The 43,732-nt window shown below is 62.1% G+C and carries 35 protein-coding genes; 18 read left to right on the top strand and 17 right to left on the bottom strand.

The window, feature by feature from the left end:
- Positions 1-39: 39 nt before the first annotated feature.
- A complete protein-coding gene (locus M0D67_RS37900) occupies positions 40-771 on the top strand; it encodes an SDR family oxidoreductase (protein WP_266242479.1) in 732 nt (243 codons plus the stop codon).
- 160 nt (positions 772-931) lie between these two features.
- On the opposite strand, the gene M0D67_RS37905 is transcribed toward M0D67_RS37900, so the two are convergent.
- The 4 genes from M0D67_RS37905 to M0D67_RS37920 all read right to left on the bottom strand — a co-directional run bounded on the left by M0D67_RS37905 (position 932) and on the right by M0D67_RS37920 (position 6,670).
- Positions 932-1,843: an NAD(P)-dependent oxidoreductase gene (locus M0D67_RS37905; protein ID WP_266242415.1), complete on the bottom strand. Its 912-nt coding sequence runs from the start codon at positions 1,841-1,843 to the stop codon at positions 932-934.
- Between the two features lie 166 nt (positions 1,844-2,009).
- Positions 2,010-3,392 carry an MFS transporter gene (locus M0D67_RS37910; protein WP_266242418.1) on the bottom strand — a complete coding sequence of 461 codons (1,383 nt, stop codon included), beginning with the start codon at positions 3,390-3,392 and terminating at the stop codon, positions 2,010-2,012.
- Positions 3,393-3,548: 156 nt separating this feature from the next.
- Positions 3,549-5,228, bottom strand: a complete 1,680-nt coding sequence (locus tag M0D67_RS37915; RefSeq protein ID WP_266242421.1) for an AMP-binding protein — start codon at positions 5,226-5,228, stop codon at positions 3,549-3,551.
- Positions 5,225-6,670: an aldehyde dehydrogenase family protein gene (locus M0D67_RS37920; protein ID WP_171926661.1), complete on the bottom strand. Its 1,446-nt coding sequence runs from the start codon at positions 6,668-6,670 to the stop codon at positions 5,225-5,227. Before M0D67_RS37920 ends, M0D67_RS37915 begins: the two co-directional genes overlap by 4 nt.
- A gap of 201 nt (positions 6,671-6,871) precedes the next feature.
- On the opposite strand from M0D67_RS37920, the gene M0D67_RS37925 reads away from it, so the two are divergent.
- Positions 6,872-7,636: an IclR family transcriptional regulator gene (locus M0D67_RS37925; RefSeq protein ID WP_097393753.1), complete on the top strand. Its 765-nt coding sequence runs from the start codon at positions 6,872-6,874 to the stop codon at positions 7,634-7,636.
- A gap of 146 nt (positions 7,637-7,782) precedes the next feature.
- Positions 7,783-8,535, top strand: a complete 753-nt coding sequence (locus M0D67_RS37930) for an IclR family transcriptional regulator (protein WP_074288001.1) — start codon at positions 7,783-7,785, stop codon at positions 8,533-8,535.
- 12 nt (positions 8,536-8,547) lie between these two features.
- Here M0D67_RS37930 and M0D67_RS37935 read toward each other — a convergent pair whose 3' ends face one another.
- On the bottom strand, positions 8,548-10,074 hold the full coding sequence (locus M0D67_RS37935; protein ID WP_171926660.1) for a PLP-dependent aminotransferase family protein: 1,527 nt from the start codon (positions 10,072-10,074) through the stop codon (positions 8,548-8,550).
- Positions 10,075-10,373: 299 nt separating this feature from the next.
- On the opposite strand from M0D67_RS37935, the gene tauA reads away from it, so the two are divergent.
- The 6 genes from tauA to pta all read left to right on the top strand — a co-directional run bounded on the left by tauA (position 10,374) and on the right by pta (position 17,925).
- Positions 10,374-11,432: a taurine ABC transporter substrate-binding protein gene (gene tauA / locus M0D67_RS37940; RefSeq protein WP_154563276.1), complete on the top strand. Its 1,059-nt coding sequence runs from the start codon at positions 10,374-10,376 to the stop codon at positions 11,430-11,432.
- Between the two features lie 32 nt (positions 11,433-11,464).
- Entirely contained in the window at positions 11,465-12,280 is an 816-nt protein-coding gene (locus M0D67_RS37945) for a taurine ABC transporter ATP-binding protein (RefSeq protein ID WP_154563278.1), read from the top strand.
- Complete coding sequence (locus M0D67_RS37950; RefSeq protein WP_266242427.1) at positions 12,273-13,193, top strand: ABC transporter permease subunit; 921 nt, start codon at positions 12,273-12,275, stop codon at positions 13,191-13,193. The genes M0D67_RS37945 and M0D67_RS37950 overlap by 8 nt, the downstream gene beginning before the upstream one ends.
- Before the next feature lie 104 nt (positions 13,194-13,297).
- The gene (phnY, locus tag M0D67_RS37955) at positions 13,298-14,755 is read left to right on the top strand and encodes a phosphonoacetaldehyde dehydrogenase (RefSeq protein ID WP_266242430.1); all 1,458 of its coding nucleotides are present in this window, start codon (positions 13,298-13,300) and stop codon (positions 14,753-14,755) included.
- 169 nt (positions 14,756-14,924) lie between these two features.
- Positions 14,925-16,727, top strand: a complete 1,803-nt coding sequence (gene xsc, locus M0D67_RS37960) for a sulfoacetaldehyde acetyltransferase (RefSeq protein WP_266242432.1) — start codon at positions 14,925-14,927, stop codon at positions 16,725-16,727.
- 160 nt (positions 16,728-16,887) lie between these two features.
- On the top strand, positions 16,888-17,925 hold the full coding sequence (gene pta / locus M0D67_RS37965; RefSeq protein WP_266242434.1) for a phosphate acetyltransferase: 1,038 nt from the start codon (positions 16,888-16,890) through the stop codon (positions 17,923-17,925).
- 28 nt (positions 17,926-17,953) lie between these two features.
- On the opposite strand, the gene M0D67_RS37970 is transcribed toward pta, so the two are convergent.
- From M0D67_RS37970 to M0D67_RS37985, 4 genes are all read right to left on the bottom strand, one after another.
- On the bottom strand, positions 17,954-19,696 hold the full coding sequence (locus M0D67_RS37970; RefSeq protein ID WP_266242436.1) for a cobalt chelatase: 1,743 nt from the start codon (positions 19,694-19,696) through the stop codon (positions 17,954-17,956).
- Positions 19,696-20,685 (bottom strand): AAA family ATPase, encoded by a 990-nt coding sequence (locus M0D67_RS37975; protein ID WP_266242439.1) that lies wholly within the window; start codon positions 20,683-20,685, stop codon positions 19,696-19,698. The genes M0D67_RS37970 and M0D67_RS37975 overlap by 1 nt, the downstream gene beginning before the upstream one ends.
- 144 nt (positions 20,686-20,829) lie before the next feature.
- Positions 20,830-22,134, bottom strand: coding sequence for an MFS transporter (locus M0D67_RS37980; RefSeq protein ID WP_266242441.1), 1,305 nt, complete (start codon positions 22,132-22,134; stop codon positions 20,830-20,832).
- Positions 22,135-22,340: 206 nt separating this feature from the next.
- A complete protein-coding gene (locus M0D67_RS37985) occupies positions 22,341-24,002 on the bottom strand; it encodes a GMC family oxidoreductase (RefSeq protein ID WP_266242443.1) in 1,662 nt (553 codons plus the stop codon).
- 218 nt (positions 24,003-24,220) lie between these two features.
- Here M0D67_RS37985 and M0D67_RS37990 point away from each other — a divergent pair, with 218 nt between their 5' ends.
- On the top strand, positions 24,221-25,057 hold the full coding sequence (locus M0D67_RS37990; protein ID WP_266242445.1) for an IclR family transcriptional regulator: 837 nt from the start codon (positions 24,221-24,223) through the stop codon (positions 25,055-25,057).
- Between the two features lie 104 nt (positions 25,058-25,161).
- Here M0D67_RS37990 and M0D67_RS37995 read toward each other — a convergent pair whose 3' ends face one another.
- The 3 genes from M0D67_RS37995 to M0D67_RS38005 form a co-directional block, all read right to left on the bottom strand.
- Entirely contained in the window at positions 25,162-26,577 is a 1,416-nt protein-coding gene (locus M0D67_RS37995; RefSeq protein ID WP_266242448.1) for an FAD-binding oxidoreductase, read from the bottom strand.
- Between the two features lie 19 nt (positions 26,578-26,596).
- Positions 26,597-27,001, bottom strand: coding sequence for a nuclear transport factor 2 family protein (locus M0D67_RS38000; protein ID WP_266242450.1), 405 nt, complete (start codon positions 26,999-27,001; stop codon positions 26,597-26,599).
- A gap of 516 nt (positions 27,002-27,517) precedes the next feature.
- Complete coding sequence (locus M0D67_RS38005; protein WP_266242452.1) at positions 27,518-28,897, bottom strand: MFS transporter; 1,380 nt, start codon at positions 28,895-28,897, stop codon at positions 27,518-27,520.
- Positions 28,898-29,053: 156 nt separating this feature from the next.
- Between M0D67_RS38005 and M0D67_RS38010 the strand changes: the two genes are divergently transcribed.
- Together M0D67_RS38010 and M0D67_RS38015 are read left to right on the top strand one after the other, a co-directional pair.
- Positions 29,054-29,758, top strand: coding sequence for a helix-turn-helix transcriptional regulator (locus tag M0D67_RS38010; RefSeq protein WP_266242454.1), 705 nt, complete (start codon positions 29,054-29,056; stop codon positions 29,756-29,758).
- Between the two features lie 88 nt (positions 29,759-29,846).
- On the top strand, positions 29,847-31,436 hold the full coding sequence (locus M0D67_RS38015) for a tetratricopeptide repeat protein (protein ID WP_266242456.1): 1,590 nt from the start codon (positions 29,847-29,849) through the stop codon (positions 31,434-31,436).
- A 37-nt stretch (positions 31,437-31,473) separates the two neighbouring features.
- On the opposite strand, the gene M0D67_RS38020 is transcribed toward M0D67_RS38015, so the two are convergent.
- The 5 genes from M0D67_RS38020 to M0D67_RS38040 all read right to left on the bottom strand — a co-directional run bounded on the left by M0D67_RS38020 (position 31,474) and on the right by M0D67_RS38040 (position 36,697).
- Positions 31,474-32,307: a glycine betaine/L-proline ABC transporter ATP-binding protein gene (locus tag M0D67_RS38020; protein WP_266242458.1), complete on the bottom strand. Its 834-nt coding sequence runs from the start codon at positions 32,305-32,307 to the stop codon at positions 31,474-31,476.
- A 32-nt stretch (positions 32,308-32,339) separates the two neighbouring features.
- A complete protein-coding gene (locus tag M0D67_RS38025) occupies positions 32,340-33,308 on the bottom strand; it encodes a proline/glycine betaine ABC transporter permease (RefSeq protein ID WP_154563308.1) in 969 nt (322 codons plus the stop codon).
- Positions 33,309-33,413: 105 nt separating this feature from the next.
- Positions 33,414-34,409, bottom strand: coding sequence for an ABC transporter substrate-binding protein (locus tag M0D67_RS38030; RefSeq protein ID WP_308112628.1), 996 nt, complete (start codon positions 34,407-34,409; stop codon positions 33,414-33,416).
- 136 nt (positions 34,410-34,545) lie between these two features.
- Positions 34,546-35,772: a Xaa-Pro peptidase family protein gene (locus M0D67_RS38035; RefSeq protein ID WP_266242463.1), complete on the bottom strand. Its 1,227-nt coding sequence runs from the start codon at positions 35,770-35,772 to the stop codon at positions 34,546-34,548.
- A 40-nt stretch (positions 35,773-35,812) separates the two neighbouring features.
- Complete coding sequence (locus M0D67_RS38040; protein ID WP_266242465.1) at positions 35,813-36,697, bottom strand: hypothetical protein; 885 nt, start codon at positions 36,695-36,697, stop codon at positions 35,813-35,815.
- Positions 36,698-36,818: 121 nt separating this feature from the next.
- Here M0D67_RS38040 and M0D67_RS38045 point away from each other — a divergent pair, with 121 nt between their 5' ends.
- The 6 genes from M0D67_RS38045 (at position 36,819) to M0D67_RS38070 (ending at position 43,711) form a co-directional block, all read left to right on the top strand.
- On the top strand, positions 36,819-37,733 hold the full coding sequence (locus M0D67_RS38045; protein ID WP_266242467.1) for a LysR substrate-binding domain-containing protein: 915 nt from the start codon (positions 36,819-36,821) through the stop codon (positions 37,731-37,733).
- 571 nt (positions 37,734-38,304) lie between these two features.
- Positions 38,305-39,450, top strand: coding sequence for a porin (locus M0D67_RS38050; protein ID WP_266242469.1), 1,146 nt, complete (start codon positions 38,305-38,307; stop codon positions 39,448-39,450).
- 144 nt (positions 39,451-39,594) lie between these two features.
- Positions 39,595-40,062, top strand: coding sequence for a MarR family winged helix-turn-helix transcriptional regulator (locus M0D67_RS38055; protein WP_266242471.1), 468 nt, complete (start codon positions 39,595-39,597; stop codon positions 40,060-40,062).
- 16 nt (positions 40,063-40,078) lie between these two features.
- The gene (locus tag M0D67_RS38060) at positions 40,079-40,642 is read left to right on the top strand and encodes an isochorismatase family protein (protein ID WP_266242473.1); all 564 of its coding nucleotides are present in this window, start codon (positions 40,079-40,081) and stop codon (positions 40,640-40,642) included.
- A 52-nt stretch (positions 40,643-40,694) separates the two neighbouring features.
- Positions 40,695-42,041, top strand: coding sequence for an MFS transporter (locus tag M0D67_RS38065; protein ID WP_266242475.1), 1,347 nt, complete (start codon positions 40,695-40,697; stop codon positions 42,039-42,041).
- A 368-nt stretch (positions 42,042-42,409) separates the two neighbouring features.
- Positions 42,410-43,711, top strand: coding sequence for a glutamine synthetase family protein (locus M0D67_RS38070; RefSeq protein WP_266242477.1), 1,302 nt, complete (start codon positions 42,410-42,412; stop codon positions 43,709-43,711).
- The last annotated feature ends 21 nt before the right edge of the window (positions 43,712-43,732 follow it).

The following is a 43,732-nucleotide window of genomic DNA, read 5'->3' on the forward strand; positions in this document are numbered from 1 at the left end:
CAAACTGCATCGCCAAGTCAGGCGGGGCCTCACGAACTTCTGCAAGGCCGACTCATTACCGGCGGCGGTTCCGGCATTGGCCGCGGTCTCGCCGAAGCATTCCATCGACTCGGCAATCAGGTCATCATTTCCGGACGGCGCCGCGCGAATCTCGACGAGACGATCGCGGCCAACCCCGGCATGCAGGCGATCGAGCTCGACATCACCGACCCGGAGAACATCATTTCGGTTGCCGAGGAACTCGTCGCCGGATGGCCATCGCTGAACGTGCTGATCAACAATGCAGGTGTGATGCATGTCGACGATCTCAGCGCACCGGTTGACGAAACGCTGCTGACGTCGACGCTGAGCACCAATCTGATGGGTCCAATACGGATGACGGGCGCGCTTGTCGAACACCTGAAACAGCAGGACAAGGCGACGATCATCAATGTCTCGTCGGTTCTGGCTTTCGTGCCGATGGCAATGGCCGGTGTCTATTCGTCGACCAAGGCGGCCATTCATTCCTACACGCAATCGCTACGTTATGTGCTCAAAGATACGTCCGTACGCGTGGTTGAGATCGCGCCACCCTGGGTTCAGACCGACTTGCTGAACAGCAAGAACGAACCACGAGCCATGCCGCTTGCCCCGTATATCGAGCAAACCATGCGCGAACTCAGCACCGATTCAATCGAGGCACTGGTCGAGATTGCACGACCGATGCGCAACAACGTCGGTCCGAATGAATCGGCGTTCGTAACGCAGTTCAACGACAAGTTCAAAAGCTGATTCGCTCTTCGTGTATCGATCCGTCCGGGTGGAATGGCAAGCATTTGCCGGTCCACTTGGACTTAGGAACGTGATCGAATCATATGAAGGCGACGAACGGCATCGCGAAGCGCCACGTCGCTCGACGGCTTCGATGCCCGTGGCAAGCTCCGGTCGGGTCCTATTGGGGCGCGCCCTTTGCGTTTTCCCTCGCCTCGGTGCGCGCTTCGATCGCGTGCACGACGGCCGCCATATCGGCTTGACCGTGACCCAACTCAACGGTCTCGGTGTACAGATCAAAGCAGACATCCAGCAGCGGCGACGCAAGATTCGCATGGCGCGCCGCCTCGGCCGCGAGCCGGTTGTTCTTCAGCACGTCGACAATCGAGGCCTGCACCGTGAAATCCTCGTTCACGAGCTTGTCGACCTTCACGCGTGAAACGTTGCTTGCCATCGGGCCCGCGTCGAGCACGGCCTGGAATTGCTTCATGTCGAGCCCGTAGCGTCGCGCAAGATGCGACGCCTCGGCAAGCGCGGTCACCATCGGAATCAGGAACGTGTTGACCGACAGTTTCATCAGAAGCCCCGTTGGCACCGCCCCGCAGATCACCGTTTCGTGGCACATCGGCTTGAGGAGTGGACGAACTTCTTCGACGGCTGCCGGCTCGCCCGCCAGCATCGCCACCAGTTGACCCGCTTCGGCCGGCTTGCGTGAACCCGAGACGGGCGCCTCGACGTACTGCCCTCCTGCCGCGCGGATGTCGGCTTCGAGGTCGCGCGAATAGTCGGCCGATGTCGTGCCCATGTGCACGATCGTGTGCTGTGCGACGTTCGTTGCGAAATCCGCGGTGTGGCGGCCGAGCACCGCGTCGAGCGCCGTATCGGTCGCCATCATCAGGATCACGATGCTGGCCTGCCGGAAGACGTCGGCGGCGCTGTCCGCAATCTGCGCGCCTGCGTCGCGCAACGCAGCGCAACGGTCCGGCGTGCGATTCCACACGATCAGTGGGGTGCCGGCGCGCGCGAGGTTCAGCGCCATTGGCTGCCCCATCACGCCGAGGCCGATGAATCCTACTTTCATAGGTGGCTCCATTTCTTATCCGTTGCTCGTGGCCACGGTTCGGTGGATCGGGTGCAGGTATGCACGCACGACAACGAGGCGGCCGCTTTGCCTCCGCGACGCTCTCCCGAAACAGAATCGATCGAGCCGGGCGACGCCGCCCAGTCTATCTAAATTGCCGCAATCACGCCCGCACACCTTATTTCCACCAGCGCAGCGGACGGCGCAGATGATGCCGCTCCAGCCGCACCGCGGCGCTCGCCTGGAGAAACGCCGGCATGCTGTCCAGCGGCCTGCCTTCGAGCCGTTCGCGCTCCTCGTCGGCCTCGACGGTTCTCGCCGGATCGATGAAAAACGCGGCCACGATCCCCACCCCGAGCAAGCACGCGGAAATCGTGAACGGCACGTTATAACTGCCCGTCGTCTCGATCAGATAGCCGAACACGACGGGCGAGATCATGCCGGCGACGCCGAAGCCCGTGTTCATCATGCCACCCGCCGTGCCCGCGTAGCGACCGCCGATGTCGAGCGGCAAGGTCCACAACACAGGATTCGTGATCTCGAGAAAGAAGAATGACGCCGACAGGTACAGCACCGCCATCAGTGGATTAGTCGCGGACACCATCGGCAGCAGAAACACGAGCGAGCCGCCCATACCTACCACCAGCACGGCGCAGCGCGCAAAGCGCAGCCGGCCGGTGCGCTTGTAGAGCCGGTCCGAAACGACGCCGCCCAGGGTATCGCCGATCACGCCCGCGAGCAGCGGCAGCGCCGTGAACAGCGCCAGTTGTTTGAGATCGAAGCCGCGGGCTTCCTTCAGGTACGAAGGCAACCAGGTCAGATAGACCCACAGCAGCCAGCCGTAACAGAAGTCGACGAACGTAACGAGCCACATACGACGGACCAGCTTGCGCCACGGCGTGGCCGCACGTTTGGCACGTTCGCAGTCACCCGCGCGATAGCCGATCTCGGCCGTTTCCTCTGGCGTCACGCGACGGTTCTGCTCCGGCGAGTTCGTAAAGACGCAGAGGTACAGCACCGTCCACGCGAGACTCGCCACGCCGAGCAGAATGAACGCGTCGCGCCAGCCGCCCGCCACCACCACCGCGAGCACCAGCGGCGGCGTGACCGCGCCGCCGAGGCGGGCGAAGCTATGGGTAATGCCTTGAGCGAAACCCCGCTCCGCCACCGGCATCCAGTAGGTAAAGGCGCGCGTCGCCGTCGGAAACGCACCGCCCTCGCCGATGCCCAGCGCGAAGCGCAGCGCGACGAGCATTGCCACACTGCCGGCGAAGCCGGTCGCGAGCGTCGCCGCCCCCCAGATCAGCGACAGCACCGTCAACACCAGCTTCGGCCCATACTTGTCCGACAGCCAGCCGCCGATGACTTGCATGAACGCGTACGGATAGGCGAAAGCCGAGAACACGAGGCCGAGCTGAACCGTCGTGAGACCCATTTCGTGCCGGATGATAGGGCCGGCCACGGCAATATTCACACGGTCGATGTACGAGATGAAATACATCAGGCACATGACGGCCAGGATGATGTGGCGCGTCTTCACACGCCGCTTGTGCGTTTGCATGCTGTCTCCTGTGTCTCTTATGTGACGCCGGGGGCGTCTGTGATCGTTCGATCCGTACGTCGTACTGCGTCGCGCCGCGTGCGCCTCGACTCGCGCCCTCCTCTGCTTTCCAGCGCGATCCGGGCATGCATGCTACGCATGCCGATGCATGCGCCGTCAGGTGGGCACGAGCTTCAGCCGCTGCACCTTGCCCGACGGTCCACGAGGCAGTTCCGCGATGAAGCGAAACTCCTTCGGTGTCTTGTAGCGGCCCAGTTCGCGCAGACAATGGGCACGCAGGTCTGCAATGTCGAGCGCGCCCGGCCCCTCTGAAATGCGAGGCACGATGAAGGCGACGATCTCCTGCCCGTAAGCGGTATCCGGTACGCCCACCACCGCCGCATCCAGCACGCCGGGGTGTTTGAGCAACGCTTCATCGATCTCGCGTGGGGCGATGTTTTCACCGCCCTTGATGATCAATTCCTTTGCGCGGCCGTTGATGTAGAAATAACCGTCGCTGTCGCGATAGCCAAGGTCGCCGGTGCGCAGCCAGCCGTCGGCGGTGAAGGCCGCACGCGTTTCTCCCGGGCGTTTGTAATAGCCGCGCATGACCTGTTCGCCACGCAACACCAGTTCGCCGCACTCGTCGGGCGCGCATTCGCGGCCGTCACGGTCGATCACCTTTGCCTCGCCGCCTGACGGCAGGCCGATACTGCCGATTCTTCGGCTTGCTGGATCATAAGGATTGCTGAACATTGGGGCGGCGGTTTCTGTCATGCCCATCGTTTCGATGATGCCGACCCCGAAGCGCGCCTCAAACGCACGGTGATGATCGACGGGTAGCGCGGCCGACGCACTGCGGCAGAATCTCAGCGCGGACAGATCGACCGTGCACGGTTCGTCGTTATTGAGCAGATAGGCGACGATCGTCGGCACCACGTTGATCCATGTGCAACCGTGGCGCGCGACATCGCGCCAGTAGGTGCGCGCGGAAAAACGCGGCGCCATGACCACCGAGCCGCCATGAAAGAGCGGCGCAAGCAGCGTCACGACGAGACCATTGATGTGATAAAGCGGCAATGCGGCGAAAACGCGATCGCCAGTCCCAAGCCGATGTTCGTGCGAGATGTTGCGCGCATTGGCCAGCAGGTTTCGCTGGTCCAGCAGGACGCCCTTCGGCGCGCCTGTGGTGCCGGACGTGTACATCAGCAGCGCTACGTCGCTCGCAGCCGGGCCACTGCTTGACGGCGTTTCGGTATCCCAGGTGTCTGTATGTCTCGCCTGTGCCTCGTATGTCACACGTGACGCGCGCTGTGCCGGTTTTGCGTGCACATCCATAGATACCGCCGTTTCCGCCAGCGCGGGTTCGACGGCGGTCTGCATCGGTGCAATAGCAGCATCGGGCGCCGTCTGCAACAACGCGATGTCGCGGGTCAATCCCTGCTCGCGCAACTCCGCAATCGCGCTCGACATCGCCGCATGCGTCTCGCCGGAAACGAAGACCATGCGCGTGTCCGAATGCTCCACGATGTAGCGCAACTGGGTCGGCTGGCACAACAGATTGAGCGGGTTGGCGACGAGCCCGCTGTACATCGCCGCAAGCAGCAGCCTTGCCGTATGGATGCCGTTGCCCATGAACACCGACACGACATCGCCGGCCTGCAAGCCTGCTTCATGAAAAACCGTCTCGAGCGCCCGGCAGTCGTCGCGCAGTTCCGCGAAGGTCAGCACGTCGGGACGCTGCGTAGCGGCGCCGCCGTCTTCAGCACATTCAGGCGCCGCCAGCAGGAACGGCTTGTCGGGATACTGCGCGGCACGCGCGTCGATCAACGCACGGATTGTGTGAGGCGTCGTCATTTGCCATACCTCACGAAAAAATCCCCGAGCACGTCATCCAGTTCGGGAACGCGCTCTTCGATCGGGTAGGCCACGCGCGTGATGTTCAGGTAATGGTGAAAGTTGAGGTTGCTCGAGAAATTGTTGCGGCCCCACGTTCCGCATCCCATCGACAGCGAGAATGGCAAGCCGTTATCGAAGTTGCCGCCGGTCGCAAGGCAATGCGCCTGATTCACGATCACGCGCGCAACCGGCAACGTCGAACCTAGCTGCTCCGCCTGGCCCGAGTCGCTGGAATGCAGGCCGACCGAGTGTCCTGCGCCCATGTAGCCGTAGATGCCGCGCACGATGTCGGCAGCGGCGTCGAAGGATTCCGCGCGATAAACGGTCAGCACCGGCGCGAGCTTCTCGCCCGAGAACGGGTAATCAGCGCCGAAGCCGGTTTCCTCCACCATCAGGAAAGCGGGCTCATGTGCGGCGATGCCGTCGAGGCCCGCCGCGCGTGCAATCGCCGTGGCCGAGCGCGCTGTGCAGTGTGCCGCCAGCTTGCCGTTCGACCACAGGGCGGCCTGCAATTGCGCCTTTTGCGCGGCGTCGAGCATCACGCCACCGCAGGCGGTCAGTTCGGCCATCATGTCCGCGTACACCGCGTCTTCGATCACAACGCTGTTTTCCGATGAACAGCTCGTGGCGTTGTCGAACGTTTTCGAGCGCGCGATCTTGTGCGCTGCATCGTGCAAATCGGCGGACGCAGTGACGATCGAAGCAACGTTCCCCGCGCCCACGCCGAATGCGGGCGTCCCGCTGGCGTAGGCCATCCGCACGTTCGCCTGCGAGCCGGTCGCCACGACCAGATCGCACTGCCGCATCAGTTCAGCGGTGGCCGCCTTGCTGATCGGCGCGGGCAACATCTGGACGAGGTCGGCCGCGAGCCCGACTCTGGCGAATTGCGCGTGAATGAATTCGATCAGCAGCGCGCACGACGAATAGCCCTTCGGAGAAGGCGCCACGATGACGGCATTGCCGCATTTGAGCGCGTTGACGATCTTGTTGATCGGCGTGGCCGCCGGATTGGTGGACGGCGTGATCGCCGCCACCACGCCGACCGCCCGCGCGATCTCGACGATGCCGGTGGCGTCATGACGCGCGATCACCCCCGTGGTCTTCTGCCCGCGCAGATCGCGCAACAGACCGAGCGTCTTGCGATAGTTCTTGCGGAACTTGTCGTCCGCGTTGCCGAGACCGGTGTCGCGCACCGCCAGCTCGGCGAGTTGGCGGTTGCGGGCGGGCTCCATGATCGCCCACGCGGCGGCGTCGGTGGCGGCATCGAGCACGTCCTGCCCCGCGACCTCGAATCCGCGCTGTGCGGCGCGCGCACGTGCAACCAGTAACGAGACGACACGTTCGACTTCGCTATGTGTACCAGCGTGCGTAGCTTCCGCTTCTGTGGCCCTAACGTTCATACGGTTCACTCCGGACTGAAAAAATTGGCGTTGGTACCAATCTAGTGAGCCGTACCTGCTTCGGAGTCCCGTTTTTTGAACTATCCCTTGCGCTGAGCGGGCCAGAATCGAAAAGTGCGAAATTCGGGACTTTCCATAGTCCCGAAAACTAAACAGACCGATGCACAATCCAACTTATAACTACGACATCGCGGAGACAGCGTGGCGACTTCGAATCAATCGAATGCGGCGGCCGTACGCGCATTTCGCGTACTCGAAACGTTGGCTGAGGCAAGCGGCCCGCTTTCCATGACGGATCTCGTCCATGCCCTCGAACTGCCCAAGCAGACCGTACATCGCATTCTGGTGCAGTTGATGGATGCGTGGCTGGTCACGCGCAGCGCCGGCGACAGGCTGTATGAGTGCTCGCCGCGCGTGCGCATGCTGGCGGTTAATGTGCTGATGCATGCGGGCCCGGCCGCTGCCCGCCATGTTCTGCTTGAACAACTGGTGGCAAAAATTGGCGAGACCTGCAATCTGACGATGCTGGCCGGCAACGACGTGGTCTATGTGGACCGGGTGGAAACGGAGTGGCCGCTGCGCATGCACCTTCAACCGGGCTCGCACGTGCCCCTGCACTGTTCGGCAAGCGGCAAGCTGTTGCTCAGCTTTCTTCCCAAAGACCGGCGCGAACGGGTTATCGAAACCTTGCCACTGCGCGCTTATTCCGAGCGGACGATTACGGATCGCGGCGAGTTGCGCAAGGAGTTGACCATCACGCGGCGGCGCCAGCTCGCGATCAACAATCAGGAACATTTGCAGGGACTCATCGCGATCGCGGTGCCGGTCATGCTGGATCGCAATCGAGCCTGCGCGGCCATCGCCGTCCAGGCGCCCGTCGGGCGGGTCGTGCTCGACGATCTGTTGGCCTTCCTGCCCGATCTGCGGTTGGCCGCGGAGGAAACCGCCAAGACTTTCCGGCAGTAGCGCTGGAATATCGCGCCGCACCGCATTCCGAAAAACGGGATGATCTGCGCTGAAATTGCGCGCCGAAGCCTCCCCAATCCGGCGAAAACCATGACCGACAAAGGCGCACGGTACAATGACGCCGATCCATTTTCCGGAACGGCACCATGACTAAAGCGGATACTCCTACCCTGCGCGCGTTCGCCCTGCTGGAACATCTCGTCCGCGCCGAAGGTCCGGTGTCGCTTGCCGACATTGCCCAGGACGTCGACCTGCCGAAGGCTTCGCTGCATCGCATGCTGGCTTCGCTCGAGGCAGGTGGTCTCGTGATCCGCGAACCCGGTCAGAAGAATGCCTACGTGATCGGGCCGCGTCTCGCGCAACTCGGTCTTGGCGTCATGATGCACTCGGGTGCCCGCCGGTTGCGGCATGCGATCCTGTCGAATCTGGTTGCCGATCTCGGCGAGACCTGCAACCTCACGATGCTGCACGAAACCGAAGTGCTGTATCTCGACCGGCTCGAAGCGCCCTGGCCGTTACGGCTCGATCTCAAGCCCGGCTCGCACGTACCGGCGCATTGCAGCGCGAGCGGCAAGCTGCTGCTGGCCATGCTGCCGCGCGAACAACGCAGCGCCCTCGTCCGCACGCTGAAGCTCGAACGCTTCACGCCGAATACGATCACCGACCCCGAACTGCTCGAAGCGGAACTCGACCGCACCGCGCACAAGCGCATCGCCATCGACAATGAGGAATTTGTCGCCGGCATCGCGTGTGTAGCCGCGCCGGTGATGGATGAGAACAACACCTGCATCGCGGCGATCGCCGTTCATGCGCCGGTCTCGCGGGCGCCGCTGTCGCGCGCTCTCGAGTTCGTGCCGCGCCTGCAGGAAGCCGCTCAGCAGCTCGCTAAAACGTTCTAGCGCGCCGCCCGCCTATTCCTCGGGCTGCTGCGCGCGCACGAGCTCCGCGAGCAGGCGCACGCCCTCATCGATCTTTTCGAGCTTGATGGCCGAAAAGCCCATCCGGAAGCAGTGGTTCTGCTCCAGTCCCGTCATGAAGAAAACCCGGCCCAGCTCGATCAGGATGCCATGTGCCTGCGCGTCCGCGGCAAGCTGTGTCGCATCGAGCCACGGCGGCCCTTCGACCCAGCACGACGCGCCGCCGCCGACCGGCAGGTAGCGCGCTTCCGGAAGGTGCGTGTCGAGCGCCGTCATCAGCGCCTGCGCGCGTTCCCGATAGGCGTGAGCGAGCCGCCGCAGCAGCGCATCGTGGTGCCCGAGCGCCAGAAAGGTGGCAAATGCACGTTGAATATAGGCGGCCGGGTGCCGCACCATCAGGCGCCGCAGCGCACGGAGTTCACGGACCAGTTCACGCGGCCCGACGATATAACCCAGCCGCAGCCCGGGCGCAAAAGTCTTCGACAGACTGCCGATATAGATCACCCGGTCCGCGGTATCCAGGCTCTTCAATGCCGGATGCGGTGTGCCTGAGAAGTTGTTTTCGCTCTCGTAGTCGTCCTCGATCAATACGAAGTCATGGGCCTGCGCCTGTTCCAGCAGCGCGTGGCGGCGCTCGATGGGCATGGTGGCCGTGGTCGGGCACTGATGACTTGGCGTCACATAGACGTAATCGCATTGCGCGAGCAGATCGGCGTCCTCGACCGGGCGCACGCCGCCGCTATCTACAGGCAGTGGCTGCAGCCGCGCATTGCGGTTCTCGAAGATATTGCGGGCATCCGGATAGCCGGGGTTTTCGAAGCCGATCGTGGTCCGCTCGCTCGCGAGCAGATCCGCGATCAGATAGAGCGCCTGCTGGCAGCCGATCGTCACGACGATTTCGTCGGGCATCGCAAACACGCCGCGCCGCGGCAGCACCCGAGTGCGGATCTGCTGGATCAACGACTCGTCGTCGCGCTCGATCAGGTCCGGCGCCCAGTTGCGAATCTCCATCACCGACAGCGCTTTCATGCAGCATTCGCGCCAGTCGTTAGTCGGAAACAGCGACTGGTCGAACTGTCCGTAGATAAAGGGGTATTCGTAGCTCAGCCAATTTCCGGGCTTGACGATATTGCGCTGCAAGGACGGCCGCCTTCTGACGCGCTGGTCCCAATCCGGCCTTGCAAGCGCCTCATTGGCCGCCTGTCCGGGGACCGTCTGCAGCGGCGCAAATTCGTGCCGCCCCTCGAGGATCGCCGGGTTGACGAAATGCCCGCTGCGCTCACGCGAAATCAGATAGCCCTCCTCAACCAACTGCTGGTAAGCCAGCACGACCGTATTGCGGGCAACACTCAACTGGTCGGCCAGCTCCCGGCTGGACGGCAATGCGTGATCCGGCAGCAGTTGGCCGTCCAGAATCGCGGCCACCAGCATCTGGCGAATCTGACCCTGGAGGCTCATGTTCGACTCGGCTGAACGCTGGAACCGCTGGGTCCATAGGGCCACCGAGGTGCGACTTGCCATGCTTTCTCCTGATTTTTATAGGCGGAGCCCGCCCGCACGAAGGCGGACACCGGCATTGTGGACGTGCAAAAAAACGCCTGCCAGCCACTCTCGGGCGGCTGCCGGCGGGACCGGCGCGGCGGCCCATTCTGGTGCAGCGGTGTGGACTCAACGATCAGCCACGTCTGGCCCTAACCCGCAACATTTATTACTGACGATACTCGCATCATCCCATTGCCGGCGATTGGGACAAGCCCCCGTCGGCGGGCGTTGGATTCACGTGTATTCGCGTACCTACACGGCCATTCTGGAGACCTACGATGAAAAGCGATCACCCCAAAAAGCTGTCCCGCTGGTTCGGCGATCTGACGCGCCGCGTGACTGTGGCGGCATTCGCCGCGCTCGCCTGCGCGGTGGCGCCAGCCAGCCACGCGCAGGACAAAGAGGTCACAATAGCCTATCAACAGATCGTCGACCCATGGGTCGTCGCGATCGCGAACGGCTCGATCGAGAAAGAGACGGGCTACAAGATCAACTGGCGGCAATTCGAATCCGGCGCGAAGGTCGCGACCGCCATGGCGTCAGGCGACGTGAAGGTCGGCGTGATCGGCTCGAGCCCGCTCGCGGCGGCGGTCAGCCAGGGCCTCGACCTGCAGCTCTTCTGGATTCTGGACAACATCAACCAGGCTGAAGCGATGGTCGTACGCAACGGCTCCGGCATCACCAAACCGGCCGATCTGAAGGGCAAGACGATCGGCGTGCCGTTCGTCTCGACGACGCACTATCACACCATGTTCGCGCTGCAGCATTGGGGCATCAATCCGTCCGAGGTGAAGATCCTCAACATGCAGCCGAACCAGTTGGTCGCGGCGTGGGAGCGCGGCGATATCGACGCCGCCTACGTGTGGGACCCGGCGCTCGCGCAATTGAAGAAGAGCGGCAAGGTCCTGATTACGTCCGGCGACCTGTCGAAGCTCGGCAAACCGACCTTCGACGGGATCGCCGTCGACCGCCAATGGGGCGAGGCGCATAAGGACTTCATGGCAAAACTCGTGAAAGCCATTTCCGACGCGGACGATCAGTATCGAAAGAATGCGGCGCAATGGAATGCTACCTCGCCGCAGGCCGCAGCCATCGCGAAGATGATTGGCGGCTCGCCGGCCGACGTGCCGGCGTCGCTCTCGCTCTATGCCTTCCCAACGCTCCAGGAGCAGGCCTCCTCGCAATGGCTGGGCGGTGGCAGCGCGGGCCGCGCAACCTTCGCGCTGAAGGACACGGCCAACTTCCTGAAGGATCAGAAACAGATCAGCGCGGTGTTACCCGATTACTCGAAGTTCGTGACCCCGGCGTATGCCGAAGCGGCAATGAAACTCAAATGACGTAAGCCGGTTCTGTCGATTCAGGAGGCAACATGGAAAGCATGAGAGTCAAAAATGTGAGCGTGGTCTTTCCGGGCCGCAAGCCCGGCCAGACGGTACACGCGCTCGACAACATCAATCTGACGATCAACTCGGGCGACTTCGTCGTCGCGCTCGGCGCATCGGGTTGTGGCAAGACCACCCTGCTCTCGCTTATGGCGGGCTTCATTGCGCCGACCAGCGGCGAGCTGCTGCTCGGCGGTTCGCCGATCGCAGGTCCAGGCGCCGACCGTGGTGTGGTGTTCCAGAAGCACGCCCTGTTGCCCTGGCTCAACGTGATCGACAACGCCGAATTCGGCCTGAAGCTTCAGGGCGTGCCGAAAACGCAGCGGCGCGAGATCGCCACGCGCAATCTGGCACTGGTCGGCTTGCAGGACTTTCACAAGCACATGATCTATCAGCTCTCGGGCGGGATGCAGCAGCGTGTCGGCATCGCCCGCGCGCTGACCTGCGACCCCGCCATGCTGCTGATGGACGAGCCGATGGCCGCGCTCGATGCGCTCACCCGCGAAACCATTCAGGAACTGCTGCTCGACGTCTGGACGAAGACCAGCAAGATGTTCTTCTTCATCACGCACAGCGTCGAGGAAGCGCTCTTTCTGGCCAGCCACCTGATCGTGATGTCGCCGCGTCCGGGGCGCGTCACGCACACCTATGAGCTGGATTTCAACCGACGTTTTCTCGAAACACGCGACGCGCGCGCGATCAAGTCGAGCCCCGATTTCATCGAGATGCGCGAACGCGTGCTCAGCATCATTTACGGCGACGAGAAAATGCACGCCGCCGAAGCCGAGGTGACACATGTTTAGTTCAAAACGGGCTCATGCGTTGGCGCACGGCCAGCAAACCTCGCTCGGCTCCGACACGCCGATGGAACCGCCGCGCACTCCCGGTCGACGTCCACGCCTTCTCGCCAAGAAACCCGCGCGGCCTGGAGACACCTTCGGCGTGCCCGGCCAGGGCAGCAGCGTCGTCACGAGCCTCATCACGGTCGGCCTGTTCATCGGGCTATGGTTTGTAGCGACTAACCTGCACTGGATCAAGCCGCTCTTTCTGCCGTCGCCGCAAGCCGTGTACGCGAAGTTCATCTACGTCGCGACCGAAGGCTTCGCCAACTCCACGCTCGCGCAGCATACCGGCATCAGCTTGCTGCGCGTGTTCGGCGCCTTCGCGCTCGCCTGCGTGACCGCGATTCCAATCGGCGTGATGATGGGCGTCTCGCGCTTTGCGCGGGGCATGTTCGATCCACCCATCGAGTTCTATCGTCCGCTTCCGCCGCTCGCCTATTTGCCGCTCATCATCATCTGGTTCGGCATTGGTGAATTCTCCAAAGTCTTTCTCATCTACCTGGCCATCTTCGCGCCACTCGCCATCGCGGCGCGATCCGGCGTGCGTTCCGTGTCGATCGAGCAGATTCATGCGGCCTATTCGATGGGCGCCTCGCGCACGCAGGTGGTGTTGTATGTGATCCTGAAATCCGCACTGCCGGAGATTTTCACGGGTATGCGCATAGGTATTGGCGTCGGTTGGACGACACTGGTTGCCGCGGAAATGGTGGCGTCGACGAGTGGCCTCGGCTTCATGGTGCTCAACGCTGCGGAGTTCCTCGCCAGCGACGTGGTGATCATGGGCATTGTCGTCATTGGCTTCTTTGCTTTGTGCTTTGACTTGTTGATGCGACACATGGAGCGCGTGCTGGTGCCGTGGAAAGGCCGGGTGTGATTGTAGAAGGCCAGCGTGGACTCAGCGATTGGCGGCGGCTGGCACTACTCGGCTTGCGGTGCCAGCCGCAATACTTCAGCTGTCTGTTATCGCTGGAGCGCAGCATGAATTCGATCGAGAAAGTCCGGCCGTCGCCGCAGGTTCGTCATGAAGCGCTGCGCATCGGCGGAGAAAGAATCCGGCATGCAGAGATCATCGAAGTCTTCAATCCCTATAACGGTGAACTGGTCGGCACGGTGCCCAAGGCGAAACTTGCCGACGTGCGACACGCCTTTGCCTGGGCACACCAATATCGCGCGCGGCTGACGCGCTACGAGCGCTCGCAGATCCTGCTGCTTGCGGCAGACATGGTCCGTCGGCGTACTGAAGAAATTGCCGATCTGATCACCGCAGAGTCCGGCCTGTGTAAGAAAGACTCGCTGTACGAGGCAGGCCGCGTCGCCGACGTGATGACATTCGGTGCCAACGAGGCGCTCAAAGACGACGGCCAGGTGTTTTCCTGCGATCTCACGCCGCACGGCAAGAAGCGCCGCGTCTACACCCAGCGAGATCCCCTGCTCGGCGTCATTTCCGCGATCACCCCGTTCAACCATCCGATGAATCAGGTTGCGCACAAAGTCGTGCCCTCCATCGCGACCAACAACCGCATGGTCGTCAAGCCCTCCGAGAAAGTGCCGTTGTCCACGTACCTGCTCGCGGACATCCTTTATGCGGCCGGTCTGCCGCAGGAAATGCTGCAGGTCATCACCGGCGACCCGAAAGACATCGCCGACGAACTCATCACGAACGAGCACGTCGATCTGATCACGTTCACGGGCGGCGTGCAGATCGGCAAATATATCGCCAGCAAGATGGGCTATCGACGCGTGGTGCTCGAACTCGGCGGCAACGATCCGATCATCGTGATGGAAGACGCCGACCTGGAAGAAGCCAGCACACTCGCCGTCTCCGGCTCCTACAAGAACTCCGGCCAGCGTTGTACCGCGGTCAAGCGCATTCTGGTGCACGAGGCGGTGGCCGACCGTTTCGTCGAACTGCTCGTGGAGAAAACCCGCGCCATACGTTATGGCGATCCCGCCGATCCGGCGACCGACATGGGCACCGTCATCGACGAAGCCGCAGCGAAATTCTTTGAAGCTCAGGTGAACGATGCGATCAGCCGCGGCGCGAAGCTTCTGGTGGGCAATCGTCGCGACGGCGCGCTGTATTCGCCAACCGCGGTCGATCACGTCACCCCGGACATGCCGCTCGTCAAATACGAAACCTTCGGCCCCGTGTCACCGGTGATCCGCTTTCGCGATATCGACGACGCGATCCGGATTTCCAATTCGACCGACTACGGGCTCTCGTCTTCGGTCTGCACGAATCGCCTCGATTACATCACGCGCTTTATCGCCGAACTGCAGGTGGGCAGCGTGAACGTGCGCGAGGTGCCCGGTTACCGGCTCGAGTTGACGCCGTTCGGCGGCATCAAGGATTCGGGTCTTGGCTACAAGGAAGGCGTCCAGGAAGCGATGAAAAGCTTCACCAACGTGAAGACCTATTCGCTGCCGTGGGATTGAGCCGCTCTCCTCGCATTCCACCTTGCATCACATTCATCAATTTTCGAGACAATTTGTACCGTTTATTTTGCATCATCTATTGACCATCACAGGTGCATGCTCTACATTTTAGATAAGCACTTTTCGGAACAAATTGTTCCGGTTTCATTAAACATTGGAGACAGCCCTCATGAGCGATCACCCCCCTGTCAGCGGCCCGCAGGCCATGACCCCGTCAGAAGCTTTCGTCGAAACCCTGGCCGCGAACGGCGTGACCGACATGTTCGGCATCATGGGCTCGGCCTTCATGGACGCCATGGACATCTTCGCGCCCGCCGGCATTCGCCTCATTCCCGTGGTGCACGAACAGGGCGCCGGCCACATGGCCGACGGCTATGCCCGTGTGTCGGGCCGCCATGGCGTGGTGATCGGCCAGAACGGCCCGGGCATCAGCAATTGCGTGACCGCCATCGCCGCGGCCTATTGGGCGCACAGCCCTGTGGTCATGATCACGCCCGAGGCCGGCACCATGGGCATTGGCCTCGGCGGCTTCCAGGAAGCGAAGCAACTCCCCATGTTCCAGGAGTTCACCAAGTATCAGGGCCACGTCACCCATCCCGCACGCATGGCTGAATTCACCGGCCGCTGCTTCGACCGCGCGCTGGCCGAGATGGGCCCCACGCAGTTGAACATTCCGCGCGACTACTTCTACGGCCAGATCAAGGCCGAGATTCCGCAACCGCAGCGCCTCGACCGCGGCCCCGGCGGCGATCAACGCCTGAACGAAGCGGCTGAACTGCTCTCCCAAGCCAGGTTCCCGGTCATCATCTCCGGCGGCGGCGTGGTGATGGCCGATGCGATCGAAGAATGCAAGGCGCTCGCCGAGCGTCTGGCCGCGCCGGTCGTCAACAGCTACCTGCACAACGACTCTTTCCCCGCCGACCACCCGCTGTGGTGCGGCCCGCTCGGCTATCAAGGCTCCAAGGCCGCGATGAAGCTGATCCAGCGCGCCGACGTGGTGATCGCACTCGGTTCGCGTCTGGGACCGTTCGGCACGCTGCCCCAACACGGCATGGACTACTGGCCGCAGAACGCCAGGATCATCCAGATCGACGCCGATCACAAGATGCTCGGCCTGGTGAAGAAGATCTCCGTGGGCATCTGCGGCGACGCCAAGGCCGCCGCGGTTGCACTGACGCAGCGTCTCGAAGGCCGCACCCTCGTCTGCGACGCCTCGCGTGAAGAACGCGCCGGCCAGATCGCCGCGGAGAAGGCGGCATGGGAGAAGGAACTCGACGGCTGGACTCACGAGCGCGACCCCTACAGCCTGGACATGATCGAGGAGCAGAAAGACGAGCGCACGCCCGGCGGCGGCGACTATCTGCACCCGCGCCAGGTCTTGCGCGAGCTCGAAAAAGCCATGCCGGATGACGTGATGGTCTCCACCGACATCGGCAACATCAACTCGGTGGCCAACAGCTATCTGCGCTTCAAAAAGCCGCGCAGCTTCTTCGCCGCGATGAGTTGGGGCAACTGCGGCTATGCGTTCCCCACCATCATCGGCGCCAAGGTTGCGGCCCCGCATCGCCCCGCGGTCTCCTATGCCGGTGACGGCGCGTGGGGCATGAGCCTGATGGAAACCATGACCTGCGTGCGCCACAACATTCCGGTCACCGCGGTGGTCTTCCACAACCGGCAATGGGGCGCCGAGAAGAAAAACCAGGTCGACTTCTACAACCGCCGCTTCGTCGCCGGTGAACTCGACAACCAGAGCTTCGCGGGCATCGCGCGTGCGATGGGCGCCGAGGGTGTCACAGTGGACCGGCTCGAGGACGTCGGCCCGGCGCTCAAGCGTGCGATCGATGCGCAGATGAACCAGGGCAAGACCACCATCATCGAGATCATGTGCACCCGCGAGCTCGGCGATCCGTTCCGCCGCGATGCGCTGGCCAAGCCGGTGCGCCTGCTCGACAAGTACAAGGACTATGTCTGAGCCGTCCGCTGTCTGATGGTCCGGGCGGCGGGAGATTTGTTCCCACTGCCCGGCGGGCCGGAAACGGGGCTTCCCCTGCCGTTTCCGGCCTCTTTGTTTGCCATTTGCCGTCTGCCGTTTGCTGCCTCCGCCTCCCCAACCATGACTTCCGCCCAGTGCCATGAAAGCCATCAACCGCATCATCGAACGCGCCCGCTCCTCGCAAAGACGCATCGTGCTCTGCGAAGCGGAGGATCCTCGCATGTTGGAGGCCGCGCAGCGCGCCACGCGTGAAGGCATCGCCCGCATCGTGCTGGTGGGCGCGAGTGCGCGCATCCGCGCGGCCGCTGCCGAGCAAAACATCGAACTGTCTGGCATGGAGCTGGTGGATCCCGCAACCTCGCCGCTCGCACCCTCGTTTGCCGAAGCGCTCTTCGCACTGCGCAGCAAGAAAGGCATGACGCCGGATGAAGCCACGCAGGAAATCCTCAAGCCCCTCTGCTTTGCCAACCTGATGGTGCGGCTCGGTCACGCCGACGGCTCGGTGGCAGGCTCCGTGCACACGACCGCCGAAGTGGTCCGCACGGCGATCCAGATCATCGGCATTCATCCGTCCTTCAAGCTCGTGTCGAGTTTCTTTCTGATGATGCTGTGCGAGCCCTTCCACACGCTCAAAGGTGGCTTGATCTTCTCTGACTGCGGGCTGGTGGTGGACCCGGACGCCGGCGAACTGGCCCAGATTGCCATGGCGGCGGCCGACAGCGCGCAAAGCCTGCTGATGGAGGAGCCGCGCGTAGCCATGCTGTCATTCTCGACCAGCGGCAGCGCCCGGCACGCGGCAGTCGACAAGGTCGTGGAAGCAACGCGCCAGGTGAGGGCACAGCGTCCGCATCTGGCGATCGACGGCGACGTGCAACTGGACGCGGCACTCGTCTCCGAGATCGCCATGCGCAAGATCGAGCACTCGCAGGTTCAAGGACACGCCAACGTGCTGATTTTCCCGAGTCTCGAAGCCGGCAATATCGGCTACAAGCTGGCTGAGCGGATCGGCGATGCGAAGGCAATCGGCCCCTTGCTGCAAGGCCTGAGAAAACCTGCCAACGATCTTTCGCGCGGCTGCAGCGCCGACGATATCTACTACGTGATCGCGGTGACTGCCGTGCAGGCGCAAACCGCAGAAGCCCCGCTGGACGCACACACCACACCGTTCGCGTCGTGACCCACTCGGGGTCAGGCCGCCGGAGCAGTCACCGCCTGCCGCCCGGCGCGCGTGCGCCGATCCAACCCACGATCTCCGCGAACAGCTTCATGTCGGGTGGCGCGGATAGGTCCACCGCCAGACAACGGCGGTGATACGGACTGAGATCCAGCCCGACGCCCAGGCCCAGCACCTCCACATCGCGCGAAGCCTCATGGCGCACCACGACGGCCTTGAGGTGGTTGTCGAGATAGAAGGCGTCGTTGGCCTGACCCGTCGCGCTATCCATCGGGCTGCCATCCGAGATCACGATCAGAATCCGTCGCGCCTCAGGACGGGCGACGAGGCGCGTGCATGCCCAGTCGACCGCTTCGCCATCCACGCCCTCGCGAAACAGGTCTGCCTTGAAGAGCGCGGCAATGTCGGCGCGGGCGCGTCGCCAGCTCTGGTCGGCGTCCTTGAACACCAGATGAGACAGTTCATTGAGCCGGCCCGGATGAGACGGCCGGCCCTGCGCCAGCCAGTCGAGCCGGGCGCGGCCGCCGTTCCAGGTGCCTGTGGTGAAGCCCAGCACCTCGGTAGTGACACCGGCCTGGTCGAGCGCGCGCGTGAGAATGTCCACCATGATCGCCACCGGCTCGATATGCGCTTTCATCGAGCCCGAGCAGTCGATCAGGAAGCCGACGACGCAGTCTGCCAAGAGCGTGTTTCGTTCAAGCCGGAATAGACGCCGTTCAGCCGGAGAACTAACCAGTTGGGCGAGACGCCTTCCGTCGATACGCCCATGCTCTTCACCGAACGACCAGCCGTCGCGTTGCGGAATCGCCAGCGCCGCCTTCAACGCGTGCGCGAGCCGCGCCACGTTGATGCCCTGGGCAGCGACACGTTCGTCGAGCCGCTCGCGAAACTCACTGAGCAAGGCCTTGCGGACCAGCGTGCCTGGCACGATCTCGCGGTCATAGCGTGCGGTATAGGCCCGATAACCCTGCTCCGAGGCCTCGAGCACGCGGCTTCTGCCCGTGAGCGCAACAGCCATGTCCTTGTACTCGTCGTCCTCGACGTCGAACCAGAGCGAGAACGCTGTGCGCGGGGCTTTGTCGTTGCTCTCCTGCGGATCATCTTCCGCATCGTCCAGCGCCTCCGCGCGGGAGCTTCGGATCATGTCGCCCACCAGCCTCGCCAGTTCGAGCGCATGGACAGCGAACGCGCCCTGCTCCTGTCGATGCCTGCGCAAACCCGCCAGCGAGACGCCCACTACCGGCGCGATCGCCGCGCGCGTGGCTTCGATCAGGCCTTCGGTTTGCTCGAGCACAGGCCAGCCGGTCAGGCGCGACCACGCAATCTGCGCCACGGTGTACAGGAGGATGCCGAGGTGGTCTTCGGCGAGTCCGGACCGATAGAAAGCCAGCGACCAGGCCTCGAAACGATCGCGCAGATTCTGCACCAGGCCCGGCATGCCGGGCGGCGTCTGCGTCTCGCACCGTAGTTGCTCGAGCAGTTCGAATACCAGTCGCTCGACACGGTCCGTCGGGCATAGCCGGCTGTGCAGCGCCGCATCGGAGTGCATGAGTCGCAAGGCCGCGCCGTCGGCGGCGCCGCGCAAGGATGCGAGATCGTCCTGCTGCGGATCGGTGCGCAGATGCGGCGCGTGCAAGGGCAAAGGCCGCAGGTCACGGCACAAACGGCCTTCGCGATAATGCAACGTGGCGTCGCCTGTGAGCGCACGCACGGTCGCGGCGCACAGGGCCTCGCGTTGCTCCGCGCGCAGCGCCGCTTGCCTGTCCGACGTCATCAGCGGATGCCCGCTGCCTGGTCTTCAACGTTGGGCGCGGCCTCGAGTTCAGTACCGAAGCAGCGCTGAAAATACTCGGCCACGATCGACCTCTCCGCTTCATCGCACTTGTTCAGGAAGGTCAGGCGAAACGCCATCGCGGGATCATGGAAAATCTGGCAGTTCTCCGCCCAGTTGATCACCGTGCGCGGCGACATCAGCGTCGACAGGTCGCCGCTCGCAAAGCCCTTGCGGGTGAGTTCCGCCACGCTCACCATAGCCTCGATCAGCGCACGCCCCGCCTCGTCAGCCAGTTCCGGTACGCGTGCAAGCACGATGCCGGCCTCTTCCGCGCGCGGCAGATAGTTGAGCGTGGCCACCACGTTCCAGCGATCCATCTGCGCGTGATTCAGCACTTGCGTGCCGTGATACAAACCGTTCAGATTGCCCAGTCCCACCGTATTGGTGGTGGCGAACATGCGGAAATACGGATGCGGATGAATCACACGATTCTGGTCGAGCAGCGTGAACTTGCCGTCGCGCTCGAGAATGCGCTGGATCACGAACATCACATCCGGACGCCCCGCATCGTATTCGTCGAAGATCAGGGCGACCGGGCGCTGCAATGCCCATGGCACGATCCCCTCCTGAAACTCGGTGACCTGCAGATCGTCGCGCACCACGATCGCGTCTTTACCGACCAGATCGAGGCGGCTGATATGGCCATCGAGATTGACACGCACGCACGGCCAGTTGAGGCGGGCCGCAACCTGTTCGATGTGCGTCGACTTCCCGGTACCGTGCAAGCCCTGCACCATCACCCGGCGATCACGGCTGAAGCCGGCCAGGATCGCCAGTGTCACTTCCGGATTGAAGCGGTAGACCTCGTCGATCTCCGGCACGTGGTCGTCGCGCTCGCTGAAAGCGGGCACCATCAGGCTGGAATCGATGCCGAAAACGGTTCGTACAGCGACCATTCTGTCGGGTTTGCCAGTCACGATATCAGTCACTTCATTCTCCTCCCCGCTGTGGGGATGTTCGTTCGGCGCCGCCGGGTCATTCCATTTTTCGGTACATTTTGTTCCATTTTATTACAAACAAAATCCCTCGTCCTGGGCGGCGCTTTCTCTGCATCGACCCCACAGGCCGCGCCATCAACGCACGGTCGCCATCCCGTCGAAAGGTTTCATGCGCCGTTCCATCGCTCGCGCCGCCCATGCCGAGAGCAGCGCGGACAGAATCACGTAGCCGCACACATACCAGGGCTTGCCGCCGTCGAGACGCAGCAGTGCCGTCGCGATGATCGGCGTGAGGCCGCTCGCGAAGATCCCCGAGAACTGATACACGAACGAGATGCCGGTATAGCGCACCTCCGGGTCGAACAGTTCGGCAAAGAGCGCGGCTTCCGGACCGTAGACCATCGCGTAGAAGATGCCGAACGGGATCACCACGCCGAGCCAGACGCCCAGCGTATTGCCGGCCTGCGTCTCCATCAGCCAGAACGCCGGCAGCACCGAGGCGCCGCAGATCAGCGAGCCCCAGCGATACACCCGCGCGCGTCCCATCAGGTCCGACATCCGGCCGAAGAAAGGGATGAAGAAGCACATCACCATCGCCGCGATCATCACGCCGGTGAGCGCTTCCGTGCGACTCATCGAAAGACGTTGCGTGAGGTAGCCGATCATGAACACCGCGAAGATGTTGAAGAACACCCCGTCGATCCAGCGTGCGCCCATGCCGAGCAGCACCGAACTGCGGTAGCGCGTAATCATGTCGACGAACGGGATTTTCACATCACGGCGGTTGCGCTTGAGCGCGAGAAACTCGGGCGTCTCCATCACCTTGATGCGGATGTAGAGGCCGAGGACCACGAGCAGCAACGAAGCGCCGAACGCGACCCGCCAGCCCCAAGACAGAAACGCCGCTTCCGGCAGCAGGTGGGAAATGCCCGCGACGATGCCCGACGCGAGGCATAAGCCGATCGACAAACCGATCTGCGGCAAGCTCGCGTAGAGACCATGGCGGTTCGGCGGCGCATATTCGTAGGCCATCAGCACCGCGCCGCCCCACTCACCCCCGAGCCCAATGCCCTGCAACACGCGCAGGAAGAGCAGCAGAATGGGCGCCCAGATGCCGATCTGATCGAAGGTCGGCACGAAGGCGACGCCCGCCGTCGAAACCCCCATGATGATCAACGTGCAGATCAATGCGGACTTGCGTCCAACCTTGTCGCCGAAGTGACCGAAGATCACGCCGCCGAGCGGCCGCGTCACGAAGCCGACAGCGAACGTGCCGTAGGCCAGCATGGTCGAGACGAGCGGATCGTGAGCGGGAAAGTAAAGCTTGTTGAACACAATGCCCGCGACGACGCCGTACAGAAAAAAGTCATACCATTCGACCGTCGCACCAATCACGCTCGCGAATGCAACGCGGCGGATAACCCGCTTATCGATTGCCATAGCGCCTCCTCCAATGGATGGCCGCGTGCCGTCCCGGCAACGCAGCACATTTAAGCCCCTGTCTGTCTCCTCCTGGGGCACGAATTCCGCCGCCTGCACGCTGCTTTTATCGACTTCGGATGCAGCGAGTCAGGTAGCGATCGTTTTACTTCTTGCGGCCACTTCGCTTCGTTGTTGCTGTTTCTGCTTTTGCGTCCGCTGTTGCCTCAGTATTGCGCTTCCATGCTCCGCGATTGCACTTGCCCAGCCGAAAGGTCGCCGGCGCGAGCATCCTCAAGAATCATGCTGGACGCCTTCTCAGCGACCATCACGATCGGTACGTTGGTATTGCCGGAGACCAGCGTCGGCATGATCGAACAATCGACCACCCGCAAACCTTGCGTGCCATACACGCGCAATCGTTCGTCGACCACCGCGCCCGGATCGCTCGCGACGCCCATCTTCGCGGTGCCGGACGGATGAAAAATCGTCTGGCCGTATTCGCGGCAAAAATGCAGCAACTCGTCGTCGCTTTGTGCTTCCCGGCCAGGCCGCACTTCGCGTTTCATCAGCGATGCCATGGGCTCCGTGGCGGCGACGCGGCGCGCGAAACGCACACCCGCAACCGTCGTGCGGCGGTCGAGATCGGTTGCCAGATAATTCGGCTGGATCGACGGGGCGTCGCGCATGTCGCTCGTGCGGATCCGCACACTTCCGCGCGACTCCGGCCGCAACTGGCAGATCGAATAGGTACAGCCGGGAAACGCGTGGACGTCGCCGCCCGCGGTGTCGGCTGAGAGCGTGGAGAAGTGGAACTGGATGTCGGGCGTTTTCGCCTCATCCGGCAACGCGCGGCAGAACATGCCGCCCTGATTGATGCCGACAGCCAGCGGCCCTTCGCGAAACAGCGCCCATTGCAGCCCCATCTTCGCGCGGCCCGTCCAGGAGTGCAGCAGGTCGTTTGTGGTGATCGGCCGCGTCACTTCATAGGTCAGGCGCACTTGCAGATGGTCCTGCAGGTTCTCGCCGACACCGGCTCGATTGGCGACCACCGGAATACCCAGTTCATTGAGCAATTTTGCCGGCCCAACGCCCGACACCTGCAGCAATTGCGGCGACTGCAGCGCGCCTGCCGTCAGCACCACCTCGCGGTGCGCACGCACTTCGTGAACCCTGCCGTGCTGCACATAGCGAACACCCGTAGCACGTGTGCCTTCGAAGAGAATCTTCGACGCCAGCGCGTTGGTCTCGATCTGCAGATTCGGACGGCTGCGTGCGGGTTTGAGGTAAGCGACGGCCGTCGAACAACGCCAGCCACGCCGCGTGGTCAGCTGGTAGTAGCCGACCCCTTCCTGATCGCCCTGATTGAAGTCGTCGACCGTTGGGACGCCCAGGCGATTCGATGCCGCGATGAATGCATCCACGAGTTCGTGGCGCTGCTTGATCGTGGAGGCCCACAACGGACCGTCCACGCCACGTGTCGGCGACTCGCCCAGTTCGTTGTGTTCGAGCCGCCGGAAGTAAGGCAGGCACTCCTCCCAGCTCCAGCCGCGATTGCCGAGCGCGGCCCAGCGGTCGTAATCCTCTTTCTGACCGCGAATGTAGATCAGCCCGTTGATGGAACTGCAGCCACCCAGCGTGCGCCCGCGCGGCCAGTAGAGCTTGCGGTCGTGCATGTTCGGATCCGGGTCGGTGTAAAAGCCCCAGTTGTAGACCGGATGAACCATGGTCTTGCCGTAACCGATCGGGATATGAATCCACAGAAAGCGGTCGGGCGGCCCGGCTTCGAGCAGGCATACCGAGTAACGGCCATTCTCGGAGAGGCGGTTGGCCAGTACACAGCCGGCCGATCCCGCGCCGACGACCACGTAGTCGAAACTCCGTACCATTGATGTCTCCGTGCTGCCGCCTTTGTTTTAAAACCGGATCATTTCGTCCCAATTTATTGGATGGCAGTTTCGACTTCAAGCAAATCCGGTTACGATTGAATAATCCGGTACGAAAACCGACTTTTTCGTTTCACTATTCAATCTGTCCGCACGCGTTCATCCGGGTTGTCACTGATCCGTTCGGGCTGCATTTATCGTCATCCGCTTCGGGAAGGACAATGAGAGACACCACGCATCTCCCCTCACCCGCTCACGAGCCCGCCGACGACACCCGCGTCCTGCGCGCGCTCAACGTGCTGGAACAACTTGCGTCCGCCGGACAACCGTCGTCACTCTCCCAGTTGTCCTCACGTCTGCAGATTCCGAAGGCGACCTTGATGCGCCTGATCGAGTCGCTCGAAGCACGCGGTTATGTCACGCACATGCCGGACTCGCGCGGCGCCGATCGCGCGATCGCGCTCGGGCCCCGCGCCGCGCAGCTCGCCCTCACCACGCTCGCGAACAGCACGTTTACGCGTGCGTGCCGTTCGTTGCTGCGCACGCTCGTGGAGTCGCTTGGCGAGACCTGCAATCTCACCGTGCTCGACGGCGATACCGTTCTGTACGTCGAGCGTGTCGAGACGAGTGAACCCTTGCGTCTGCATATGCAACCGGGCACGCGGGTCCCACTGCATTGCACCGCCAGCGGCAAGCTGTTTCTTTCGCAGATGAGCTCAGCCGAGCGCGGACTTGTCATCCGCCGCTTGCCGCTCAAATCGATGACGTATCGCACCCTGACCGATATCGATCTGCTGGAAGCGGAACTCGACCGCCTCGCTATGCGCGGCATCGGCGTCGACAACGAGGAGTTCGTGCGCGGGATGGTGGCGGTCGCGGTGCCGGTGCGCAACGTCGAGGATGGCCGAGTGCTCGCGGCATTGGCCGTTCATTCGCCCACGGCGCGTTCCAGCCTGGAGGATCTGTTGAAAGCGGTGCCGAAGCTCAAGGAGATCGCCGTGCGCATCGGACCGCTGCTTCAGCCTGCGGCGGCGACGACGGTGGCCGCGACGAAGTAGAGATCGAGGGGCCGATCAGAATCGCGCGAACGGGAACGCCGCGCAAGTGACGCACGACGGCTGGCGAATAACGTGCCGCGGATGGCGCGGCACGCAGGCCACGTTCAAGGTTTCTCGTCGCGCCGGAAATACAACTGGTAGAGCATCCGTTGTCCAATACGACGGAACGGTGCGAACGGATGGCCGGGTAACGGGGACGTGAAGATCGGCAGCGTCTGCTTCGACCCTTTACCCGCAATCCGTTCGGCGAGGCGTCGCCCCGCCTGCTGAGAATATGACACACCGTTGCCACCGTAGCCCAGTGCGTAAAACACCGACTGCTTCGGATCCGGCTGGCACACGCGCGGCATCATGTCGTGGCTCACATCCACCCAACCCCACCATGAATAGTCGATCTGGACACCGCGCAAGGCCGGGAACTTGCGGCCCATCCCTTCGATGAGCAACTGGTAGTGGCGCGGATTCGGCGCATCCGCACCGGTGATCGCGCTACGGCTGCCGATCTGCAGCCGGTTGTCCGGCAGGAAGCGGTAGTAGAAACGCAGCGTGCGCGTATCGGTGAGCACCTGCGTCGTTCGAAAATTGCAGGCGGCGATTTCCTGCTGCGTGAGCGGACGCGTCACCATCGAATTCGACAGGATCGGCATCACCCGGCCCGTCAGCGAAGGATGAAGATCCGGCGCCGTATACGCGCCAGTCGCGATACCCACAGACCGGGCCCGCACGATGCCGCCCGGCGTGCGCAGATGATGAATGCCGTTGATGGTTTCCCAGCCGATCACCGGGCTCGCCGGATGAACGCGCGCGCCTGCTTCGCGTGCGAGCCGCAGATAGCCATACGCAAGCTTCAACGCGTGGATGCCGATACCTTCGGGTTCGTGGAGCGCGCCGGCCGCCTCGCAATCGTTGACGTACTCGCGGCGCAACGTCGCCTGGTCGATGAGCTCGGACGGATAGCCGAAAACGTCTTTCCAGACTTTGGCTTCGGCGGCGAGTTTGTCCATCATGCGCGGCCGGTGCGCAATCAGAAAGTGGCCACCCGGCTGCGGATCGCAATCGATTTCGGCCACCAGCGACTTGAAGTTGTCGAAACCTTCCTGGATCTCGTCGTGCATTTTCAACGCGACGTCTTTACCCCAACGCTCGATCCATTGGGAACGCGACAGGCGTCCCGACGCATTCTGCCCTTGTCCGCCATTGCGGCTGCTGCAGCCCCAACTGGTTTTGTTGGCCTCGAGCACCACGGCCTTGATGCCATGCTCGCGCGCGAGACACAGCGCCGTCGCGAGCCCCGTATATCCTGCGCCGATGATCGCCACGTCCACGTCGATATCTTTCGTGATCGGACCATCGTCCGGCGGCGGCGTGCCGGCGGTCGCGGCCCAGTAGGTCGGGGCGTATTGCTTGCCGTGCCCCGGTCCCGGCGAGACCAGCGGGTCGTATCTCGGGTCATACTGTGTTGCGCTATCCCGTCCTGCGGACAGACCTTCGCCGACCCGTGTGATGACACTTGGCTCCATGAGAAGCTCCTCGTCGGCGTCAAACGTTCTGCTTCGGACGTTCCTTGCGGAACGCGCGCTTGACTGCGATCAGACCATCGCGGAACTCGAAGAGATCGCACCCTTCTGCTTCGATGCGCCAGCCTTCCGCATGCGTCCCCGTGAATACCCATTCGGACACGCCGCGTTCGCCGATTACGTAGTGACGGCCCTTTCCCCAATGCGCATCCGGGAAAGTCTTGAAGACTGTTTCGAACGCCGCGCGCACCGCGTCGCGACCGACGAAGCGCGCGCCATAGACTTCACTTCCGCCGGCAGCGTCGAACACACAGTCTTCGGTCATGAAGCCCATTAGCGCGTTCGCATCGTGACGATTGAACGCGGCGGAAAATGCGGCGAGCGTGTCCGCGGTGACCTTCGATGCGGACGTTTCTGGTGTGGCCATGCATGTCTCCTGCTTGGTGAATTGGGTGAGACTCGTGAGCTTGCCTAAGCGGCGACCTCTTATGGAAAAGTGTAAGTTTGGTGACCACTCGACGGTAGGGCCAGTGCGCTGGTTTCGCCTGGTGCAGCGTGTGTCGGGGAGACGCGGGTTGACTGGCCTGGAACCGGGTTTTCGGATTCGGGCCGTTGGTGGGCTTGGTGGGTTTAGTGCGCTTGACGTGCTTGACGCGATGATCGCGGCAAGCTGGCGCGAGGCTGACGCTAGTTCAGCACTTGTGTGCTTTCGAGGCAGCGCTTCACCGTACACTAGTACCAGCGATAATGAATCGCCTGGTCCACATGAGGGGTCATGAGCGGGCATTGCACCCGCTCCTGCGAATAGGGCAAGGTCGTTCTTACGTGACCATGGCGACCAGCCCGGAACACAGCAGCAAAGCGCTCACGAGATGTTCGAGCCGGCGGACCGCCAATACCGCCCAACGCGGTCAGCGCGCCTCTCTTTTGCGGTTCACGCGGCTTACCAGGCATCACTGCCCGCATAACGCGTCGCTACGGCCAAAGCGAGACTCCAGACCAGCGCGGCCAGCAACGACAGGCCAAGCGCCAGATAGACCGCCACACGAATCCCCGCGTCGAGTGGCTGGATCGCACTCATCAGCGCACCGAAGATCGCGACGCCAAAAGCGGACCCAGTCTGTCGGCTCGCGTTGAGCACCCCCGCCCCGACACCGGCACGCGCCTTGTCCACCGCTGTCATCAACGCGGCGGTCGCCGCCGGCGAAATCACCCCCGCCCCGAAACCGACTGCAGGAAAGCAAAGCGCAATACGCCAATACGGCGCATCGTCCGCGAGCGCGACGAGCCCGGCGAAACCCAGTGCATACAGCAGGAAGCCAGCACAAACGAGCCGGTGCGCGCCATACGTCCGGTTCAACGCGCCGGACACGAAGCTGCCGATGGTCACCATCACGGTCAACGGCAGGAATGCGAGGCCGGTCCGCAACGGAGACCATCCGCGTGCAGACTGGAAGTACAAGCTCAACAGGAAAAACAAGCCATAGAAAATCAGTCCGGAAATCAGCGAAACGAATGCCGAGGCAGAAAACACTGGACTACGAAAGAAGCCCAACGGCAGCATCGGTTGTTTGCGTTTGGCCTCGACCAGCACGAATGCAACCCAGGCGACAAGCGCAATCGCCGCGCCCGCATGTATCGCGCCCGCCTGCCATCCGAGCTTCGCCCCCTCGATCAGCACGGCTACCGACGCGCCAAGCGCAACGATGGCGAACAGTTGCCCGGCGCCATCCATCGGCCTGTCCGAGCTGGCCGGCCGCACCGAATCGACACGCGTAGTCAGCCACGCGCCGATCAACGCGATCGGCACGTTCACCAGAAAAATGCTGCGCCAGTCGAGCAGGTGAATCAGCAGACCACCGGCGAGGGGCCCCGCCGCCATCGCGATACCGCCGCATCCGGCCCACACGCCGATCGCGCTGGCGCGCTGCCGTGCGACCGGAAAAGCATGGTTGATAAGAGTCAGCGAACACGGCACCAATAGTGCCGCGCCGACCCCCTGCAATACCCGCGCGGCCACCAGAATCTGCAAATCCGGCGCCAATCCGCATAACGCAGATGCGCAAGCGAAGACCAGCAATCCGGCGAGATAGACTGTTTTCGCGCCGATCCGGTCGCCTAGCGCGCCGCCGCTCAGCAGCAGGCTGGCAAACGTCAGCGTGTAAGCGTTGACGACCCATTGCAGGCCGGTGATATCCGAGCGCAGACTGGCCGCAACCGGCTCCAGCGCGACGTTTACGATCGACGTATCCAGTATGACAATGACGTAGCTGAGGCTCGTCGCGATCAATACTCGCTTCTGATATTCACGTTCATCGTTCAAGAGTTTCAGCCCCTATTTCCCGGTTCTCCGTTGACTATACGGCGACCGGCACAGAGAATGCTTCGGGCTGTATCGAAGTGTTAGTGCGAACAAGCGAACGGTTTTTCACCTGCCAACAGGCATCAAACGCGCATCAATGAAGGACGCTGCAAACAAATGGGCCAGCACAATATTTCGAGCGTTGCGCACCTGATCGCTGAACCGGTTCGTTCGGTGATGCTGATCACGCTCGCCGACGGCAGCGCCATGTCGGCCGGCGCACTTGCAGCAGCGGCGGGCGTGACCGCGCAGACCGCCAGCTCGCACCTCTCCAAGCTGCTCGACGGCGGCTTGCTGAGCGTGGAAAGCAAGGGCCGGCATCGCTATTACCGGCTCGCCGGCGCGCACGTTTCGCACGTGCTTGAAAGCCTCGCGTCGGTTGGCCCGGTCACCCCGGCCTGGCGCAATACGCCGAATCGCTCGGCGCAGGCGCTGCGTTTCGCGCGCTGCTGCTATGACCATCTGGCGGGCCAGATCAGCATCGCCGTGACGCAGAGCATGCTCACGCGTGGCTTCATCGTCGAGGCGAGCGAGCGCCACTACGCGCTCACCACATCCGGCCGCGCGTGGTTGCAGCAACTCGGCATCGATATCGGCGAACTGCCGGTCGGCCAAACGGAACAGACCCGCCAATGTCTCGATTGGACCGAGCGGCAGTTTCACATCGCGGGGCCGTTAGGCGCCCGGCTAATGGATGCCTTTCTTGCATGGGGCTGGGTGCGCAAGTCCTCCACCACGCGGTCGGTGACCGTCACGGCACTCGGCTGGGATGGACTCAAGACGCACTTCGGCATCGCGCGCGAGACATACGAACCTGATTAAATGCGTCAGGTCACGTAGGCCGCCCAATTGTTAAATCCTCGCCTCGCAGCTTCGTTTTGTAGAAGCCGGCTCACCGAGGGGAGGCAACGTGCACGCACAGAAACATCATCGCGGAGCTCATCGCCCCTCGCATCTGAAAGCGGTCAAGCCGACCGATCCGCCGCATACGGGACAAAGGCCCGAGCCAGAACAGAAATCCGGGCAGAAACCAGGGCCGACGCCAGGGAAGGCGGGCACCCCGCACGAAGACCGCCTCGCGAAGCTCGCAACCTTCACGACCAACCTGCGGATGGTTTCGCTGAACCTGCTGCTTCTGATCAGCGCATGCCTTGGCGGCGCCGTGCTGTGGAAGCTGGTATCCGCACGCGAGACCGTCATCGAAAATATCTACGTGCCCGACGCGTTCGCCAAAATCGGCTACTCCGGTGACGCGTTCCAGTCATTCGTCGCGGACCATCTGATCGCCCTCGAAGAGCGCGCGGCAGACGTGATACCCGCCTCCGCCAAAGAAGAAATCAGGCTCGATTCCGATATGCCGGATTTCTCGGTGCCCGGCACGTCTATTTCCGCGAAGACGATCCTGCAGTACGTGCGCGAGGCGCTGCCGCTTCCGGTTTCAACCATCTCGGGCAGCGTAACCGGCACCCCGGACCACTACGTTCTGCATCTGGTTCTGGTGGAACGCGGCCAGGTTTATCGTTTCGACACACCCGAAGGCGCAATCGCCGATCTGGATAAAAATCTCTCCGATCTCGCCCTCGATGTGCTGAAGAAGCACAGTCCCTATATCTACGCTTCGTATGAGTCGGCCGAAGCTCAGGCGCGCTGCTACGCCGGCAAGGGAGCCTGCAATTTCTCCGAGGCTGAACGGATATTTTCGAGCATCGTCGACGCCGGAGACGAACAGCCGAATTACAAATGGGCCCTGCTCGGACTCTCGAAGATCGACGAGGCGTACCACGATTACAAAGGCGAAATCAACACGGTCAGCCGCCTATCCGCCGAATACCCGTCATCCTGGAGCTTTTATAACTGGGGCGTTGCGCTTAGCGAGCTCGGTTGCCACAAGCTGGCGATCGGCGCGTTCGAACGATCCATTGCCTTGCATTCGTCACGGGAGGCTGCATTCAATGCAATTGGCCGCGCCTGGCTGGCACTGGCCAGACAGGCGCCGGACCGTCATTCCACTGAAGCGAAGTCCGACCTGCAAAACGCGCGCGACGATTTCCGTATCGCCGTTTATCTGAAACCAGATTACCAGGAAGCGCACGTCAATCTGGCGGAATCGCTCAAGCTACTCGACGATGACAACGGCGCGCGCCGCGAATACGTGAGCGCCATCAAGATGGATCCGACACACGCGGGGCTCGCCTATGCCAGGTATGCCGAACTGGTCGGGGATCTGAAAGAGCGGAGTAAGCTCCTCGGCTTTGCGAGCTGGGCCGACAACTTGCACAAGGAATGCAGCGCGAGTAACTCGACCTCGTTGCTCGAGGCGCAAGGTTGCAGCGTCGCCATGCAAGCCGAAAAAACCCGTGTCGCCAACACAGGAAGTCATGCCGGAATCGAGACCGTTGCGGCGACGGCGCCTCCGGCACCCGACTGCCGCGGCCTCGCGGTCGACGACAGACTCGCGCCCGAAGATGGCTTGCCCGGCTTTCCGGAGATTGCGCCGTGAAACCGGGCTCAACATCCTCGCGCATACAAGCGCTGTGTCAATGGCTGACTGTGCCGCGATCCGAACGGCGCTCGACAAAACGCCTCACGTAGTCATCAGCGGGGCGCGTCAGGATCTCGTTGGGCGTACCTTCCTGCACGAGTTTGCCGTCGCGCAGAATCGCGATGCGGTTGCCGATCCGCAGCGCTTCGTCGAGATCGTGCGTGATGAACACGATGGTCTTCTTTAGCGTAGCCTGCAATTGCAGCAACTGGTCCTGCATTTCCGTGCGAATCAGCGGGTCGAGCGCGGAGAATGCTTCGTCCATCAGCACGACGTCCGTATCTGCGGCAAGCGCGCGGGCCAGTCCAACCCGCTGACGCATGCCGCCGGATAACTCGTCCGGATAATGTTCGTCGTAACCGTTCAGACCCACCTTGCCGAGCCAGACACGGGCTTTCTCGTTGGCTTCGGTCTTGCGTTCGCCGCGCACACGCAATGCATATGCCGTATTGTCGAGCACGGTCTGATGCGGCAACAGTCCGAAATTCTGGAACACCATGCTGACCTTATAGCGGCGCAGGTCACGCAGGCCTTGCGCGCCGAGCTTGATGACATCTGAGCCGTCGATCACGATCTCGCCCGCGGTCGGCTCGATCAGCCGGTTGAAATGGCGCACAAGGGTCGACTTTCCGGAACCGGACAGTCCCATGATCACGAAGATTTCGCCCGCGCCGATATTCAGGCTGACGTCGTTCAGGCCAACGTTGCAACCGGTCTGGGCCAGCACATCGGCTTTGCCCTTGCCGCTTCGCAACAGGTCCAGCACGCGCGTATGACTGGCCGGCGGGCCGAAAAGCTTGTACACGTGGTTGACTTCAATCGCTGCCATGTCGCTCTCCTCGCTTTTTCCTGCTGTTCCTGTCATTTGGCCGTGCGGGTTTCGAGCCCGCCTTCAGCCGCCGATGTTTCATCCGTATTCGTGCTGCTCACGCGATAAGGAATGCGCGAAGCCGCCCGGGCCTTTCTACGCTGCGCCAACACCCGTCGCGCACGGCGGTCCTGCCCATAGCCCTGGCTGATGCGGTCGATCACGATCGCGAGGATTACGATGGCAATGCCTGCCTGCGTCCCCTTGCCCACGTCGAGCGTCTGAATGCCGGCGAGCACATCTTCGCCGAGGCCGCGCGAACCGATCATCGAGGCGATCACCACCATGGAGAGCGCCATCATCGTCGTCTGGTTGATGCCGGCCATGATGCTGGGCCGCGCCAGCGGCATCTGCACGTTCACCAGCAACTGCCAGCGCGTCGTGCCGAAGGCGCGCGCCGCCTCGACCACCTCGCTATCCACATGGCGGATGCCGAGATCGGTCAGGCGAATCAGCGGTGGCAGCGCATAGATGATCGTGGCGAGGATCGCCGGCACCTTGCCAAGGCCGAACAGCATCAGCACCGGAATCAGATAGACGAAGCTGGGCAGCGTTTGCATGACGTCGAGCGTGGGTAACAGCACGCGCCGTAGCCATGCGCTGCGCGAGGTGAGAATGCCGAGCGGCACGCCCAGCGAGACCGACAGCACGGTCGCCACCAGCATCAACGCGAGGGTCTGCATCAGCTTTTCCCACAGACCGAAGCAACCGATCGCATAGAGCAGCAGCATGAAGAAACCGGCAATGCTCAGGCGCCGCGTCGCATTCCACGTCACCGCGCCGACCGCCAGCAGGATCAGCCATGGCGGTAGTGCGCGCAATGCGCCTTCGAGCGGCACCAGCACATAGCGCAGCAGTGCAATGCTGAACTGGTGAAAGCTGTCGCCGTAGCGGGTAACGAACGATTGCACGGCGTCGTTCACCCAGTCGGCAATCGAAAGATGCAGAAAAAACGAATGCATGACCCCTCCTCCACTACAGGTGGACCACAGGACGTACAACACCTGCAGTCCGGCACGAAGCTGCAAGGCCTCGTGCCGTCGAAATCTGCCTGACGTTACAGCCTGTCAGGCGCCCGCAAGTCCGGCCTGCACTTTCGACGCGACGTCGGCAGGCACCCATTGCTTCCACATCTCCGGATGCTCGCGCAGGAATTGTGTGGCCATGGCTGAACCGTCGAGTTTCTTCGTGCTCATTTCGAGGATCGTGCTGTTAAGGAAGTCCATCGAAAACTTGACCTTGCCGAGCATCGACACGAGTTGCGGGTCAGCGTCGTAGAACGGCGTGGATACGCCTACCGTGACATGCGAGACCATGTACGAGGAGGCGCATTGCGAGGTACTGCTTTCGTCGCGCAAGGTCTTCCAGCACGCATCGTTATAGGCAGGCATCTTCAGTTCGACGAACCTGTACTTCGCCATCAACGCGGCCGGGCCCCAGTAATAGAACACAATCGGCGCGCCGCGTTGGTACGCGGAAGCGATAGCGGCATCGAGCGCGGCACCCGTGCCTGGGTGGAAGTTGGTGTAGCTCGCATCGAGATTCAACACCTTCAGCAAGCGTGTGTTGACCCGTTCGCAATCCCAGCCCGTCGGACAGTTGAGAAAGCGGCCCTTGTCCGGTTCCTCGTCGTCGGCGAATACGCTCTTGTACTTGGGCAGATCGGTCACTGAAACAAGACCTGCGGCGACCGGCTTGATACCGCGTTTGGGATCGCCCTTCACCACGTATTCCGGCACGAACCAGCCTTCCTTCGTGCCGCCCGGCAAGGTGTCGCCTACCAGCTTGACGCTGCCCGAGGCCACGGCCTTCGCGGTGATCTCGCTGCGTCCGGTCCACTGTTCGGCCCACACCTGCACGTCGTTGTGCGCGAGCGCGGTTTCGGTGGCGGCCGTGCTGCCGGGCACGACATCGGTCTTGCAACCGTAGCCCTTCTCCAGAATCTGCCGCAGCACCTCAGTCGCGAAGGAGCCGCTTTCCCACGTAATGCCGGCGAAATGCACCGTCTTGCCTTGCGCGCACCAGCTATCCGCAGCGTGCGCGGTGACGCCGGTCAAAGTCATGGCGGCGGCGCACAGCACCGCCCGAAGTTGTCTGAATTGCATCGTCGATCACCCTTGGAGCGTTGAATTGCATTGAGCCGGCACGCGCGAGAGGCCGAACCTCTGCCTCACATGCCGGTGAGGACACGCCATGCGCTCAAGCGAGCAGGCGCTTCTCGAACGGATAGTCGGACAGCAGCTCCACGCGGCCGTCGTCGCGCACATACACCTGCTCTTCCAGCTTGACGCCTTCGCCGCCATCTTCATGGCCGATATAGCTTTCGATGCACAGCGTCATGCCGGGCTCGATCACGCCGTCATAGCCCTTGGCGTCGTTGTCCTCGCGATGGACGATGTACGGATACTCGCCGGTCATGCCGACGCCGTGCGCGAGCGCGAAATAGCGGCGCGCCTGGTAAGGGCCGGGAATCTTCCAGGCCTTCGCGATGAACTCCTGGAAGGTGGTGCCGGCGCGCACGTTCTCCATGTTCGAATGCACCTGTTCGTAGGCCAATTTGTAGAGCGTTTTTTGTGCCGCCGTAGCGGGGCCGTCGCCGCACAGGAACGTGCGCGAAAAGTCCGCGTAATAGCCGAAGCGCCCCACGACGTCCGTATCGAGACCGACAAGTTCGCCTGTCTGGATCTTGCGCGGGCTGCTTTCCTGGAACCACGGATTGGTGCGCGGACCCGAGCTGATCAAACGTGTTTCCACGTAGTCGCCGTCCGTTTCAATGATGTGCTTGTGCAGATGCGACCAGAGTTCGTTTTCGCTGATGCCAGGCACGAGTGCGGCTTCCAGCTTACGCACGCCCTCTTCCGCGGCACGCAACGATGAACGGATCATCTTGATCTCGTTGGGCACTTTGATCGAACGGGCCCGTTCGAGCGGCTCCTGCGCGTCGCTGATCTGATAGCCGCGCGCTTGCAACGCAAAGGCCGCCGCCGACGTCGCGCTTTCGATGGCAATGCGTTTGCCGCCGCCGCTCTGCTTGACCAGCTCGTCGATTTCGTCGGCCCAGCGTTCGGTGACGCGGCCCAGCATGTCGTCGCAGAAGTAATAGGAAATCGCGGTGGCGGGCCGCACTTCGTCGACGGTATCGAGTCCGTCGGCTAGAAAATCACAACCGGCGTATTCGAACAGCACGACCTTGCCTTCAGCCGGTACGAACAGATAGCGCGCGGGATTGCGCATCGAATAGACCTGCATGTTGCGCGAGCCGGTCGCATAGCGCATATGCGTGGGGTCGAACAGGATCGCGGCGGTCAAATCACGCTTTTTCAGTTCACGGCGCACGGCTGCAAGCCGGTCACGCTGGATCTGCGCGATTTCCTCCACGGTCGGTTCGCAATCTTCCGGGCGGTGGGTCGGGCGAATAATCGTCATGGTTTTGAAGGGGACGTGGGATGGTTTTAGAAAAACAGCTTCAATCGACGAGGTTGTCGGCGCGCACGAGCCGTTGCTCGGCTTCCAGATGCATTTCTGACACGCGTCCATATAGTTGGCGCGTGCGTTCGAGCCTGCCGATCACACCGGGCTTCTGCGAGTACGCGAAGATCGCCGTATGCCGGTCGATTCCGCCTTGCACCCTGGTGACGCGGTGCAGCGAAAAGCGTCCTTTGAACAGTTGCAGATCGCCGGGCTGCAACGTGATCACGTTGATCGGCGCACGGGTCTCGCCGCGCACCACGCTGCCCACGTCGCCATAGTTCTCGCCCTGGGGCGAACGGATGTTCGGGCAATACTCGAAATCGCCGCCCGCTTCCGGCTGTTGCGTCATCATCGAAACGATGAATTCGTTGGTGTCGTAATGCCACGGCTGTTCGGTGCCCGGTGGCATGACGTTCTGAACCAGTCCGGCATAAGGGTCCGCGTATTCCCAGACACGCGCTTCACCGAGGCAGGCGGCAACGAAGCGCTTCATCGCGAGAGCCACATAGATGCGATGCACGATCGCATCGGCGGGAATCACATCGCGAGTGACGAAGCCGCTGGTGCGGTCCATGAAGACGCGGCGCGGATCGTCGGCGGGCAGCGACGGATCGTCCGCCGTGAAGTAGGCATTGACCTTACGAGTCGAAAAGTAGGTCTTGGCCGCCAGCGCGACACCTTCGGCCTGCGCCTGGACGAGCGCCTCGGGCCGCAGGAAACCATGCAGCACCGCGCTGCCGTTGCCCGCCAGGTGGGCGCGGCAGCTTGCGATCAGCTCGCGCATGCGAGGGTGGTCCGGATCGTGCAACGGATAGCGCCCGGTATCGACGATGTCGCTCAAATCGTTGCATTCGGCATCGGCAAGAGGAAGGACTGACACGGCGGGACTCCAGATTAGGGGTTCAGACTGATTTGTGACGCGAATTGTTTTCGACAACAATCACCTCACTGACGCCCCCATGTTTTGATCGCCAAATTTCTTTGGAAAGCGAGTAATTCCGATGGCTTCCATCAGCGGACCCGATTGGTCGAAACTGAGTTCTCTGGACCCCGAACTGGTGCGGGCGTTCGTTGCCGTGGTCGATAGTGGCGGATTTACCGCGGCGGCCAGATTGCTGCACCGCACACAGTCGACCATCAGTTTGCGGATCCGCACGCTGGAGGACCGGCTGGAAACGCACATGTTTCTGCGTAACAGCCGGCGGTTGGCTTTGTCGCGCGATGGCGAGAATTTTTTGATTCACGCGCGGCGCATTATTCAAGTGCAGAACGAGGCGATTGCTGCGCTGAACCGGAGCAATAGTGATGGGGTGATCCGGTTTGGGTTGCCGGAGGACTATGCGGAGTTATGGCTGCCTGAGTTGCTCAAGAAGTTTTATGCGCTTAGGCCGGGCGCGCGGCCGCATATTCATTGCCGGATGTCGTTGGAGTTGCTGGAACGGTTGCAGGCTGGGGAGTTGGATCTGGCGCTAGTGGTGCGGCATGGGTCGCAGACCAGTGGGCGGCATCTCGGGCGTGAGGAAGTGGTGTGGGCGGCGCATCGGGATTTCGTTTTGGAACCTGGGGTTCCTGTGCCGCTGGCTTTGTTTCCTGAGACTTGCTGTTATCGGCAACGGGGGCTTGAAGCGCTTGCCGCGCTTGAGCGGCAGTATCAGGTTGTTTATACCAGTCAGAGTCCTACTGGGATTAAGGTTGCTGTTAATCATGGGGCGGCTGTCACTATTATCGATCGGTGTACTTTGCCCGATAACTGGCGGGTGCTAGGAGTTCAGGAAGGGCTGCCGGTTTTGCCTCCGGCTGACCTTGAGTTGCATCGGGCTTCCGTTAATCGGGATCCTGCGGTGGATGTGCTTGCTGGGTTGATTGAGGAGATGGTGGAGGAGAGGCGCAACGTTGTTGTTGGAGTTGCTGCTTAGTTTTTTGCTGTTTTTTTTGCCTTGCGCGGCGCTTGTTTGTCAGTGTTCTTGGGGCTTTGGCCTTTCCTTGAATTGGTAGTGGTCTATTAGTGTTGCCCCTGTGCGGGGCGGCACTTACTTCTCTTTGCCGCCGCAAAGAGAAGTAAGCAAGAGAAAGCGGCTCAAACCACTCCTGCTAAGTGGGCACCGTTGTTTGCATAGGGTAGTGGTGCATCTGGAATCTGGGTTCGTGCACCGGCATGCGCTTGTGACAAGGGACTCATTCTTCCGGCGGCGCTGCGCGCGCCGAAGCGTACTTCTTAACACCGTCTGGTTCGCCCCCCTTCTCGCTTCGTCCTGCATCTCGTTCGGTCGCGCCGTACCTCGCCTTAACTTGGCTTGCCTCGCGTGTTGTTCGCACGATCTTCAATCGAATAATTCGGATCGCAAACGGTTCGCGGTTCGGTTGTCACCTCCCCCGCACTTGCTCCATCGGTGTTTCCGATTGGTGCCATCAGAATTCCTCGCTTTGCAAAAAGTATTGTCCGGAAAATCATGCGTCGGCCACTTGCCAAACCATTCCGGAGATCTTATGAAAAAGAAAGTCCTCGCTGTCGCCCTGGTCGGCGTCGTCGCCTCCCCCGCCTTCGCGCAAAGCAGCGTGACGCTGTACGGAGTCATCGATGAAGGGATCGACTATACGAATAACGTGGGGCACGGTAGCGTCGTGGAACTCGCCAGCGGTTACGCTCAAGGCAGTCGCTGGGGCATGAAAGGCTCGGAAGATCTCGGGGGTGGTCTCAAAGCAATCTTTCAACTCGAAAATGGCTTCGATCTGAATTCCGGGCGGCTCAATCAAGGCGGTCGGATGTTCGGGCGGCAAGCCTATGTGGGGCTGAGCAGCGATCGCTTCGGCTCCGTTACGCTTGGCCGTCAATACGATTCGGTCGTCGACTATCTCGCGCAAACTACCGCCAACGGCAATTGGGCAGGCTATCTGTTCGCGCACCCGTACGACAACGACAATACCGATAACTCGTTTCGTGTCGATAACACCATCAAATACGCCAGCCCGGATTTCTCGGGGTTTCAGTTCGGTGGCACGTATAGCTTCAGCAACGATACGAATTTCGCCAACAATCGCCAGTACAGCTTCGGCGCTCAATACGCAAACGGCGGTCTGCTGGTCGCCGCCGCCTATTTGCAGGCGAATAATCCCGGCGTGGGTTCGAACGGTGCAATTACCGCCAACGATGCAAGCTTCATCGCCGGACGCATGCGCGTGTTCGGTGGCGGGATCAATTACACGTTCGGCTCAGCAACCGTCGGCTTCGCCTATACCAATTCGAACTACAAGGACCCCACCGGTAACGGCTATATCGGCATCCCGCTCGCCGCGAACGGCGTCCTGCTGAATACGCTCAAATACCAGAACTTCGAAGTCAACGGCAAATACCAGATCACACCCGCGTTCTTTGCCGGCGCACAGTATGTGTACACGATGGAGACATACGACGCCTCAACAGGCAGTGTGAAGCCAAAAATCCACTCCGTCGGACTAATGGCGGACTACAACCTGTCCAAACGCACGGACATCTATGTTCAAGGCGAGTATCAGAAGGTCGCCGGCAGTTCTACCAACTCGATTCTCGACGACGCATTCATCCCAGGCACGCAGTCTCCCTCGTCAACGCAGACTCAGGTCGTGGCGCGCGTGGCACTTCGCCATAAGTTCTAAAAGGCGCGTCGTCACGCGTCAGCTCGATCACTCAAGGCAAACACGGAATGCGTGGCTCGCCTTGCATTCCGCTGTCAATCCGCTCAACTTGACTCCCGGCAGATACGAAGGTAACCTACGAAGGTAACCTTCACATCTGCCGGTATGTCCAGCAACGACACTCAGCCCACACGACCCTTCTCCGATCCCGACGCGTTGCATGCAACGGCGGAAGATTTGCGCGTACTTGTCGGCAAGTTGCGCCGCCGGTTGCGCGAAGAAGCCCATGTGGGCGATTTCACGCCGTCGCAGGTGCAGGTTCTCAGTCTGCTGGAACGCGAAGGTCCCGCAACGGTCACCACGCTCGCGCGCATCCTCGGTATGCGGCCGCAATCCATGGGCGAGACCCTTTCAGTTCTGAAAGCGGCCGGGCTCGTGAGTGGCGCACCAGACCCGAACGACGGGCGGCAAACCGTTCTCTCCCTCACGCCCGCCTTCCGCAAGAAAATCAAGGCGAGCCGCGCGGCACGCGAAGACTGGCTATTCCGTACCATCCGGACCCGCTTCTCCGCCGCCGAACAGAAACAACTCGCGATTGGCGTCGACTTGCTCAAACGCCTCATCGACTCGTAACTCTCAGGAAAACACCATGGCCCTCACTACGCTCGACGCAAAGACCGCATTGGTCGTCATCGATTTGCAGCAAGGCATCGTCGCGCTGCCCACCGCCCACCCCACCAGTGAGGTCGTCAAGCGCTCGGTTGGTCTGATCGATGCATTTCGCCGTCACGGTCTGCCGGTCGTGCTCGTCAACGTGGCGGGCGGCGCGCCCGGCCGCGCGGAACAGTCGCGTCCTGCCGGTGACTTTCCCGCCGGCTTTGCGGACCTCGTTCCCGAACTGAATCAGCAGCCGTCGGATCATCTGGTGACCAAGCGCACCTGGGGTGCGTTCACGAACACCGACCTCGAAGCGTATCTGCGCAAACAAGGCGTCACGCAAGTGGTACTGGTCGGCGTGGCCACCAGCATCGGCGTCGAGTCCACCGCGCGCTTCGCACAGGAACTCGGCTTCAACGTCACGTTCGCGGTGGACGCGATGACGGACATGAACCTGGACGCTCACACCAACAGCATCACGCGAATCTTCCCGCGCCTCGGCGAAACCGGCTCGACGCAGGACGTCCTCGATCTGCTCGAGACATCGCGCGCATGATCATGTGTCTGAACCGCTGCACAGTGCGAATCGTCCACGCGGGGATGTCCCGGTGAGTGGCACATTCCGTTCACTGCGCACGTTCAACTACCGGGTCTGGGCCAGCGGCGCGATCGTCTCCAACGTCGGGACATGGATGCAACGCACCGCGCAAGACTGGCTCGTGCTCACTGAACTCACGCATCACAATGCAACCTCCGTGGGCATTGTGATGTCGCTGCAGTTCGGGCCGCAAATGCTCCTGCTGCCCCTAACCGGCTATGCGGCCGATCATTTCGATCGCCGCAAGCTGCTGGTCTTCACTCAGGCGGCAATGGGCACCTTGGCGTTATGCCTCGGGATTCTCACCGTGACCGGCCTCGTGCAGTTATGGCAGGTCTATGTGTTCGCGGGCTTGCTCGGCTGCGTCACCGCGTTCGATTCACCGGCGCGTCAGACCTTCGTCTCCGATCTGGTGGGAGAAGCCGATCTGTCGAACGCGGTCGCGCTGAACTCCACCTCGTTCAACGCGGCGCGCATGATCGGGCCTGCCGTCGCAGGGCTGTTGATCGCATCAGTGGGCACGGGCTGGGTGTTTCTGATCAACGGGCTCTCCTTCGTCGCCGTGCTCGGTTCGCTGCGCATGCTGCGCATCAGCGAACTGAATCTGAAACCACGTGCGACACGCACGCGCGGCAGCTTCGTGGAAGGCTTCAAGTATGTGTGGACCCGTCCCGATCTGAAAGCCGCGCTGTTGATGATGTTTCTGATCGGTACGTTCGGGCTGAACTTCCCGATCTTCATCTCGACCATGTCGGTCACCGCCTTTCATGCGGGTGCGAGTCAATACGGTGTGCTGAGCTCGACCATGGCAATCGGTTCGGTAACCGGAGCGCTGCTTGCCGCACGCAGAGCGAAACCTCGCATGGCTCTTCTGCTTGGCGCCGCGGCGGTTTTTGGCGTGGGCTGCACGGTCGCCGCGCTAATGCCGAACTACGTATTATTCGGCCTGGCGCTCGTCGTGGTTGGCGTGGCGACGCAGACGTTCAACACGTCGACGAACAGCCTCGTGCAAATTTCCACCGAGCCGGCGATGCGTGGCAGGGTGATCGCGATCCTGCTGGCCATCGCGCTAGGCGGCACGCCGCTCGGCGCGCCGGTGGTGGGTTGGGTCGCGGATCGCTTCGGCCCGCGTTGGGCGCTCGGCGTCGGCGCTGCATCGGGCTTCGCCGCGGCGATCGTCGGCTTGATGTATCTGCTCAAGTATCGTCAGTTGCGCGTGTATGTCGAGGCGGGGCGTTTGCGCTACAGCATTGACGACCCGCGCCAGGCGCCGCCTTATGTCAGTCCTGTTACGGCAGTGCAGAATGCCGTGTTGAGCGAAGAGGAAGAGGAAGAGGATTCGTCCGCTGGGGTTTAAGGGCCGCTGCGCAAAGCGCAACGAAGCGCCCCGTTATTTCGTCGAGCAACGCGGCCGGCCCGCAGCTATACTCGTGTGCATCATGAAGCCCGCCGCATGGTCATCCAGCCGCAGTTGCCAAGCCGATCCGGCGTGCGCGCACGCGCGCCTCGCCACGGCGCGCCTCAATCCCCTGCTGAACGTAATTCTCGCTTTCTGGGCGATCTGGCATTGCCGTCACGCGCGCCCCCCCCCCCGCTGTTCTCTCTGCATCCGCTCGCCTGAACTGAATCCGACGCCGCCATCCACGCGGCTCTTCCGATTTTTTCGTCGCTCCGCGCGCCTGATGCGGATGACGATGCACGCACCAACGCGCAGAGAGAACCGACATGCAATTCGCCCACGAACAGGAAGCGCTAAGTTTCCTCGAACAGAATCCCGATATCGATCTGATCGAACTCTTTATCGTCGACGCCGCCGGCGTGCCGCGCGGCAAGCTGCTTCATCGTGAAGAACTACTCGCCGTGTATCGCGGCGGACGGCCGCTGCCGAGCGCGATCATGAATCTGACCATCAACGGCGACGACACCGAAGACAGCGGCCTCGTCTGGGACGTGGGCGATATCGACTGCCGCGCCTATCCGCTGCCGGGCAGCCTCGTGCGCCTGCCGTGGCGCAAGATGCCGACCGCCGCCGTGCAGGTTCAGATGCACCCCGAAGAAGGCCTGCCCGCCGGCGTCGCCGATCCACGGCAACTGCTTGCGCGCATCGTCGACGATCTGCAAGCGGAGGGTTTCTTTCCGGTGATGGCGTGCGAACTCGAGTTCTATCTGCTGGACGCAAAACTCGACGCACAGGGTCGTCCGCAACCCGCGCTCGATACCGACGGCCGCCGTCCGCGAACAACCCAGGTGTATGGCCTGCGCGAACTCGAACAGATCGAACCGTTCCTGAAGGATCTCTACGATGCCTGCCGCGAACAGAACATTCCGGTACGCACTGCGATTTCCGAATACGCACCGGGCCAGGTGGAGATCACACTCGAACACGGCCCCGCGCTCGAAGCGATGGATCATGCCGTGCGCTACAAGCGCATCGTCAAAGGGGTCGCGAACGCGCACGGCATGAGCGCATGTTTCATGGCGAAGCCGTTCGCCGACATCGCAGGTTCCGGCATGCACATGCACGTGAGCCTCGCCAATGAAGCCGGCGACAACCTGTTCGCCTCAGAAGACAAAGCCGGCACGCCACTGCTGCGCCAGGCCGTGGGCGGCATGTTGCACGGTCTGCTCGATTCGATGCTGATGTTCTGCCCGAACGCGAACTCGTATCGCCGCTTCCAGGCAAACAGCTACGCGCCGTGCACGCCGACATGGGGCGTCGACAACCGCACAGTCAGCCTGCGCGTGCCGGGCGGTCCGGCGCCGAGCCGGCACGTCGAACATCGCGTGTGCGGCGCCGATGCGAATCCGTATCTCGCTGCCGCAGCCATTCTCGCGGCCTCGCACCACGGCATTCGCGAACACCTCGACCCGGGCGCACCGATCGAAGGCAACGGTTATACGCAAGCCACCACACTGCTGCCGACCGACTGGTTGAGCGCCTTGAACGCGCTAGAACAGTCAGACTGGGCGAAGGACGTATTCGGCGCAAAATTCCTTAGAGACGGTTTCAAAAAGGCTCCTGCATAGATCGCTGGAGGGTATTCCAAC

This window comes from Paraburkholderia sp. SECH4 (assembly GCF_030511745.1).
Classification (GTDB): domain Bacteria; phylum Pseudomonadota; class Gammaproteobacteria; order Burkholderiales; family Burkholderiaceae; genus Paraburkholderia; species Paraburkholderia madseniana.

Coding starts and splice junctions, on each gene's coding strand:
- M0D67_RS37905 (WP_266242415.1), bottom strand. CDS start 1,843: ATGGAGCCACCTATGAAAGTAGGATTCATCGGCCTCGGCGTGATGGGG.
- M0D67_RS37910 (WP_266242418.1), bottom strand. CDS start 3,392: ATGCAAACGCACAAGCGGCGTGTGAAGACGCGCCACATCATCCTGGCC.
- M0D67_RS37915 (WP_266242421.1), bottom strand. CDS start 5,228: ATGACGACGCCTCACACAATCCGTGCGTTGATCGACGCGCGTGCCGCG.
- M0D67_RS37920 (WP_171926661.1), bottom strand. CDS start 6,670: ATGAACGTTAGGGCCACAGAAGCGGAAGCTACGCACGCTGGTACACAT.
- M0D67_RS37930 (WP_074288001.1), top strand. CDS start 7,783: ATGACTAAAGCGGATACTCCTACCCTGCGCGCGTTCGCCCTGCTGGAA.
- M0D67_RS37935 (WP_171926660.1), bottom strand. CDS start 10,074: ATGGCAAGTCGCACCTCGGTGGCCCTATGGACCCAGCGGTTCCAGCGT.
- tauA (WP_154563276.1), top strand. CDS start 10,374: ATGAAAAGCGATCACCCCAAAAAGCTGTCCCGCTGGTTCGGCGATCTG.
- M0D67_RS37945 (WP_154563278.1), top strand. CDS start 11,465: ATGGAAAGCATGAGAGTCAAAAATGTGAGCGTGGTCTTTCCGGGCCGC.
- M0D67_RS37950 (WP_266242427.1), top strand. CDS start 12,273: ATGTTTAGTTCAAAACGGGCTCATGCGTTGGCGCACGGCCAGCAAACC.
- phnY (WP_266242430.1), top strand. CDS start 13,298: ATGAATTCGATCGAGAAAGTCCGGCCGTCGCCGCAGGTTCGTCATGAA.
- xsc (WP_266242432.1), top strand. CDS start 14,925: ATGAGCGATCACCCCCCTGTCAGCGGCCCGCAGGCCATGACCCCGTCA.
- pta (WP_266242434.1), top strand. CDS start 16,888: ATGAAAGCCATCAACCGCATCATCGAACGCGCCCGCTCCTCGCAAAGA.
- M0D67_RS37970 (WP_266242436.1), bottom strand. CDS start 19,696: ATGACGTCGGACAGGCAAGCGGCGCTGCGCGCGGAGCAACGCGAGGCC.
- M0D67_RS37980 (WP_266242441.1), bottom strand. CDS start 22,134: ATGGCAATCGATAAGCGGGTTATCCGCCGCGTTGCATTCGCGAGCGTG.
- M0D67_RS37985 (WP_266242443.1), bottom strand. CDS start 24,002: ATGGTACGGAGTTTCGACTACGTGGTCGTCGGCGCGGGATCGGCCGGC.
- M0D67_RS37990 (WP_266242445.1), top strand. CDS start 24,221: ATGAGAGACACCACGCATCTCCCCTCACCCGCTCACGAGCCCGCCGAC.
- M0D67_RS37995 (WP_266242448.1), bottom strand. CDS start 26,577: ATGGAGCCAAGTGTCATCACACGGGTCGGCGAAGGTCTGTCCGCAGGA.
- M0D67_RS38000 (WP_266242450.1), bottom strand. CDS start 27,001: ATGGCCACACCAGAAACGTCCGCATCGAAGGTCACCGCGGACACGCTC.
- M0D67_RS38010 (WP_266242454.1), top strand. CDS start 29,054: ATGGGCCAGCACAATATTTCGAGCGTTGCGCACCTGATCGCTGAACCG.
- M0D67_RS38020 (WP_266242458.1), bottom strand. CDS start 32,307: ATGGCAGCGATTGAAGTCAACCACGTGTACAAGCTTTTCGGCCCGCCG.
- M0D67_RS38025 (WP_154563308.1), bottom strand. CDS start 33,308: ATGCATTCGTTTTTTCTGCATCTTTCGATTGCCGACTGGGTGAACGAC.
- M0D67_RS38030 (WP_308112628.1), bottom strand. CDS start 34,409: ATGACTTTGACCGGCGTCACCGCGCACGCTGCGGATAGCTGGTGCGCG.
- M0D67_RS38035 (WP_266242463.1), bottom strand. CDS start 35,772: ATGACGATTATTCGCCCGACCCACCGCCCGGAAGATTGCGAACCGACC.
- M0D67_RS38045 (WP_266242467.1), top strand. CDS start 36,819: ATGGCTTCCATCAGCGGACCCGATTGGTCGAAACTGAGTTCTCTGGAC.
- M0D67_RS38050 (WP_266242469.1), top strand. CDS start 38,305: ATGAAAAAGAAAGTCCTCGCTGTCGCCCTGGTCGGCGTCGTCGCCTCC.
- M0D67_RS38055 (WP_266242471.1), top strand. CDS start 39,595: ATGTCCAGCAACGACACTCAGCCCACACGACCCTTCTCCGATCCCGAC.
- M0D67_RS38060 (WP_266242473.1), top strand. CDS start 40,079: ATGGCCCTCACTACGCTCGACGCAAAGACCGCATTGGTCGTCATCGAT.
- M0D67_RS38070 (WP_266242477.1), top strand. CDS start 42,410: ATGCAATTCGCCCACGAACAGGAAGCGCTAAGTTTCCTCGAACAGAAT.